This is a genomic window from Nocardiopsis sp. NPDC055551 (assembly GCF_053619415.1).
Genome location: NZ_JBSHJJ010000004.1, coordinates 372,359 through 415,769 on the forward strand (window position 1 = coordinate 372,359; position 43,411 = coordinate 415,769).

Here is a 43,411-nt window from a genome sequence, read left to right on the forward strand (position 1 = left end):
ACGTCAGCCCCTCGGCCAGCCCGGTGGCCAACGCGATGAGCTTGCCGAAACCCAGGCCGCCCCGCTTGGTCACGAAGTGCGAGAGCCGTTCCCCCGCCAGATAGGGCATGGCCACCCACGGCGGGTTGGCGTCGGCGTCGAAGGCCAACGGCACCACGACCCGCTCGGGATCGGCCGCCGACAGATTCCGCAATCGTCGGGCCAACTCCGTATAGGCGTCGGGGGTGTCGAGTTCGGGGGCCTTGAGCAACTTCACCGCGACCAGGGGGTCGTCCGCGCTGGAGGAGGTGTCCACCGCGGCGTAGACGGTGCCGGTGGCCCCCTGCCCCAACCGGCCCAGGACGAGGTAGGGGCCGATCCGCGACGGGTCGTCCGGATACAGGGGTGCGAGGTCCGGTGGTACCAGTACGGAGATCTCTCGGGGAGAACGAGGGCTCATCAGTGTCCTGTCGGTGCTTCCGTTGGCAGGCGGGCTGCGTGGTGTCCGGACATCGTAGTGAAGATCCCGCTCTGGAGTGATTCTCGCGGAAGACCGTGACCCCGTCGATCCCCGCGGCCTCCAACGGCCGGGAGGGAAGACGGGGTCGAGGGCTCTCTCGTCCCCACGGGTTCCCGGCACACCGTGGCGAGCCCGAGCGGACGTCGGGTGGACACGATAGGGTCGGCCGAAACCGGCTCGTCCCCGGCCCCTACCGGGCCCCGCGACGTTTCCGGACCGGGAGATCCGACCCGGCGCGATCGTCGGCTCCCCCTCACCCCCGTGTGCCCCGTACTCGCCCCCAAGGCGCGTTCGCACACCCTCGAAGCAACCCTGCTATCTGCCTACGGAGCCTCAATGCTGACCGGAGGAGAGGTCGCCGCACTCGTCGCCGCGGTGGTCTGGGCGGTGCTGGCCACGTTCATGTGCGTGGCGCTCGTCAAACTGATCAAGCTCATCAACGAGACCACCAAGGTCGTCTCCGAGCTGGGCGAACGTACCCCGCCGCTACTGGACGACGTGGCCTCCACCATGGAGCGCACCCACACCTCGCTGGAGCGTGTGGAGGAGATCACCGCCAACGTGCAGGCCTCCTCGGAGGACGTCTCCACGATGACCGCGCTGACCCGTTCGGTGTTCACCGGGCCGTTGGTGAAGGTCGCGTCGTTCTCCTACGCCATCCGCCAGGTCCTGGGGCGCCGCAAGGCCCTGGCCGTGATGCGGGGACGCCGCCGGAAGGAGAGCCGGTGATCGGCCGACTGTTCTACGTCGCCGCGGGGGCGGTGGTGGGCGGCTACGTGGTCCACCGCGTCAACCGGGCTCGCAACGCACTGACCCCAGGCGGCATCGCCGATCGGGTGGAGAACCGTGTCGGCGAGTACAAGGGCGCCCTGCGCGAACTCAACGCCGACCTTGCCGAGGCCGTCCGGGAGGAGGAGGCCGAACTGTTGCGGCACTACTCCCCGAAGGCGGGCCGGCGTTCGGTGCGCGGGAACGAGGAGACCGACTCCGTCGAACGGTGACTGTTGGTCACCGGAATCTGCGGAAATTATTGCAAGATGCCCGGAATTGTCATCTGGTCGGTCTCACACTGGGTAAGTGTGCCTCTATAGGGTTCTGGGAGTAGTCGCAGAGCAGACGGAGGCCCACATGTATCCGCCGCAACAACCCGACGACCCCTACGCCGCCGGAGCGTACGCCTACCAGCCCGGCCCGCCGGCCCCCACGGGGATGCCCGGGACCGCCATCACCGTGCGGGTCCTGATGTTCATCGGTGGTGTGTGCGGGCTGCTCTTCGGCGCGCTCTTCTGGCTCGCCGCGGCGATGGCCTCCGGCGAGGGACAGTTCAGCCGGGACTTCCTCGACGGGATGCGCGACGCCGGGTTGCCGCTCTCCGGCGGTGAGGCGGGGGTGTTCTTCGGTGTCATGGGCGCGATCCCGTTCCTCTACGGGGTGGTGTCCATCGTCCTGGCCTCCATCATGGGCCGCCGCAGCGCCGGCGTGATGTGGTCGATCGTGGTCTTCCAGGGCCTGTCCGCGCTGCTTCTGGTCCTGGCCGTGATCACCGGCGGCTTCGCCTCGATCATCCCGCTGTTCTTCACCATCGGCATGATCGTTCTGATGGTCGTGCCCAACACGCGCGCCTTCTACGAGAGCAAGCCGGCCGCCCCCGGCCACCCGGGCCACCCGGGCGCCTACTGAGCCGAGGGGAGTTCGTGCGGGGTCGACCCACGGGTCGACCCCGCACCCTCCTGTACAAAGGAGAACGGTGAATCCCCCACCCCCCGAGATGCCGGACAGCGCGAACACCGTGCGGGCGCTGATGTTCGTCGGAGGCACGGTCGGCCTGCTCCTCGGCCTGCTCTTGTGGTGCTTCGCGCTGATGCCACTCCTCAGTGAAGAGCTCGCCCGGTCCATTTTGGAGGGGGAGGACAAGACCCTCATGAGCACCTCCGATGCGGTGGCGCGGTTCGGGCTCTTCGGCGCGATCCCCTTCGCCTACGGGGTCCTCTCCCTCCTGTTCGCCTCCCGCATGCGAGATCGTGACACCGCCACCCTGTGGACGGTCGTGGGATTCCAGGCGACGGCCGCACTCGTCCTGATCGTGTCCATCGGCACCGGTGAGGTTCTCCCGGTCGTTCCGCTGCTCTTCACGATCGGCATGATCGGCCTGATGTTCACGTCGCGGTCTCGCGCCTACTACGGCCTTTGATCGGCACCGATGACCATCCCTTGGGGCCCGCTTCGGCGGGCCCCAAGGGCGTTCCACGGTCCGGCGGCGGTGTTCGACGGCGATAGCCTGGTGGAACGACCGGACCGTCGATGTCGTCCCGGACGACGGGACCTTCGACGGCGGTGACAAACCATGCGCGCCGGCGCGGGGTTCCCCTCTACGATGGGCCCCTATCGACCATGCGTGACCACGGTCCCACCCAGGGACAACCCCGCCGCCGTCCGCAGCGGCGGAGCCGAAAACAGGAGGGCATCACAATGGAGACGGCAGAGATCGCGCGCCGCTTCCTCGGTTTCTTCGAGAAGAACGGACACACCGTGGTGCCCTCGGCAAGCCTGATCGCCGAGGACCCCACTCTGCTGCTGGTGCCCGCAGGCATGGTCCCCTTCAAGCCCTACTTCCTGGGTCAACGCACGGCCCCGTGGGACACCGCGACCAGCGTCCAAAAGTGCATCCGCACCATCGACATCGAAGAGGTCGGCAAGACCTCCCGGCACGCCACCTTCTTCCAGATGCTGGGCAACTTCTCCTTCGGTGACTACTTCAAGGAGAAGGCGATCCCGCTGGCGTGGGAGCTCCTCACCACCCCCGTCGACCGGGGCGGTTTCGGCATCGACCCGGAGAAGCTGTGGGTCACCGTCTACCTCGACGACGACGAGGCCGCGGAGATCTGGCGGGACAAGGTGGGGGTGCGCCCCGAGCGCATCCAGCGCCTGGGCATGGACGAGAACTACTGGGACATGGGCGTGCCCGGTCCCTGTGGCCCCTGCTCCGAGATCTTCTACGACCGCGGCCCCGAGTACGGCGTCGAGGGCGGTCCGGCGGTGGACGACAACCGCTACATCGAGATCTGGAACCTCGTCTTCATGCAGTACGAGCGAGGTGAGGGCAGCGGCAAGGACTACCCGATCCTCGGCGATCTGCCCAAGAAGAACATCGACACCGGCATGGGCCTGGAGCGTCTGGCGGCGGTCCTGCAGGGCGTCGACAACATCTACGAGACCGACATCATGGGTCGGGTGTTGAACCGCGCCGCGGAGCTCACCGGAACCACCTACGGCGCCGACGGTGACACCGACGTGATGCTGCGTGTGGTCGCCGACCACGTGCGCAGCGCCGTCATGCTCGTGAGCGATGGCGTAAAGCCCGGCAACGAGAAGGCCGGCTACGTGCTGCGCCGTATCCTGCGCCGCTCGATCCGCAACCTGCGTCTGCTCTCGGGCACCGATTCCTTCTTCCTGCACGAGCTGACCGCGGTCGGCATCGACGCGATGAAGGACATCTACCCGGACCTGCTCGACAAGGCCGACGTGGTCCACAGCGTGATCGACAACGAGGAGAAGAACTTCGCGGAAACCCTGCGCGCGGGCACCACGCTGTTCGGCCGGGCCGCCGAGCGCACCCGCACCGCCGGCGGAACCGTCCTCTCCGGCTCCGACGCGTTCCAGCTCCACGACACCTACGGCTTCCCCATCGACCTCACCCTGGAGATGGCCTCCGAGCAGGGTCTGAGCGTGGACGAGGGCGCCTTCCGCGAGCTCATGCAGCGCCAGAAGGACACCGCCAAGGCCGACGCCAAGTCCAAGAAGCTCGGCAACGCCGACATCTCCCTCTACGGGCGGATCCACGAGGAGGCGGGTGACACCGACTTCCTGGGCTACGGAGACTCCGACAGCGAGTCCCACGTCAAGGGCATCGTCGTGGACGGTGAGGGCGCGCCGGCCGCGAAGGCGGGCGACCAGGTCGAGATCGTCCTGGACCGCACCCCGTTCTACGCCGAGAGCGGTGGTCAGCTCGCCGACAAGGGCACCCTGACCGTGGACGGACGCGGCGTCGTCGACATCGAGGACGTGCAAAAGCCCCTGCCCGGCCTGTTCGTGCACCGCGGCACCGTGCGCTCGGGCGAGGTCGTCCTGGACGACACCGTGCACGCGTCCATCGACACCGGCCGCAGGCACGCCATCGAGCGCTCCCACTCGGCCACCCACCTCATCCACTCGGCGCTGCGCAACGCGCTCGGTCCCACCGCGGGCCAGGCGGGTTCGGAGAACAGCCCGGGTCGGCTGCGCTTCGACTTCACCGCGGACAGCGCGCTGGGCGGCGGCCGTCTGGCCGAGGTCGAGGAGGAGGTCAACACCGTTCTGGCCGGGGACATCTCGATCCAGACCGAGGAGAAGAGCCTGGACGAGGCGCTGAAGATGGGCGCCCTGGCCATGTTCGGCGAGAAGTACGGCGACCGGGTCCGCGTCGTGGAGATGAGCGACTACTCCGTCGAGCTGTGCGGTGGCACCCACGTGGGCTCCACCGCCAAGCTCGGCATCGTCAAGCTGTTGGGGGAGTCCTCCATCGGTTCGGGCGTGCGACGTGTCGAGGCGGCCGTGGGTGTGGACGCCTTCAAGCGCCTGTCCAAGGAGTCGGCACTGGTCGGTCGGCTCTCCGAACAGCTCAAGGCCCCGCGGGAGGAGCTGCCCGAGCGGATCGACTCCATGGTCTCCCGGCTGCGCGTCGCGGAGAAGGAGATCGAGAAGCTGCGCGCGGCCCAGGTACTGCAGGCCGCCGGCGAGATCGCCAAGGGCGCGCGCCGGCACGGTTCGGCGCTGGTCGTGGCCACCGAGGCGCCCGAGGGCGCGAGCGGCGATGACCTGCGCAAGCTGGTGTTGGACGTGCGTGGCCGCCTTGGTGAGGACGAGCCCGTCGTCGTCGCGATGACCGCGGTGCCCAAGGACCGCCCGGTCGTGGTGATCGCCACGAACAAGGCCGCCCAGAAGGCCGGGATCAAGGCCGGTGACCTGGTGGGCGTCGCGGCCCGCGCCCTCGGCGGCGGTGGCGGTGGCAAGCCCGACATCGCCCAGGGGGGTGGCAGCGACGCGGGCAAGGTGGATGAGGCCCTGCGCGCCGTCGAGGCGCGCGTGGCCGGCGCCTGAGACATCGGAGACGCCCCGCGTGGATCCGGGAGGAGACCGCGCGGGGCGTTCGCCACTCCGAACGCGCACGCTCCGTGGAGGACACCCGAACCACCCGTAGTGTGACTCTCCGTGATCATGTGGTTGTTCTCATGTGCCGAATCCGTGACCGTACCGAACCCGACCGGACCTGCCGGTCCGACTCGATGTGGAGTCCGGGTGATCTACACTCGGACGGTACGTGTTCGCCCTGGACACCCGCCGCAGCCCGACACGAGGCCCTCCACCCGGTCGGAGAACCCCGAGCCGACGGTTGCCGAGGCCGAGGCTGCGCACCGTCATCGAATCGGGCATACTGTGGCGCGCCACAGCCGAACCCCATGGCTGTTTGCGCGGCCTTCCCGCGATCCCGCTGATGAACAGGACCACCGTGTTGAGGATCTCCCAACAGCGGTGCTGTGCCGTCGACCGCACAGCCCCTCCGCACAACGCCCCCGTACCGGAAGAGGCGTCCTCGTGAGGAATGGAGTTCGACTGGCGGTCGATCCCGGTGACGCCCGTATCGGCGTCGCGGCCAGCGACCCGAGCGGAATGCTCGCCAGCCCCGTCGAAACGATCCCCCGCGGAAAGGGGGACACCCAGCGCATCGCCCTTCTCGTGCTGGAGAAGGAGGCCCGCGAGGTCATCGTGGGTTACCCTGCATCACTATCCGGCAAGGAGGGACCGGCGGCCCGGTCCGCTCGCGAGTTCGCGAACTCCTTGGTCCGGCTCCTCGACCCCGTCCCCGTCAGGCTCGTGGACGAACGACTCACCACGGTGACCGCCCAGGGCCAACTGCTCGCCGGTGCCTCCTTCGGCAAGAAGGGCGCCAAGGGCGGCCGTGCCCGCCGTTCCGTGATCGACCAGGCGGCGGCCACGGTCCTCTTGCAGAGCGCTTTGGACCAGGAACGGTCGACAGGCCATCCCCCGGGCGAGATCGTCCGTGCCAGCCAGGGAGATTCATGACCGACAGGGATGACTACCCCGATAGTCCCTACCGTGGCCGTGCCGACCGTCAAGGCGGCTACGACTACGACCCGCTGAGCGACCCCCTGCCCGCGCAACCTCCGTCGCGCGGGCGCCGGGCACGCCCCGAACCCGAACAGAACGCCTGGAACGAGGCGCCGCACACCGGTGAGTTCCGGCACACCGGGCCCCCGGCCCCCGGTGAACGACCCCCGCGCCGTTTCGGCGCCGCCGACGCACTGCGCGGCGGCCGAGCGGCCCGCGGCGGACAACGGTCCCAACCCGGGAGCGCCGGCACGGGAAGCCACCAAAGGCCCGGAGCCGACCCCACCCAGGAGGCACTCGCCGCCCTGGCCGGGCTGGGCGGAACCCCCGAGACGCCCGGACGCCCCCGCCCCGAGGAACCCCCGGCGGAGCAGCCGCCCCGAAGGGCCCGTCGCGCGCGCCAGGAGGAGACCCCCGAGGCCCGCTCGCCCCTGTGGGGCGACGACGAGGACGAACCCACCCCCGCCTTCTTCGCCGACGAACCCGATGAGCAGCCCAAGGGCCGTCGCGCGCGCCGTCGTCGGGCCAAGGACGACGAGGGCCCCCGCGAGACCGGCGCGTTCGAGGCCGTTCCCGAGGAGCCGACCGGACGTCGTGGTCGGCGCCGCGCCCGTCGCGCCGCCGAGGAGGAACCCACCGACACCGGGTCCCTCGCGGCCCCCGGCGGAGCCCGCGACGACACCGGTCCCTTCGAGAGCGGACCGGACAGCGGCGCCTTCGTCGAACCGGGCCCCCGCCGCGGTCGCCGTAGGCGCGCGGCGGAACCGGGTAGCGGCGCCTTCCCCCTCCCCGACCTTCCCGAAGATCCCCGCGACCAGGAGGAGCCCCGCACCCCCACCGGTGCCCTCCCCCTGCCCGACGAGGAGGAGGAACCCCGGCCCCGTCGTGGCCGACGCCGAGGTCGCCGAAACGAACCCGAGCCCGAACCGGAGCCGATCGAGCCGGAGCCCGAGGCGGAATCGGAGGAGGACGACTACGAGGAGGACAGCCTTGAGGACATCGCCGCCTCCTACGGCAACAGTCGGGCCAACCGCAAGCGCCTCAAGGCCGCGAAGAAGGCCCAGGCCAAGCGGCACGGATCGGGCAAGGGCGGTGGCCGCGCGTCGCGCCGCAGGCGCAAGGGCCCCACGATCCTGCTCGCCCTCGTCCTGATGCTGGTCATCGCCGGTGGCGGTTTCGTGGTCATGCGGACCTACGTGTTCCCGGATGACTTCGATGGGACCGGTTCCGGCGAGGTCGTCATCACCGTCGAGAACGGTCAGAGCGGCGGATCCGTCGCCGACGCCCTGGTCGACCAGGGCGTCGTGGCCAGTAGCCGAGCCTTCACCAACGCGCTCGGCGAGTCCGGTGGGGAGCTCACCCCCGGCACCTACTCCCTGGCCGAGGGCATGAGCGGGGAGGCCGCCGTGGCCGCCCTGTTCGACCCCGACAACCGCGTCGGCGGTCGGGTCACCATCCGTGAGGGGCTGCGCGCCGACCAGATACTGGACGAGCTGGCCGAGAGCACGGGTGTGAGCCGGGAGGAGCTGGAGGAGGCCTACACCCAGACCGATGACCTCGGTCTGCCGGACTACGCCGTCGAGGGGCCCGAGGGTTACCTGTTCCCGTCCACCTACCGGTTCGAGCCCGAGACCGACGCCGCGTCCATGCTGCGCACCATGGTCACCCAGCACCGCCAGGTGGCCGAGGAGATCGACCTGGAGGGAGAGGCCGAGGCGATCGACTACGACGCCAACGAGGTGATGGCGATCGCCTCCATCGTCCAGGCGGAGAGCGGTAGCGCCGAGGACATGCCCAAGATCTCCCGAGTGGTCCACAACCGCCTCGACATCGACATGCCGTTGCAAATGGACAGCACCTGCTTCTACGCGATCGGCGAGTACGGCATCGCGCTGAACAACGAACAGCTGGCCGCCTGTGAGGCCGACGACAGCGGATTCGACACCTACCACAAGACCGGGCTGGTCCCGGGCCCGTTCGTGGCCCCGGGTGAGGACGCCCTCAGGGCGGCCCTGGAACCGGAGGAGGGGGAGTGGCTGTACTTCGTGGCCACCGACCCCGAGAACGGTGTCACCGAGTTCGCCGAGACCCACGAGGAGTTCCAGGTCCTCAAGGAACGCTTCGAGGAGACCTGGGGCGGTGGCGGGAGCTGATGCGCGCTGCGGTCCTGGGGTCGCCGGTCGCACATTCCCTGTCCCCGATCCTGCACACCGCCGCCTACGCGGAGATGGGCCTGGTCGAGTGGTCCTACGGTCGGTTCGAGTGCGACGAGAAGGGGCTCGCCCCCTTCCTCTCCGGGCTGGACGACGACTGGGCCGGTCTGTCCCTGACCATGCCGCTCAAGCGTCGGGCCATGGAACTGGCCGCACGGGTCAGTGACCTGTCCATCCAGGTGGGCGGGGCCAACACGATGCTTCGGGACGGCAACGGGTGGTCGGCGCACAACACCGACGTCGAGGGCATCGCGGTCGCGCTGGGCGAGGCGGGCGTCATCGCCCCGCGCGACACGGTCGTCCTGGGGGCGGGGGCCACCGCGGCCTCCGCCCTGGCGGCCCTGCGTGAGCTGGGGGAGATCGGCGCCGTCACGGTGCTGGCCCGCAGCACCGCCCGTACCGGAGAGGTGGTGGCGGCGGCCGAACGACTCGGTGTTCCGATCGAGGTGGCCCCGCTGGCCGAGGTGGAACGTCACCTGGACGCCGACCTGGTGATGTCCACCCTGCCCTCCGGTGCGACCGACGCCCACGCCGGGGCCTTGTCCGAGAGCCGTGCCGACCTGTTCGACGTCGTCTACGCGCCCTGGCCCACCAAGGCGGCCGAGGCCGTGGCCGGTCGGGGCGGACGTGTGGTCGGCGGGTTCCCGATGCTGCTGCATCAGGCCGTGGCCCAGGTCCGCCTGATGACGGGGGCCACGGACGTTCCGGTCGCCGCCATGCGTGCCGCCGGCGAGACCGAACTGAAGCGTCGGGCCGTGCTTCCCTAGGCGGTCCGAGCGTCTCGGAGTGCTGATACAATCGAGTTAAATCGACTTCGTTCCATCGTGCTCAGGCACGATGGAACCGCAAGCGGAGATGATCCTCCCACCTGCCGAGCCTCGCTCGTGTGGGTCTTCGGTCGGATGGCGAGTGCTCGACTCCCACCCCTGGGCTGTCGTTTCGGCCTCGGTGCGTCGCGCCTTCGTCTTCTTCGTCCGATCGGATCGCCCCGCTTGCACACGCTGGCGGGGTTTTTGCTTTGCACGGACCCCGGAGCGGGCGGGTGGCCTGAAAGCGCGGGCGACCCGGTCGAACAGGTCGACCACCCGGTGGTGGCCGACCGGTCCCAGGTAATCCGAGAAAGCTAGGGAGGGGTCTCATCAGCGCCGAGCCCCGCATCAATGACCGTATCCGGGTGCCCGAGGTCCGACTTGTCGGGCCCAACGGCGAGCAGGTCGGAATCGTCTCCGTGCCGGACGCCCTGCGTCTGGCCCAGGAGTCCGACCTCGACCTCGTCGAGGTCGCGCCGACCGCGCGCCCGCCGGTCGCCAAGCTGATGGACTACGGCAAGTTCAAGTACGAGTCCGCGGTCAAGGCCCGTGAGTCGCGCAAGAACCAGTCGAACACGATCATCAAGGAGATCAAGCTCCGCCCGAAGATCGACCCGCACGACTATGAGACCAAGAAGGGTCACGTCGTCCGGTTCCTCAAGGGTGGGGACAAGGTCAAGGTGACGATCATGTTCCGTGGTCGCGAGCAGTCCCGCCCCGAACTCGGGCGCAGGCTGTTGGCGCGTCTGGCCGAGGACGTCCAGGATCTCGGCATGGTCGAGTCCCAGCCCAAGCAGGACGGCCGCAACATGGTCATGGTGATCGGTCCGCACAAGCGGCGTTCCGACCACAAGGCCGAGGCCCGTGCGGCGGCCGGGGACAAGCCCCGCCGTGAGAGCAGCGACCAGGCCTAGGTAGTCCCCCACCGTCCGGCCGCCTTCGAGACGGCCGGACGGTGGGGTGGGCTGTGCGCGAACAGCCCACGATGCACAGGCGTGCGAGACCCGCCTAGCGCGGAACAATCGCGACATTCGTCCCCAGGGCGGATGCCGCGCCGACGGAGTAGGAGACGACGGCGACATGCCGAAGAACAAGTCCCACAGTGGAGCCAAGGACCGTTTCAAGGTCACCGGTTCCGGCAAGATCATGCGCCGCCGTGCCAACAAGAACCACATCCTTGAGCACAAGACCTCCAAGCGCAAGCGCAAGCTGAGCAACGAGGCCGAGCTCTCCCCGGCCGACACCAAGAGCATCAAGAAGCTCCTGGGCCGCTAGGCAACGGCAGTAACCTCAGCCCTTCTCGAAAGTGCCCCGCGTCCGACCCGGTCGGTTCGCTCTGAGCGCTCGAAGGGCGACCACCTGAAGCGAACACGGCCGCCGGGCCAGTCCTGGCCGGACCGGTCGGCGCGCCGTGCGCGTCGAAAGAACCTATGAGGGAGTCACTGTGGCACGCGTGAAGCGGGCTCTCAACGCCAAGAAGAAGCGCAAGGTCGTTCTCGACCGGGCCAGTGGTTACCGCGGGCAGCGCTCGCGCCTTTACCGCAAGGCCAAGGAGCAGATGCTCCACTCGATGACCTACTCCTACCGGGACCGCAAGGACCGCAAGGGGCAGTTCCGTCGTCTGTGGATTCAGCGCATCAACGCGGCCTCCCGCGCTCACGGCCTGACCTACAACCGTCTCATCCAGGGTCTGAAGCTGGCCGAGATCGAGGTCGACCGTCGCATCCTGGCCGACCTGGCCGTCAACGACGCCGCCGCCTTCGCCGTCCTGGTGGAGAAGGCCAAGCAGGCCCTGCCGGCCTCCGTCGCGGCCTAGTCACGGCGAGACGAGACGGGTAGCTATGGCGAGCCACGAGTTCACGAGCGTCCGGTCACCCAGGATCAAGGGGGTTCGGCGGCTCGCCAAACGCACCTTCCGCCAGCGTGAGAGGCGCTTCCTCGCGGAGGGCCCTCAGGCTGTGCGGGAGGCGCTCGCCGCGGCGAGCGGCGACGGGCACGGCGTGCTGGAGGTCTACGCCACGGCGGAGGCCATGCAACGTCACATCGACCTGATGGACGCCGCCCACACGGCCGGCGTCCCCACCCATCAGGTCAGTCTGGACGTGATGTCCGAACTGGCGCAGACCATCACCCCGCAAGGGGTCATCGCGGTCTGCGAGTTCGTCGACGTCCCCTTGGAGCAGGTCACCGACGTGCGGCTGGCCGTCATCCTCTCCCACGTGCGCGACCCCGGCAACGCCGGAACGGTACTGCGCACCGCCGACGCCGCGGGGGCGGACGTCGTCGTCTTCACGGACGCGTCCGTGGATCCCTACAACGGCAAGTGCGTGCGCGCCTCCGCCGGAAGCCTGTTCCACCTGCCCGTGGTCGTGGGCGTGCCGGTCGCCCGGGCGATCGACTTCCTGAACGAGGCGGGCGCCAAGGTGTGGGCCGCCGACGGCGGGGGCGACAAGGACCTGCACCAGGTCGCCGACGACGGTGACCTCGATGGTCCGGTCGGCTGGGTCTTCGGCAACGAGGCCTGGGGACTGCCGGAGGAGACCGTCCGTCTGACCGACGGCGCGGTCAGCGTTCCGATCTACGGCGGGGCCGAAAGCCTGAATCTGGCCACGGCGGCAGCGGTGTGTCTGTACACGACCGCGCGCCAACAGCGGCGCTCCTGAAGCATCCCGGCCACGGGCGAACGACTCCACGGGTGACTACTCCCCGTGTTCAAAGAGTCCTCCTGGGGCGCTCGGAGTTCCCTCGGTGTACACACTCGGTAACAGGTCGTGGCAACCTCGCCGAATGCACGTGCACGAGCCTTGAGTGTCGATAGGGTCGGACCGGCACCACGGTGGCCATGCGGATTCCGCGTGGCCACCCTCACACGACCCGTGTCACGGGTAGAAGGGTGCGCCCGCCCGGCCCACACGGCAGGCTCGGCCACACGGTGTGAGCGTTCGGACGAGGACCGCGTCCGAGGGAGGTGCCCGTCCGCGACCGGTGGACGGGCATCGGTGCCCGTACGCTCGGACTCCCATCCGGGTACGCCTGGACGAGTGAGGCGTACCAGGTGGGAGAGCAGGGTAGACCTGCGGTGGTGTCCAGGGAGAGTCCGCTGAGGACGGACACCACCGAACACAGATCCGCGGCCCAGGACGCCTGAGCCGCGGACCTTCGGAGGGGAGCTGGGGCAGGCGTGGGCAGCGGCCGGCAGGTGGATCGACCGGCGGAGGACTCCGACGGCGCGGCGGCGCAGCCGACGGACGAACCCGTCACCTCCGACCTCGACATCGTCGCCACCGGCGGCATCCCGTTGCACGCGGACGACCTGCCCGACGGCATCGTCGTCGCCGACGCCCGGGGTCGTGTCGTCCTGTTCAACACCCAGGCCGCCCAACTCGTCGGCGTTCCCATCACCTCCGCGCTCGGCCGCGACTTCCGCACCGCCGTGCCCCTACGAGGCCTGGACGGACACGACTGGTGGGAGGCCAGCGACCCCTACGGTGGGGACCGCGACCGCACCCGCCAGATCGAACGGGTCCTTTGCCTGCCCGACGAACGCGAGGTCCTCGTCGCGGCCCGCTACGTGCGGGCCCGCCCCGGAGGTGACCTCGTCCGTCTCGTGGTCAGCCTCAGGGACGCCTCCGCGCGGGCCGAGCGCTCCCGTGCCGACCTGGTCTCCGAGGTCGCCCACGAACTCAGGTCGCCCCTCACCAGCGTCAAGGGCTTCACCTCCACGCTCCTGACCAAGTGGGAACGGCTCACCGACAAACAGAAGCTGTTCATGCTGGAGACCGTGAACGCCGACGCCGACCGCGTCACCCGCCTCATCCACGACCTCCTTGACGTCTCCCGTATCGAGTCGGGACGCCTGGAGGTGCGCCGGCAGGTCGTCGACCTGCCCGAGGCCGTCCGTCGAGTGGTCTCCGGACGGGTCGCCTCCGGTGAGTCGGAGGAGCGTTTCCGGGTCGAAACGCACGGGGACCTGCCCCAGATGTGGCTGGACCCCGACAAACTCGAACAGATCCTCGCCAACCTCGTGGAAAACGGGGTGCGGCACGGCGCTGGTACTGTCAGTATCGTGATCGAGCCGTGTGAAGGAGGAGCAGCGGTGTCGGTGCGCGACGAAGGCCAGGGCATAGCGCCCGAGACCATTCCGCGCGTCTTCCGCCAGTTCTGGCGCAGCAAGCGCCGTGGTGGCACAGGACTCGGACTGTTCATCGTCAAGGGTCTCGTCGAGGCCCACGGCGGCACGATCACCGTCGGCCGCGCCCCCAACGGTGGCGCAGAGTTCCGATTTACCATGCCCGCCGGGACACCCGAGTTCGTCTGATCCCTCAGACTCTTCGGCCCCGGTGGGCGCACGCGGTCCCGTCCCGTCATCCCTTCGTGGATTCCGTCCGGCGCGGCCCGTCAACCCTGGGCTTGCTGTGACACCTGGGTCGACTTCGCACCCGGCCCGCGGTAACCCCGTGCTTCTTCCTGTCGGCTTGGTCCGCCCCCGCGCGGACCCGTGACCACCGCCCGCCTCCGCCTCGCGCGGACGCGGTGACGGCGAGGCAACCACATGTCTGCACCGAACAATTCCTTCGACCCGGTCGAGGTGACCCCCCTGCACCCCGACGAGGTCGCCCGCATGCGCGAGGAGGCGCTGGCCGCCATCGAGGCCGCCGCCGACCTCGCCGAACTCAAGGAGGTCCGGCTCGCCCACGCCGGCGACCGTTCCCCACTGGCCCTGGCCAACCGTGAGATCGGTGCCCTGCCGCCGGCCGCCAAGGCCGAGGCCGGCAAACGCGTGGGCGGCGCCCGCCGCGACGTCGGACAGGCCGTCAAGGCCCGTCAGGCCGTCCTGGAGGCCGAGCGCGACGAACGCGTCCTCGTGGAGGAACGCGTCGACGTCACCCTGCCCTGGGACCGTGCCCCCCGCGGCGCCCGGCACCCGCTGACCACGGTCGCCGAACGCATGGCCGACGTGTTCGTCGGCATGGGCTTCGAGATCGCCGAGGGCCCCGAGATCGAGGCCGAGTGGTTCAACTTCGACGCCCTCAACTTCCAGCCCGACCACCCCGCGCGCACCATGCAGGACACCTTCTTCGTGGAGGGTCCCGACGGCGGGGAGTCCGGCATGGTCCTGCGCACCCACACCTCCCCGGTGCAGGTGCGCTCCCTGCTCACCCGTGAGCTTCCGGTCTACGTCGTCGCGCCGGGCAAGACCTTCCGCACCGACGAGCTCGACGCCACCCACACCCCGGTCTTCCACCAACTCGAAGGCCTGGTGGTCGACAAGGGCATCACGATGGCGCACCTGCGCGGCGCCATCGACACCTTCGTCGAGTCCTTCTTCGGTGAGGCGTTGCGGACCCGCTTCCGTGCCTCCTACTTCCCCTTCACCGAGCCCTCCGCCGAGGTCGACATGGAGTGCTTCGTGTGCCGGGGCGCGTCGGTGGGAGACCCCGACGCACCGTGCCGCACCTGCTCCAGCGAGGGCTGGATCGAGATCGGCGGCTGCGGCGTGGTCAACCCGCGCGTGCTGACCGCCGCCGGGGTGGATCCCGAGGTCTACAGCGGATGGGCCTTCGGCCTGGGAGTGGAACGAACACTGATGTTCGCGCACGGTGTGCGCGATATGCGCGACATGGTCGAGGGTGACATGCGTTTCACCTCGGCGTTCGGGAGTGAGATCTGATGCGTGTTCCCCTGACCTGGCTGCGCGAGTACGTCGAGCTTCCCGCCGACGTCACCGCCCGCGAGCTGGCCTCCCGCCTGACCCTCGCGGGTCTGGAGGTCGAGACCGTCGACGAGCTCGGCACCGACCTGACCGGCCCCATCGTCTTCGGTCGCGTGCTGGAGATCGAGGAGCTCACCGGCTTCAAGAAGCCCATCCGCCACTGCAAGGTGGACGTCGGCGAGGCCAACGGCACCGGTGAGCCCCAGGAGATCGTCTGCGGTGCCCGCAACTTCTCCGAGGGCGACCTGGTCGTCGTCTCCCTGCCCGGCTCCGAACTGCCCGGCGGGTTCAAGATCGGTGCCCGCAAGACCTACGGCAAGATGTCCGCCGGCATGATCTGCTCGGCCACCGAACTCGGCCTGTGGGAGGACCACACCGGCATCGTCGTGCTGCCCGAGGGATTCGGTGCGGTGGGCGACGACGCCATCGCCGTCCTCGGCCTGCGCGAGGACGTCCTCGACATCGCCGTCACCCCGGACCGCGGCTACGCCCTGTCGATGCGCGGCGTGGCCCGTGACGTGGCGGCCCTGTACGGGGTCGACTTCCACGACCCCGCCGAGATGAGCGTCGACGAGCCCACCGGCGAGGGCCACCCCGGTGCCATCGCCGACCCGGCCCTGGCCGACCGCCTCGTGCTGCGCGGTGCCACCGGCTTCGATCCCGAGGCGCCCACCCCGCTGTGGATGAAGCGCCGCCTGCACCAGAGCGGGATGCGCCCCGTCTCCCTGGCCGTGGACGTCACCAACTACGTGATGCTCGAACTCGGTCAGCCGCTGCACGCCTGGGACCGTGACCGGCTCGACGGCACCGTCACCGTGCGCGCCGCGGAGGCGGGCGAGAAGCTGGAGACCCTGGACCACGTCCAGCGTTCCCTGGACGTCGACGACATCGTCATCGCCGACGAGTCCGCCGCCCAGGCGGTGGCCGGCGTCATGGGCGGGGTGGACACCGAGATCGGCTCGACCTCCAGCTCGGTGCTGGTGGAGTCCGCGCACTTCGAACCGCGCCACATCGCCCGTGCCTCGCGTCGACACCAGCTCTCCTCGGAGGCCTCACGTCGCTTCGAGCGTGGCATCGACTCCCAGGTGCAGCTCGCCGCCGCCACCCGCGCGGTCCGGTTGCTGGCCGAACTGGGCGGCGCCACGGTGGAGTCGGCCTACACCCACGTCCACCACGCGTCCGAGCCCACCACCATCACGGTGAGCACCGGGCACGCCGGATCCGTGGCCGGGATCGACTACCCCGAGGGCACCACCGAGAAGTGGCTGCGCGCCATCGGGTGTTCCTTCGAGGCCGACGGCGACGTGCTCACGGTGACCCCGCCGTCCTGGCGGCCGGACCTGACCGACCCCAACGACATCGCCGAAGAGGTCATCCGCTTCGAGGGGTACGAGAACATCCCCTCGATCGGTTTCAAGGGCTCCGGTCGTGGACTCACCGAGAGCCAGCGGCTGCGTCGGGCGGTGGGCCGTACCCTGGCCGCCGTCGGATACAACGAGGTGCTGGCCTACCCGTTCGTCGGCGAGCGCGACCTCGACGGGCTCCAGTTGGCCGCCGACGACCCCCGTCGTGACAACGTGCGCCTGGCCAACCCGCTCAACGACGAGGAACCGCTGCTGCGCACCACGCTGCTGCCGGGGCTGTTCAAGGCCTTGGCGCGCAACGTGGGTCGCGGCCTGACCGACGTCGCCCTGTTCGAGATGGGCCTGGTCTACCGGCCAAGGCCCGGGGCCGGACGCGCCCCGCTGCCCCCGGTGGACCGTCGTCCGAGCGACGAGGAACTGGCCCGCATCGACGCGGCCCTTCCAGAGCAGCCGCGCCGGGTGGGCGTGGTGCTCACCGGGGCCGCGGAGCGCACCGGCTGGTGGGGTCCGGGGCGACAGGCCTCCTGGGCCGACGCGATCCAGGCCGCCCGTGACGTCGCTCGCGTGGCGGGTGTGGGGTTGGAGATCGAGGCCGACACCCGGGCGCCCTGGCACCCGGGGCGTTGCGCGGCCTTGTACGTGAGGGTGGGCGGCGAGCGGGTGCTCGTCGGACACGCCGGTGAGCTGCACCCGCGTACGGTCAAGGCGTTCTCCCTGCCCGAGCGCACCGCCGCCATGGAGCTCGACCTCGACCGGGTCGAGAGCGCCCGCGCCAAGGTCTTCGCGCCCGAGGTCCGCACCTACCCGGTGGCGACCCAGGACGTGGCCATGGTCGTGGACGAGTCCGTCCCGGTCGGCGACATCGGCTCCGCCCTGGCGGAGGGTGCCGGTGAACTCCTTGAGAGCGTGCGTCTGTTCGACGTCTACACCGGTGAGCAGGTGGAGGAGGGGCGTAAGTCCGTGGCCTTCGCGCTGCGCTTCCGCGCCGGTGACCGGACCCTGACCGCGGAGGAGGCCGGAGCGGCCCGCGACGCGGCCGTGGCCCTGGCGACCGAACGCACCGGGGCGGTCCTGCGCGGCTGACCTCGGCGACACGCCGTTCACGCGTGGGCGGGGCGGGTTCTCTCGGAAGGGAGACCCCGCCCCGCCCTTTGCGTCAGGACGGTGACACGACCTTCGACGGGGGTTCTCGGCGTCGCTCGAAACCCCCGGTAGGTTTGCGAAACGTCCGATGAGTGACCCCGGATTCCAAGATTTTTTCGGCCTGTTTTTCCTGCACAGCAAGGGTTTTGGGGATCATGGCCGGGGGTAGCCGGCATGAAGTTTGTGTTTCGGGGCATGAGCCTTCGTTTTGGCTCTTGCTGAGAAGCGGGTCGACAACTTAGCCTGCAATCACCTGACACAACCTGGGCGCCCGGGTAAGGGGTCGGATCCGTTTTCCACTGCGCGTTTTCGCGCACGTCACGGCTCGGAGGTCGCCATATGACCGAAACGGTTGTCTCGTCCGCGCTCACTCCCAAGGAACACCGGGAGCCCAGCCGTCTCTGGCATACCTTCTGCGATATGAACACCGTGGCCAAGGGCCCGGAGTTCGTGGTGGCCCGCGCCGAGGGCGTGTGGCTGTGGGACCGGTCCGGAGACCGCTACCTCGATGGCACGGCCAGCCTCTGGTACTGCAACGTCGGGCACGGTCGCACCGAGATCGCGGACGCGGTCCACCGCCAGATGAACACGCTGGACGCCTACACCGTCTACGGGGACTTCGCCAACGAACCCGCACTTGAGCTGAGCGAACGCCTGGCCGCGCACGCCCCGATCGAGGACCCGCGCACCATCCTCACCTGTGGGGGAGGGGAGTCGATCGACACCGCCGCCAAGCTCGCACGCAGCTACTGGGCGGCGCTGGGACAACCCGACCGGCAACACCTGATCAGCCGCACCGGCGGTTACCACGGCCTCAACGGCTTCGGTACCAGCATCATCGGGATGGAGCGGTTCCGCAGCGGGCACGGTCGCCTCATCGAGGACACCTCCGTGATCCCGCACGACTCCGCGGCCGCGCTGGAGGCGGAGATCCTTCGGGTGGGGGCCGACCGGGTCGCCGCCTTCTTCGCCGAACCCGTCATCGGGGCCGGCGGAGTGTTCCTGCCGACGGACGGATACTTCACCGAGGTCGCGCGGATCTGTCGCAAGTACGGTGTGTTGTTCGTGGTGGACAGCGTCATCTGTGGGTTCGCGCGCATGGGCAACTGGTTCGGGATCGAGCGCTTCGGCGTGAGCCCGGACATGATCGTCTTCGCCAAGGGTGTATCCAGCGGTTACCTGCCGCTGGGCGGGGTCATGGTCAACGGCAGGGTGGCCGACCCGTTCTGGAACCAGGAGGGCAACCCCTTCCTGCACGGCACCACCTACGCCGGCCACCCGTCCGCCTGCGCGGCGGCCCTGGCCAACCTGGACATCCTGGAGCGGGAGGACCTGTTCACGGTCTCTCGCGAGGTGGAGACGCACCTGGACTCGGCGCTGCGCGGACTGGCCGACCACCCGCTGGTGGCCGAGGTCCGCTCCGGTGTCGGGGTGATGGGCGCGGTGGAACTCACCGAGGAGGCGCTCACCGAACGGGGGATCACCACGGCGGAGGTCTTCGCGGAGGCCCGTACCCGAGGGGTGATCGTACGCCCGATCCCAAGGGCCCTGCTGGTCTCGCCACCACTGGTGATCACCTGGGAACAGATCGACCACATGGCCAACACCTTGGCGGCGTCACTGGACGCCGTGATGGCCCGACACTGAGACGGGAGCCCGGGTGGGCTCCCGTCCACAGGTCCGGCACCCACCCGTCGGCGCGAGCGCGCCGACGGGATATTTATTTTTCTAGGAAACTACTGTCCCTGACTGCTATATTCGAGTAATATTTACTCGGAAGATACTTCTCTGGGGTGTGGCCTGGTTCGTGCGCCCTGGGCTACGAACAGGGGGACATATGACCGCGCAACCGATCGACGGTGTCGAGAATACGCACGCCGAGAACCGTCCCGACGACGACGACCTGATCACCGCCTGGGGGCTGGTCTCCGAGGCGATGCACTCCATCGAGCCCAAGCTCCTGAAGGGAATAACCCCCGACGGCAAGGACATGGCCGGTCCCTGGTTCGAAGTGCTCATCCGGCTCCAGCGCACCCCCGAACACCGGTTGCCGATGAGTCGCCTGGCCCGCGAGGTCAGCCTCAGCACCGGCGGCTTCACCAAGCTCGCCGACCGGCTGGAGAAGGAGGGTTACCTGGTACGGAACAATTGTGCCGAGGACCGACGGGTCGTCTACGCGACCCTGAGCGAGAGCGGGTTGGCCTTCATCAGCGCCGCGCGCGACAAGCACGTCCAACGACTGCACGAACACGTGCTCGCCCCACTGGGGAGCGAGGGCGTTCGACAACTCGCCGCCATCGCGCGTACGCTCCGTGACAGTTCGAGCTGAGGGTCTCGGAACCCTACGTAGTCGAATCCCCGTTCAATTGGCTCGGAACCCTCTCGAATGTGCAGAAATCATCCCACGCATGGTCGTTGCCCATGTAGGTTGTCCAGAGGTCGGGGCCCAGAGCGGGGTGGGTCGGTGACACGGATGTTCCGGGGGGAATCATGAGGCTTTTCACCACTGCTGCCCAGCTGAGGCCGATTCCCCGGTCCACACGCTTCGCCAACGGCGGCGTCTCCCACTGGTTCCGTGACATCGGATTGCCCCAACGTCGTGACCCCCTCTCGGGCGACACCGACTACGACGTTTGCGTGGTCGGAGCCGGTTATACCGGCCTGTGGACCGCCTACTACCTGAAGAAGGACCAGCCCGACCTGCGCGTTTGCGTGGTCGAACGCGAGTTCGCCGGCTTCGGTGCGTCGGGCCGTAACGGAGGGTGGCTTTCGGCCGAGTTCGCCGGTTCACGGGAGAGCTACGCACAGTCACATGGCAAGTCGTCCATGGTCGCCCTCCAACGCGGCCTGATGACCACCGTCGACGAGGTGCTCTCGGTCCTGGAGGCCGAGGGCATCGACGCCGACCAGGTCAAAGGCGGTATGTACCTGGTCGCCGGCAACGAGGCCCAGCGCACCCGCCTCCAGGGTCACATCGAGTACCTCCAGGACTGGGGCTACTGGCCCGACGACTTCCACATGGTGGACCCCGACCAGACCCCCCGCATCGCCGTGCGCGACGCCGTCGCCGCCGGCTACACACCGCACGCCGCCCGCCTGCACCCGGCCAAGCTGGTCACCGGGCTGGCCCGCGTGGTGGAGGACCTGGGCGTGGACCTGTTCGAGGGCACCACGGTCGAGGAGATCCGCCCTCGCCAGGGATCCGAACGCCCCGCCGTGGTCACCGACCACGGCACCGTGCGCGCCGACCACGTCGTCCGCGCCACCGAGGGCTTCACCGGAACCCTGCGCGGTCAGAGCCGCAAGTGGCGCCCCATGCACTCGTCGATGATCGTCACCGAACCCATCCCGGACACATTGTGGAAGGGGATCGGTTGGGAGGGCGGCGAGGTCCTGGGCGACGCGGCGCACTTCTACGTCTACGCTCAGCGCACCCCCGACGGGCGCATCGCCGTCGGCGGTCGAGGCGAGTCCAAGCGGCCCGGAGCCTCCCCGGTGGACGAGGGCGCCACCCAACCGCAGGCCATCGTCGAACTCTGGCGCGCCCTGACCCGCATGTTCCCCGAGGTCTCCGACGTTCCGATCGAGCACGCCTGGTCCGGGGTGCTGGGGGTGCCCAAGGACTGGTCGCCCACCGTGCAGCTGGACGCGGAGTCCGGCCTGGCCTGGGCCGGCGGCTACGCCCACAGCGGCGTCTCGATCAGCAACCTGGCCGGGCGAACCCTGCGCGACCTCGTGCTGGGCCGCCGCACCGACCTGACCCGGCTGCCCTGGGTCGGCCACGAGGCCGGCGGTTGGGAGCCCGAGCCGCTGCGCTGGGTCGGCACCCAGGTCGTGAACGGCCTGTACCGCACCGCCGACCGCCGCGAGTTCCGTTCCAGCGGCAAGGGCAACACCTCACGCCTGGCCGGTATCGCCACCCGCATGCCCGGCCGCTGAACATCGAGCCCTGGGCGACGCGGAGTGACCGTGTCGCCCATGTCACGTGAGCGATGGTGGCCACCTTCGAACTTGGTTGCATAAACTTGCAAGGGCATGCATGATGGTCCAATCCATTTCGAAGAGGGGGTCTCACCATGGGATACACAGCGGCGATCGCCGGGGCCAGCGGCTACGCCGGAGGTGAGCTGCTGCGTCTGCTCCTGGGGCACCCCGAGATCGAGATCGGAACCGTCACCGCCGGCGGCAACGCGGGCACCCCCCTCATCCAGCACCAGCCCCACCTGTTTCCGCTCGCGGACCGGATCCTGGCCCCTACGACGATCGAGGAACTGCGCGGTCACGACGTCGTCTACCTCGCCCTGCCACACGGCCAATCCGCCGACATCGCCCGAGAACTCGGCGACGACGTCCTCGTGGTCGACTGCGGCGCCGACTTCCGCCTCGACGACGCCGCCGCCTGGGAACGCTTCTACGGCACCCCCCACGCCGGAACCTGGCCCTACGGTCTGCCCGAACTCCCCGGTCGGCGCGAACAGCTCACCGACGCCCGCCGGGTCGCCGTCCCCGGCTGCCACGTCACCGTCGCCACCCTCGGACTCTTCCCCGGTCTGGCCGAACAGCTCGTCGAACCCGACCTGACCGTGGTCGCCGTCACCGGCACCTCCGGCGCGGGAAAGGCGCCCAAGCCCAACCTGGTCGGCAGCGAGATCATGGGCGCGCTCAGCCCCTACGGGGTCGGCGGCGCCCACCGGCACAACCCCGAGATCATCCAGAACCTCACCTCCGTCACCGGAGAGCCGGTCCGCCTGTCCTTCACCCCGGTCCTGGCCCCGTTGCCCCGCGGCATCCTCGCCACCTGCACCGCGCCCCTCAAGCCCGGCGCCACCGCCGACCAGGTCCGTGCGGCCTACGAGACCGCCTACGCCGACGAACCCTTCGTCCACCTGCTGCCCGAGGGCACTTGGCCCAACACCGCCATGACCCTGGCCGCCAACACCACCCTCGTACAGGTCACCACGGACGCGGAGGCCGGCCGCCTGGTCGCCGTCGCGGCCCTGGACAACCTCACCAAGGGCACCGCCGGTGGCGCGATCCAGAGCACCAACCTCGCCCTCGGCCTCCCCGAGACCACCGGACTGCCGCTCGCCGCGGTCGCCCCCTGAGGAAAGGAGACACCCGATGAGTGTCACCGCGCCCCAGGGATTCCGCGCCGCGGGCGTCCACGCCGGCACCACCTCCGGTAACCGCCGTGACGTCGCCATCGTGGTCAACGACGGGCCCTCCCCGGCCGCCGGAGCGGTCTTCGCAGACCACCCGGACCCGGCCGCGCCGACCCTGTGGTCCCGCCAGGTCGTCGCGGGCGGACGCGTGCGCGCCGTGGTCCTCGACTCCGGCTGCGCCAACGCCGGCACCGGACCGCTCGGCTTCCAGGACGCCCACTCCCAAGCCGAACGCGCCGCCGAACTGCTCTCCGACTCCGCCGCCGAGATCGTGTTGGGCGCGGCCGGCCCCGTCGGGACCAGACCACCCCTGGACACCCTTGGGAAAGGCCTGACCAAGGCCGTCGCCGAGGCCGGACGAGGCGGGGGCCTGGCCGCCGCCGACGCCATCCGCACCAACGACACCGTCGCCAAGATCGCCTTCCGACGCGGAGGGGGGATCACCGTCGGTGGCATGGCCAAGGGCCCCGACCCCTCCCTGGGATCGGTCCTGTGCGTGCTCACCACCGACGCCGCCCTGGAACACCACCAGTGTCAGGCCATGGTCGAGGAGGCCGCAGCCGAGGCCTTCGCGCCGCTGACCGGCACCAACGACATGGTGCTGTTCATGGCCGGCGGAGCCGCCGAGGGCCCCACCGACGAGAACGTCGTCCGGGACCTCCTGGCCCGGGTATGCACCGAACTCGCCGCCCAGCTCGACGCCGATCCCCCCACAACCGAAGACAGGCAGGTCACCGCATGAACTCCCGCTCCGCACAGGACCAGGCCCGGGCCCTGGACAAGGCGGCCAACCTCATCGAGGCGCTGCCCTGGCTCTCGCGCTTCCACGGACGCACCGTCGTGGTCAAGTACGGCGGCAACGCCATGATCAGCGAGGAGTTGCGGGTCCGCTTCGCCGAATCCATCGTCTTCCTGCACTACGCCGGACTGCGTCCCGTCGTCGTCCATGGCGGCGGCCCCCAGATCAGCGCCATGCTCGAACGCTCCGGAGTGGAGTCCACCTTCACCGCCGGTCTGCGCGTCACCACCGACGAGGCCATGGACATCGTCCGCATGGTGCTCACCGGCCAGGTCAACCGTGAGATCGTCGGCTTGATCAACCAGCACGGCCCCTTCGCCGTGGGCATGTCCGGTGAGGACGCCAACCTCCTGTACGCCGAACGCAAGAACGTGGAGGTCGACGGAGAGAGGATCGACATCGGCCGCGTCGGCGAGGTCCGCGAGGTCGACCCCGGCGCGATCTCCGCGCTCATCGCGGACGGGCGCATCCCCGTCGTCTCCAGCGTCGCCCGCGCCGACGACGGCGGTGTCTACAACATCAACGCCGACACCGCCGCCTCCGCCCTCGCGGTCGCGCTCGGCGCCAGCAAACTCATCATGCTCACCGACGTCGAGGGTCTGTTCGCCGACTACCCGGCCAACACCGACCTCATCAGCCGACTGAACGTGGACGAGCTGCGTGCCGTGCTGCCCTCCCTGTCCTCCGGCATGCTCCCCAAGATGGAGGCGTGCCTGAACGCGGTCGAGGGCGGTGTCCCCCAAGCCCACATCATCGACGGCCGGGTCCCGCACTCCCTGCTCCTGGAGGTCTTCACCGACCGGGGCGTGGGCACCATGGTCGCCGACGAAGTACTCGAAGCCGAACTGCTCGGCGGCCACGGCCACTACCCGCGCCCCTGGCGCCCGACCCACACCGACGCTACGAACCCGGGAGAGACAAAGTGACCAGCAGCGAACTGAGGGAGCGCTTCGAAGCCTCGCTCATGCCCAACTACGGGGTCCCCCCGATCGCCCTCACCCTCGGGCGCGGCTGCGAGGTCTACGACGCCGACGGCCGCCAATACCTCGACCTCATCGCGGGCATCGCCGTGTCCGCCCTGGGACACGGCCACCCCGCCCTGGTCCAGGCGGTCGCCCGTCAGGCGGCCACCCTGGCCCACACCAGCAACCTGTTCGTGCACGAACGTGAGGTCCAACTCGCCGAACGCCTCATCGGCCTGGTCGGCGGGGACGCCAAGGTCTTCCTCGCCAACTCCGGCACCGAGGCCAACGAGGCCGCCCTGAAGCTGGTCAAGCGTGCGGCCGGCCCCGCTCGGCACTACTTCGTCGCCACCGACAAGGGCTTCCACGGCCGTAGCTCCGGCGCGCTCGCCCTCACCGGCAAGGACGCCATCCGTGAACCCTTCGGTCCCTTCGGCATGGACGTGCGCTTCGTCCCGCACGGTGACCTGGACGCGCTCACCGAGGCCGTGGACGAGCACTGCGTCGCCGTGTTCCTCGAACCCACCCAGGGAGAGGCCGGGGTCGTCCCCGCGCCGGAGGGCTACCTCACCGGCGTACGCGCCCTGTGCGATCGCACCGGAGCCGCCTTCGTCCTCGACGAGATCCAGAGCGGCATCGGCCGCACCGGCGCGTGGTTCGCCCACCAGGCCGAGGACGTGCGCCCCGACGTGCTCACCCTCGCCAAGGGCCTGGGCGGCGGCCTGCCCATCGGCGCCACCATCGGTTTCGGCCGCTTCGCCGACGCCTTCCACAAGGGCGACCACGGCTCCACCTTCGGCGGTAACCCGGTGGCCTGCGCCGCGGCGCTCGCGGTCATCGACACCATCGAGGAAGAGAACCTGCTGGAGCACGTTCAGGTGATGGGCGGGGTGCTCGCCGAACACATCGAAGGCATCGACCACCCCCTGCTGGCCGGCCAACGCGGCAGCGGATTGTGGCGCGCCCTCGAACTCACCGGCCCGCACGCCGCCCACGTCCAGGAACAGGCCGCGGTCCGCGGGTTCCTGATCAACGCGGTGACCCCCGACACCATCCGCATCGCCCCGCCCCTGGTCATCACCCCCGAGGAGATCGGGGTGTTCATCGAGGCCCTGCCGACCATCCTGGACGCCGCCGAGGCCGCCGCGACGAAGGAGCCGCAGTCATGACCCGTCACTTCCTGCGCGACGACGACCTCGACCCTCAGGAACAGGCGCGAGTCCTGGACCTGGCCGACGAGATGAAGAGGGACCGTTTCGGCCACCGGCCCCTGTCCGGCCCGCGCACCGTCGCCCTCATCTTCGACAAGCCCTCCACCCGGACCCGCCTGTCCTTCTCGGTGGGCGTGGCCGACCTGGGCGGCAGCCCGCTCGTCCTGGACTCCGGCAGCACCCAGATGGGCCGCGGCGAACCCCTGGAGGACACCGCCAGGGTCCTGGAACGCCAGGTCGCCGCCGTGGTCTGGCGCACCTTCGCCCAGGCCGACCTGGAGAACCTGGCCCGCCACATCAACGTGCCGGTGGTCAACTCCCTCACCGACGAGTTCCACCCCTGCCAGATCCTCGCCGACCTGCAGACCATCCGGGAGCACAAGGGCGCCCTGGCCGGCCTCACCCTCGCCTACCTGGGTGACGGCGCCAACAACATGTCCCACTCCTACCTGCTGGGCTGCGCCACCGCCGGCATGCACGTACGGATCGGAGCGCCGGACGGATTCCACCCCGACCCGGTCGTCCTCACCCGCGCCCAGGAGCTCGCCGCCACCACCGGGGGTTCGATCACCGTCACCACCGACGCCCGTGAGGCCGCCGAGAACGCGGACGTGGTCGCCACCGACACCTGGGTCTCCATGGGCCAGGAAGGGGAGAAGGAGTCCCGCGAGGCGCCCTTCCGCCCCTACATCGTCGACGAGGCGCTCATGGAGGTCACCCACCCCGAGTCGATCGTCCTGCACTGCCTGCCCGCCTACCGCGGCAAGGAGATCACCGCCGGGGTCATCGACGGCCCCCGGAGCGTGGTCTGGGACGAGGCGGAGAACCGCCGCCACGCCCAGAAGGCCCTCCTGGCCTTCCTCCTGGACGAGAACGACAAGCTGCCGACCCAGGGATGACGAACAACGACGGCGGCGCCACCGCACCCATGACCAAGGCCGCCAGACACGCGAGAATCACGGACGTCCTCACCCGCGAGGACGTCCGCTCCCAGGGCGAACTGGCCAAACGCCTCTCCGAGGGCGGCGTACAGGTCACCCAGGCCACCCTCTCCCGGGACCTGGACGAGCTCGGCGCGGTCAAACTCCGCACCGCCGACGGCAACCTGGCCTACGTCCTGCCCGGGGAGGGCGGCGAGCGCCTGCAACGCACCCGCCCCGACAGCCTCGACCTCGAACAGGTCTCCGGCGCACGCCTGAACCGACTCGCCGAGGACCTCCTCGTCTCCGCCGAGGCCTCCGCCAACATGGTCATAGTGCGCACCCCGCCCGGGGCCGCGCAGTTCCTGGCGTCGGCCATCGACCACACCGACTTCCACGCGATCCTGGGCACCATCGCCGGCGACGACACCATCCTGGTGATCTCCCGCGACCCCCAGGGCGGGGAGGACCTGGCCGCCGCACTCCTCCGACTGGCCGACCGCAGACCCTGACGGCACGCACCCGCACCGTCCACACCGACCGAAACACTCAAGGAGAACACCATGGCCGACCAGCCCGAGGCCCTGCGCCTGTGGGGCGGCCGCTTCGAGGGCGGACCGGACCAGGCCCTGGCCCGCCTGTCGCTGAGCACCCACTTCGACTGGCGGCTGGCCCGCCACGACATCGCGGGCTCGCGCGCCCACGCCCGCGCCCTGCACCGTGCCGGGCTGCTCGACGCCGACGAACTCGACCGCATGATCGAGGGACTCGACCGGCTGGAGGTCGACGTGGCCTCGGGCGAGTTCACCCCCGTCCTGGCGGACGAGGACGTGCACACCGCGCTCGAACGCGGCTTCATCGAGCGGGTCGGCGCCGAACTCGGCGGTCGGCTGCGCGCGGGACGCTCCCGCAACGACCAGATCGCCACCCTGGTCCGCATGTACCTGCGCGAGGAGGCCCGCACCATCACCGACGGGCTGCTCGACCTGGTGCGCGCCCTCGCGGACCAGGCCGGGGCCCACCCCGACGCCGCCATGCCCGGCCGCACACACCTGCAGCACGCCCAACCGATCCTGCTCGGCCACCAACTGATGGCCCACGCCTGGCCGCTGATCCGCGACGTCGAACGGATCCGGGACTGGGACCGCCGCGCCGCCGTCTCCGCCTACGGGTCCGGTGCCCTGGCCGGTTCCTCCCTCGGGCTGGACCCGGAGGAGGTCGCCACCGAACTCGGGTTCCCCGACTCGGTGGAGAACTCCATCGACGGCACCGCCTCGCGCGACGTCGTCGCCGAGTTCGCGTTCGTCACCGCGATGATCGGCGTGGACCTGTCCCGGTTGTCCGAGGAGATCATCCTCTGGGCGACCAAGGAGTTCTCCTTCGTCACGCTCGACGACGCCTTCTCCACCGGTTCGTCGATCATGCCGCAGAAGAAGAACCCCGACGTGGCCGAACTGGCCCGAGGCAAGGCCGGTCGCCTGGTCGGCGACCTCACCGGCCTGCTCACCACCCTCAAGGGTCTGCCGTTGGCCTACAACCGGGACCTGCAGGAGGACAAGGAACCCGTCTTCGACGCCGTGGACAGCCTCCACCTGCTGCTGCCCGCCATGACCGGGATGGTCGCCACCCTGACCTTCCACACCGACCGGATGGCCGAGCTCGCCCCCCAAGGCTTCTCCCTGGCCACCGACATCGCCGAATGGCTGGTCCGCGAAGGGGTGCCCTTCCGGGACGCCCACGAGATCGCCGGTGGTTGCGTGCGCGTGTGCGAGGAACGCGGCATCGACCTGCCCGACCTGACCGACGCCGACTTCGCCGCGATCTCCGGGCACCTCACCCCGGCCGTCCGCGAGGTCCTCACCGTCCCCGGCTCCCTCGCCTCCCGTTCGGGCAAGGGCGGTACCGCCCCGGTCCGGGTCGCCGAACAGTTGGAGCGGCTGCGCTCCGCCGTCGAGGAACACCGCAAGGGCTTCACCGCGTAGACGCCGTTCGGTGACCACGGTGCCCGAACACACCGAAGCGCTAGCGGAGGCGCTCAGCGGTAGCGCGTCCGCATCACCCGAGGTGACGCGGTTTCCACGACCGATGTGGAATTCCCCGTACAGCACCGAGGGCTGTGCGATAGCGTCCTGACACTGCGGGCACCACACGTGTTCCCCTCTGCACGCGCCGTCATCGCTCGCGTGGGGGCGGCCACGTCGTCAGGCGTCGTTCGGTGCCCGCGGCCATGGCCGGGGGAGGAGCGCAGTGGGACAGTCCGCAGGCCCGAGGTCCGGGATCAGAACACAGCTCAATCGCATCGTGTTGATTCCCGGCATCACCTTCCTCGTGCTGTTCGTCGTGCTCAGCTCGGCGACCCTCGCACAGGCGGTCTCCCTGCGCTCCTCGGTCACCGACGGTCGGGCCGCGGCCGAACTCACCTCCGTGCTCACCGCGCTCCAACACGAGCGACGCGTGAGCGCCGAGTACCTGGCCGCCCCCGACGCGGAGCGCCGTGGCGAGTGGGCCGCGGCGGCGGGGGAGACCGACACCGCCCTGGAAGGGGTCCGCGAGGTCTGGGACACCCTCGCGGTCGATCCCGACGACCCCGACCCGCGCGCGAGCGCCTTCCGAGAGGCCCTTTCCGCGGTCGAGGCCAGGCGCGCCGCCGACCTCGTCGAACCGGGTGAGGCCACGGAGACCATGCGGGTCTACACGGAGGCCGCGCGACTGGGAGTGCGCCTCTACGAGCACACCGTTGGAGGGTTCGACGACGGTCCCGCCGCGCTCGAAGCCGCCACCACCGGTGACCTGCTCTGGACCCAGGAGGGCTTCGCCCACGCCGACGCCGTCGTCAGCGGCGCGCTGGCCGAAGGCGAACTGGATCCGCGCCGCCGTGCCGACCTCGCCTCCCTGAACGGGGAGGTCTCCGGACGCCTGGAATCCCTGGCCACCTCCGAGGGCGAGGCCTCCGCCGACATCGCCGGGCTCCTGGACTCCGAGCACTGGGCACGGGCGAGGGAGATCACCGACGCCTTGGCCCACCACGAGGCCACGGTCGGCGTCGACCCCCTCACCGGCGAACAGACGAGTGACCGTTCCGTCCCCGGCGGGCTGGACGACTGGCGTGACGTGGCCGACCGGACCGAAGAGGCCTTGGCCGCCACGGTCGCGGACCGCACGGTCGCCGTGGTCGCGGCCACCGAGTCCTCCAGTTCCTGGATGTTCACCCTGGCCGTGGGCGGCGGCATCATCTCGCTGTTCGCCGGCACCGTCGCCTACGGTGTGGCGTCCCGCTCGGCCGGTCGGCTCACCCACCGTCTGGCCACCCTGCGGGCCCAGTCCCTGGCCATGGCCCGCACCGACCTGCCCAGGATCGTGCGCCGCCTGGAGGCGGGGGAGTCGGTGGACCTGGACACCGAGATGAAACAGCTCGACCACGGCAACGACGAGGTCGGCCAGGTCGCCGACGCGTTCAACACCGCCCAACGCACGGCCGTGGCCGCGGCCGTCAAACAGGCCGACATCCGAGCCGGGGCCAACCGGGTCTTCCTCGGCATCGCCCATCGCAACCAGTCGCTGGTCCAACGCCAACTCCAGCTCCTGGACCGGGTCGAACGCGAGGAGGAGGACCCCGACCTGCTCGAAAGCCTCTTCCAACTCGACCACCTGGCCACCCGCGGCCGCCGGCACGCCGAGAACCTCATCATCCTGGGCGGGGGACGACCGGGTCGACGCTGGCGCCACCCCGTGCCCCTGGTCGACATCCTGCGCGGCGCCATCTCCGAGACCGACGAGTACGCCCGCGTCGAACTCACCTCCGTACCCGACCTGTCCCTGGTGGGATCCGTCGTCGCCGACGTCATCCACCTGCTCGCCGAACTGGTGGAGAACGCCACCGCTTACTCTCCGCCGCACACCGACGTCACCATCGACACCGGCACCGTCCCCAAGGGCGTGGCGATCGAGATCGAGGACCGTGGCCTGGGCATGACGGAGGAAGTGCAGCGCGAGGCCCAGCGGACCCTCACCGACGGCCACGAGTTCGACATGATGACCCCCGGGACCGACGGACGCCTGGGACTGTTCGTGGTGGCCCGTCTGGCGCGCAAGCACGACATCGGGGTGCAGTTGCGCCCCTCGCCCTACGGCGGGACCAGAGCCGTCGTGCTGGTCCCCGGTGACCTGGTGGCCTCCGGCCCCTCGCACGACCTGGTCGGGATCACCACCCTGGGCCGGTCCGGCACGAACGGATCAGAGGGCCCCGAGGCGGAGGCCGACGCCACCGACCTGCTCGCCGCCGAGGCGGGGACCAGGCCCGGACGCCCGATCCTGCGCCCGGTGCCCGATCCACAGGGCACGAACGAACCCCGGGCCGACACCGATCCGGGGACCATCACCGCGCCCGCGCCGCTGCCCCGCCGCGGGCGAGGACGCGGCACCGACGACCGGGTGTCGGAGATCGAACCCGCGCGGGTCGGCGCGGGCCCCGGTCGGGAGGGACTGCCCCGACGCCGTAAACAGGCCAGCCTGGCGCCCCGCCTCCGGGACGGCGCCCCCACCGAGTCCGCATCGGTGGCACAACGCAGCCCGGACCAAGCACGCCGCATGATGAACGCCTTCAGCGCCGGAACCCGGCGCGGTCGGGCCGAGGAGATCGGTGCCGACGGGCTCGGACACGGAAGTGAAGACCAGGTCGGTGCAGCTGCCGACGACCACAGGGGAGAGAACGACTGAGATGGTGGGCAAGAGCAAGGCCGCGGACAACCTGGACTGGCTTCTCGACGATCTGGTCGACCGCGTCGTCGGCGCCGGTCACGCGATCGTGCTATCGGCCGACGGGCTGCTGCTCGGCCGATCCCGAGGCCTCGGAGCCGAGGACGCCGAACACCTGTCGGCCCTGGCCTCGGCCTTCCAGAGCCTGGCACGGGGCACCGGACGGCACTTCGGCGGCGGTGACGTCCGACAGACCGTGGTGGAGATGGAGCACTCCTACCTGTTCGTGACCGCCGCGGGCGAGGGCGCCTGCCTGGCGGTGTTGGCCTCCGAGGACGCCGACGTCGGACTGGTCGCCTACGAGATGAACCTGCGGGTCAAGCGGGTGGGCCAGTTCCTCACCGCCGCGCCCCGCCGCCCCGGACAGCTCACTCCCACGGGAGGTGTCGGATCATGAGCGCCGCGTACGATCGGCGAGGGGCGCGGGGGCGGGAGCCGTTCCACGGACGGGACCGCACCCGGCACTGGGGGAGAGGCCATCCGACCTCCGAAGGACCCGCCCCGGGTGTGCGCACCGGCGACGCGCCCACCGGTCCGTTGGTGCGTCCCTACACCATCACCAAGGGCCGCACCCGCCCGCCCACCGCGGGCGGACGGCTGGACATGATCACCATCGTGATGGTGACGGGCGATCACGAAGGACGCCCCCAGGACCCCGAACGACAGGAGATCCTCGATCTCTGCCGTCGCCCCATCTCGGTCGCGGAGATCTCCGCGCGCCTGGACATCCCCCTGACCGTCGTCAGGATCCTGCTGGGCGACCTGATCGCCCAGGGCGAGGTCCGGACTCGGGCGGCCACGCCCATGACCCAGCTCCCCGAGAAGAAAGTGCTTCAGGCGGTACTCGATGGCATCCGCAGACTCTGAGAACCGGCCGGGCGCCCAAGAGGCGATCCCGCAGGCAGTCAAGATCATCGTCGCCGGAGGGTTCGGCGCCGGAAAGACCACCCTGGTGGGGGCGGTCAGCGAGATCACCCCGCTCAGCACCGAGGAGGTGATGACCGAGGCGGGTTACGGCGTCGACGACCTGTCGGGGGTGGAGGCCAAGTCCACCACCACGGTCGCCCTCGACTTCGGCCGTATCACCATCAACCAGGACATCGTTCTCTACCTCTTCGGCACCCCCGGCCAGGACCGCTTCTGGTTCATGTGGGACGAACTCGCCGAGGGCGCGTTGGGCGCGGTGGTCCTGGCCGACACCCGCAGACTCGACACCTGCTTCCACGCCGTCGACTTCTTCGAACGTCGTCAGGTCCCCTTCGTGGTGGCGGTCAACCGCTTCGACGGCGCCACCGCCTACGAGACCGAGGAGGTGCGGGAGGCCCTGGACATCCCGGCGCATGTACCTGTACTGATGGCGGACGCGCGCGAACGAGGATCGGCGAAGGATGTCCTCGTCCGCTTGGTGACCCACGTCATCGATGGCCGCAGGCCCGCATTGAGCGGCTGACCGGGGCGCCCCCGGGCGACGAGAGGGGGCCGAACCGGTATACGTTCAGGACATACACCCCTGAATGTGGTGTTGAACGCTACAATGTCGCCGCAGCGACCCCTGATTTGTTCATGCGCACCCATCCGCCCTCTCGTCTGAATCCTGGTATGCGAAACTCTGACCGACTTCCCCCACGTGAACTGCCCAAGCGGCGCTCTGGACGTCACCGCAACCCGTTGTCCTTCGACAACTGGTTCGGAACCCCGGCTCTGATCATGGCGGTGCCGGGCACGGCCGAACAGGCCCGGGGGGCCGACGGCGAGTCGATCGGCGCCCGGATGGCCGACCTCGTTCGGGCCTACCGCCCCGAGGTCACCATCCGCTACGGACACATCGAGGGCGATGATCAGACCCTGACCGAGGCCCTCGCCGAGCTGGACGACGGCGATGACCGTCCGCTGGCCGGTGTGGTGGTCCCGCTGGTCACCGCCCCGCACACGGCCACCAACCACGCGATCGAGGCCGCCGTCTCCGAGGTCGACGCCAACGTCCGGGTGACCGAGGGGCTCGGCCCGCACCCGATGCTCGCCGAGGTCCTCCACCTTCGCCTGGCCGAGGCCGGGTTCGTCCGCGCCGACCGAATGCGACTCATCAGCGTCACCGCCCGCAACACCACGATGGCCGACGGCGTCGTCGTCGGTGCCGTCGGTGGTGAGGGCGCGGTGGGCGCCGCCGGTGTGACCGCGGTCCTGCTCGCCGCCCGCCTGGGCCTGACCGTCCTGCCCGCCGACCTGGAGGACGAGGCCTCGCTCGAACAGGTCATGGGCCAGATGCGCCAGGGCGGCAGCCGCCGCCCGGTCATCGCGCCCAGCGCCCTGGGACCGGAGTTCCCGGCCGAGCGCCTGGCGGATCTCGCGGAGCGCTTCGGCGCCAGACCGAGCGCGCCGATGGGCTCCGACAGCCTGCTCGGCAAGATCGCCGCCCTGCGTTACGCGGAGGTGCTCAACTCCCTGGGCGTGGAGCAGCCGCCGACCGCCGAGGAGCTGCCCGCACCGGTGGGTTCGCGGCACCGTCCCGACGACTGAGGGCGCGACACGCCCATGGCTTGAGGGTTTCAGAACAGGACCGTCCGGGGACCCGGGCGGTCCTGTTCTGTTCTCATCCGCTGTGACCTGGGTGTTCATCCGGGGGTTCCGGTCCACCTAACACGTTTCGGCCCGGTTTTCGCGCCTGCGCGGATAACTGTTTGTGATTATTCGACAACTTACGGCAATGGTTTTTCGATAGCCTCGGCAGGACCCAAAGCCGCCGTGGCACCACTCCAGGGAAGCCTCGGCACCCGCACGGGCTGGAGGGGGCCATGCGCAGAAACCACGCGTCCACCAGGACGATCCGCGGGCAACTCACCCGCATCGTCCTGATTCCGAGTCTGTGTTTCCTCGCGCTCTGGTTGATCATCGCCGCCGTCGGCACGGTCCAGGCCGCACAACTCGTGGGCGACATCGGCCAGACGCGCCAGGGCACCCTGACCCTGTCCGAGGCGGCCGAGGAGCTGCGCGCCGAACGTCGTCTGTCGGTCGTGCACCTTGGCGCCCAGGACGCGGGAAGGACCTCCACCGTCCAGGAGGAGCTCGAAGGGCAGCGCGAACGCACCGACGAGGCCCTGGCGAGCGCGATCGACCTGGCCGCGGGCTTCGAGGACCGGGACAAGGAGGTACGTCGCGGCGCCGCCGAGGTCGCCGGGGCCACCGAGGACCTCACCGCGTTGCGCGCGTCGATCGACGACCGGTCCGCAGATCGCCCGAAGGTCCTGGCCGGATACGGCGGCCTCATCGAATCCGTCCAGGCCACCTCCGTCGCACTGGTCCACTCCACCGGGGCGGGGGAGAACCTCGGCGACGCCGTCCTCACTCGCGAACTCCTCAACGCCCACGAGGACTACGCGACCGCCGACGCGCTCCTGGCCGGGGTCATCGCGGCAGGTCGGATGAGCTACGAGGAGACGGCCCACTTCACCTATCTCACCGCCTCCTACCGGGCCACCCTGGACGGCACCGACCACGAGACCATCACCGAAGACGCCGCCTGGACCGAGACCGAAAGGCTCAGCCGGCGCGTGGTCACCCGCCCCCCGGTCGCCGAAGGCGTCGACGGGGTCGACGGGGGACCGTTGAGCGAGTGGAACTCCGCGGTGGAGGTGGGCGCCGCCGAGTGGGACGCCTCCTCTCCCGTCTCCGTCGAGGCCTTGGGCGAGTCGACCCGCGCCCAGACCGCGCGCACCGTCGACCTGGCGTGGAACGCCGCCGTCCTGGAGATCTGGATACATTCGGCCGGAGCCGCCGTCCTCCTCCTCGGTGGCGTGATCGCCATCGCGCTGGTCGGCCGCTCCTCCCGCCGCCTCAGCGAACGTCTCTCCGCGCTGCGCGAGCAGATCATGGAACGGGACGCGGACCTGCCCGACATCGTCGAGCGCGCCCAGCAGGGCCACAAGGTCGACGTCATCGACGAACTGCCGCCCCTGGACGAACAGGGCGACGACGAGGTCGGTCAGGTCGCCGAGGCCTTCGACAGCGCCCAGATCACCGCGGTGGAGGCCGCCGTCCGCCAAGCGGAGATCCGTCGCGGCGCCAACCGCGCCTTCCTCGGCATCGCCTTTCGCAACCAGACCCTCGTCCAGCGCCAACTGCGCCTGCTCGACGAGATCGAGTACAACGAACAGGACCCCCAGGCCCTGCGCCGACTCTTCCGCCTGGACCACCTGGCCACGCGGGCGCGCCGCTACGCCGACAACCTCATCATCCTCGGCGGCGGCCAATCCGCCCGACGCTGGCGTCAGCCCCGCCCCCTGGTGGACGTGCTGCGCGCGGCCATCGCCGAGACCGAGGACTTCGAACGGGTCCGACTCACCTCCGCACCCCGGGTGCTGATGCACGGACAGGCCGTCGCCGACGTCGTCCACCTGCTCGCCGAACTCGTCGAGAACGCCGCCCAGTTCTCCCCGGCGGGCACACCGGTGGACGTCGGCTGCGCCCCGACGGCCGAAGGCTTGCTGGTGGAGATCGAGGACCGGGGCCTGGGCATGTCCGAACAGGGGTACGCCGCCGCCGAGCGGACCCTCACCCAACCCCCGGAGTTCGACGTGATGGCGCTGCCCGACGACCCGCGTCTGGGTCTGTTCGTGGTGGCCCGCCTCGCCGAACGTCACGGCGTCAGGGTCTGGCTCCACCCCTCACCCTACGGGGGCACCCGAGCCACCGCCCTGATCCCCGACGGCCTGCTCGAACCGGTCGACAACCCGCTCACCGTCTCCGGCGCCGTCAACGGCCACCCCGTCCAGAACGGGGTCGGCCACTCCGGGCCGCAGTGGACCGTGGGAGCTTCGGGCCCACAAACCCACCTCGGTCCGTCGGGCCCCCAAGGGATCGCGCCGCTCCCGACCCAGACGCCACCAGGAGGACACCGTGAACGCTGAGGGCCGGCACGCCCGCCGTCCGCAACGAGACACCCGTGACCGAACCGGCGCCTCCAAGGGCCGGGCCATCGAAGAGGCCGCGGAGAACGAACGGTTCCTGCGCCCCTACGCCATCGACGCGGGCGCGGCGGAACCGGACATCGTGCCCGGGCATGGACGCGGGCCGGTCGACCTCGACCTGCTCTCCCTGGTCGTGGCCGCCAGAACCCCGGGCCCGGCGGAATGGCTCAGACCCGAACGTGAGGCCATCCTCGCCCACGCCCTGCACGCCCGCACCGTCGCCGAGATCGCGGCCGAGATCCGCCTGCCGGTCGGTCAGGTCCGCGGCATGGTCGCCGCGATGATCGACGAAGGGGCTCTCCAACGCTGCGGTCCCTCGCGACCGCTGGAACGTCAGGACATCCTGCACGCCGTTCTCGTCGGGCTGCGTTCCCTCTAGGACCCCGGGTGTTGCTAGCGTGCGCCCATGCGCAGCACCGAACACATCGGCGTCATCGGAGCGGGGATCGTCGGCCTGGCTCTGGCCCGCCACATCACCCTCCACCGCCCCGGCACCCGTGTCACCGTCCTGGAGAAGGAGGACCGGGTCGCCGCGCACCAGACCGGACACAACAGCGGTGTCGTGCACGCCGGTCTCTACTACCGGCCCGGCTCCCTGAAGGCCACCCTCTGCCGCCGCGGCGTCGGCATGCTCCGCGAGTACTGCGCCGAGCACGACCTGCCCTACCGCGAGGCGGGCAAGCTCCTGGTCGCCGTCGACGCGGCGGATGAGGACCGCCTCGACGACATCGAACGCACGGCGCGCGAGAACGGCGTTCCCGGCGTCACCCGCCTGGGTCCCGACGGTATCCGCGACGTCGAACCCCACGCCGTGGGCCTGGCCGGACTCCACTCGCCCACCACCGCCATCACGGACTTCGTCGCCGTGGCCGAACAGCTCGCCGACGACGTGCGCCGAGGCGGGGGCCGGGTCCTGCTCAACACCCCCGTCCTGGACCTGCGTCAGGACTCCGACGGCGCCGAGGTCCTCACCGGAGACCCCAAGGGCGAGCGGGTCATACACCGCTTCGATCAGGTCGTGCTCTGCGGTGGCCTACAGAGCGATCGACTCGCGCGCATGGCCGGCGCCGACCCCGACCCGCGCGTGGTCCCCTTCCGCGGGCACTACCACGAGATCGTCCCCGAGCGCCGTGACCTGGTCCGTGGCCTGCTGTACCCGGTGCCCGACCCCCGCTACCCCTTCCTCGGGGTCCACCTGACCCGCCACGTCCACGGTGAGGTCATGGCCGGCCCCAACGCGATCCTGGCCACCGCCCTGGAGGGATACCGCGCCCGGGACCTGCGCCCACGCGAACTCGGCCATACCCTGACCTGGCCCGGTTTTTGGCGCCTGGCCCGCCGACACTGGACGGTGGGCGCACGGGAGACGGTCGTCTCGGCGTCCCGGGCGGTGTTCGCGGCCCAGGCGCGTCGACTGCTGCCCGAGATCACCACCGCCGACCTGCGTCCCGCCCCCGCGGGGGTGCGGGCCCAGGCACTCGGACGGGACGGCTCCCTGCTGGACGACTTCCACGTGGACACGCGCGGGCGGGTGGTGTGCGTGCGCAACGCGCCCTCACCGGCGGCGACCTCCTCGCTCGCGATCGCCGAGTTCCTCTACGACTCGCACCTGGACGGGCACCGTCCCACCCGGACCTAAGGTGTGTCGGACCGGAGTTATCCACAGGTTCGAGGACACCCTGGTACCGGGCCGCCGCCGCGCCGACCATGGAAAGGGTGGCGCGGGACGGTCCCGTGGCCACCGGTGGAGGCGCAATGTCCCTGACCAGGTGGGCCCCGGCGGCCCTGGCCGTCGTACTCGCGCTCGTGCTCACCGCGGCCACGCCGGCCGCAGGAACCCGAGGAGGACCCTTGGACGGATTCGCCGTCACGCACCTGCCCGAACAGGTCGGGGCGCAGGCCTCGGCCGCCGACTTCACCTACGAATGGGAGGACGTCGCCTTCACCTCACGGGCCTGGGAACAGGCCAAGGAGGGCGGCGGATTCCAGGTGGTGCTCCAGGTCCTGGTGATGCGCGGCGACGAGTTCGTCGACCTGGACGCCGTCCGGTCCTTCCTCACCCGCTACCACGAACGCGACCCCGAAACCTGGGAGCTCACCGACCTGAGCAGGGACGACGGTGCCCCCGCCCTGCACGGTGAGCGGGAGGCCTTCTGGACCCCGGGCGAAGGTGTCGCGGTGGAGGTCCGCGACACCTCGGGGCTGCTGGGCCGGGATGAACTCCTCGCCACCGCCAGGGGAGTGGTCGAGGAGAACCCCGCCTGACGTCCTAGCAACCCTCCAACACCTCGCGCACCGCGGTCTCCTCGTCCGGGTCCATGCTCAAGTCCCACTCGTGCTTGACCTCGATCCACGAGACCACGTAGTCGCAGTGCGAGGACTCCAGCGGGGGCAGCCAGTCCGACGGGTCGGCGTCGCCCTTGGAACGGTTGGTCGAGGCGCTCACGGCCCACAACTGGGTGGTGTCCAGATCGTTGGCGAACCGTCCGCGGTCCTCGGTCGACCACTCGTGGGCGCCCGACCGCCACCCCTCCTTCAAGGCGACCATGTGGTCGATGTCGAGATCCTGCGCGTCGTCGAACGTCTCGCCGTCATAGGCGCTGTACCAACTGCCGGAGGTCGAGCGGCAGTCCTCGTCGATCTCCACGCCCTCGCCGTCGCGCTTCAGCACGGTCTCGCGAGTCGAGCAGCCGTCCTCTTCGCTCCAGTGCGGGAACAGTGACCGGTCGTAGCCGCCCGGGTCGTTCTCCTCCTCGACACGGATCTCCTCGATACGCTCGCGGGCCTGGTCGACATCGGAGGCCGAGACGTCGCCGGGTGCGCCCTCCGGCTCGCTGGGGGACCCTCCGGTTTCGAGGTCGATCACCCCCAGCTGCTGCAACACGATGACGGCGACCACGACCACGCCGACCAGAGTGCTGACGACGGCCGCCAGTTTGGACTTCGGCTTTCGACCCTTGGGGGAGGACTGCTTCGACATGCGGGAGACTCCAACATCTGTGCACCCCGACCGGCGGGGAGAAGGTCACGACCACTCCAAGCTTGGACCATCGAGGCGCCCCGGAGAACTCGAAGGCGGACTCAACCGAGGAGGTCGAAGGCCAACGAACCCACCAGGAGGAGTGCCACACCGGCGCCAACGGGATGTTCGGCGAGCATCAGGTCCCCTCCGCCTCGGGCCACTGTTCGAGGATCCGAACGAAACCGTCCACCAGCAACGTGTAACTCTCGTCGAGGTTCTCCGGCATCTGGAACCCGCCGTGCGTCTCCAGGTCGATGAACCCGTGCAGAGCACTGCGCAGCGCCCGGATGACGTGCACCAGGCGGTCCTCGGGGATGTCGAACCCCCGCAGGACCGAGGCGATGACCTCGACCGGGCGGGCGAACGCCGCGTAGGTCTCGGCCTCCTCCGGCGGCGGGGCCTCCCGCTGCAACGCGGTGTAGCGCCCGGGATGCTCGTGCGCGTAGGTCCGGAACGCCGCGAAGAGCGCGCGTACGGCCGCGCCACGCGAGAGACCGACCGCGGCCGCGCGCAGCCGTTCGGACAGGTCGGACACGGCGGCCAACGCCACCCGGCGGCGCAGTTCGTCCAACCCCGGCACGTGTTTGTAGAGGCTGGGCGTGGCCACGCCCAGGCGCTTGGCCACCGCCGCCAGGGAGAGAGCCCCGTACCCCTGTTGGTCGCACAACCGGGAGGCCTCGGTGACGACCACCTCCGGGGTCAGACCGGCCCTAGGCATCGGCGGCCACCTTCTCGATCAGGTCGACAAGGACCGGGGTGACCACGTCGGGTCGCTGTGCCTGGGCGTAGTGACCGCAGTCGGGCACCATCACCGACCGGCCGCCCACCACCGAGGACACCCATCGAGCCTCGGCTCGCGGGTCCTTCCAGTCGGGGTCCGACTCGCCCATGATGACGACCGCCTCGGCCGTCATCCCCTCCGTCGTGTCGATCGTCTCGTTGCGCGCGTTGATGGTCGCCGCGATCGCCCGGAACCGCTCCTTGGGTCGCAGCATCCGCAGGACCCGCTCCTTCTGTTCGGCGTGGTCCTCGGGGGTGCGTCCGACGTGCAGCCGGTCGTACCAGAGGGTGAGCGCGCGGGGTGCCCACGGTCGGGTGAGCAGGAGCCGCATCATGGCGCGGGTCGCCGGGTCGAGAGCCGGTTGTCGCAGGAACGGGCCGAGCAGGGCGATGCCGGCGACCAGGTCCGGCCGGTCGATGGCGGCGATGGTCACCGCGGCGGCGCCCATGGAGTTGCCGACCATGATCACCCGTTCCCCGCCCAGTTCCTCGGCCAGGGCGATCGCGTCGGTCGAGGCGGCGCGGCTGTCGTGGGCGGTGAAGGTGGTGTCGCTGTCCCCGTGGCCGCGCAGGTCCATGACGGCGACCCGGTACCCGGCGGCGGCCAGGGCTCGGCCCACGAAGCGGAAGGACGCCCGGTGGTCGAACATGCCGGGGACACAGACCACGAGGGCCCCGTCGTGGTCCCCGTCCCCGTCGTACAGGTCGTAGGCGATGCGCCCCTCGGGGCGCTCCAGAAGATGCATGGTCGATTCTCCCTCGCTTTGGCTATTGCCATTACCCTAAAAGCTAATGACATTAGCTTCGATGATCAAGGGGTGCCTCGATCGGGTTTCGGGCGGGGCACGATGAGGCGGTCGGGGCGCGGCCCGCTAGCGTGACCCATGACGGAAAACCGGGTGAGGTACCCGGTGAGCCGACCTAGACTGCTAGGCAGATCGGGCCGTGGGCCCGCCTATCCGACAGAGAGCTACACAGTGATCGACATCATCGACGAACTCCAGTGGCGCGGGCTCATCGCGCAGACGACCGACCTTGACGCACTCCGCAAGGCGCTGGCCGATGGTCCGATCACCCTCTATTGCGGCTTCGACCCGACCGCGGGGAGCCTGCACGTCGGCCACCTCACCCAGGCGCTCACCCTGGCCCGCTTCCAGCAGGCCGGCCACCGTCCCATCGCCCTCGTCGGCGGCGGCACCGGCCTCATCGGGGACCCCAAGCCCAATGCCGAGCGACAGATGAACTCCGTGGAGACGGTCCAGGAGTGGGTCGGCAACCTCGCCGGTCAACTGTCGGCCTTCCTGCGCTTCACCCCGGAAGGGGAGCAGGCCGGTCCCACCGACGCGATCCTGGCCAACAACGGCGACTGGCTCGGCGAGATCAACGCCATCGAGTTGCTCCGCGACGTCGGCAAGCACTTCAGCATCAACCAGATGCTGGCCCGAGAGACGGTCAAGAGCCGCCTCGACGGTGAGGGCATGAGCTACACCGAGTTCAGCTACGTGTTGCTCCAGTCCTACGACTACGTGCAGCTCTACCGCCGCTACGGCTGCGTCCTGCAGACCGGTGGTTCCGACCAGTGGGGCAACATCACCGCCGGCCTGGACCTGGTCCGCCGGATCGAGGGCAACGAACCGCACGGGTCCGCGCACGGCCTCACCACGAACCTGCTGACCAAGGCCGACGGCACCAAGTTCGGCAAGACCGAGTCCGGCACCATCTGGCTCGACCCCGAACTCACCTCGCCGTACGCCTTCTACCAGTTCTGGTTCAACGCCGACGACCGCGACGTCGCCCGCTACCTCAAGGTGTTCACCTTCCTGTCCCAGGAGGAGATCGCCGACCTGGAGCGCCAGACGGAGGAGCGTCCCCAGGCCCGCGCCGCCCAGCGCGCCCTCGCCGAGCAGCTCACCACGCTGGTCCATGGTGAGGAGGAGACCCGCAAGGTCAAGGAGGCCAGCCTGGCTCTCTTCGGTCGCGCGGACCTGCGCGAGCTGGACGCGCGCACCCTGGAGTCCGCTCTGTCCGAGGTGCCCAAGGCCGAGGTGGAGGGCCCGGTCACCGACCTGCTCGTCACCGACCTGTTCGCGCAGAGCGGGCTGACCCCGAGCAAGTCCGCGGCCCGCCGCGCGATCCAGGAGGGTGGCGCGTACGTGAACAACGTGAAGGTCACCGACGTCGAGGCCAAGCTGTCCACCGAGGATGTGCTCCAGGACCGCTTCGTCGTCCTGCGCAAGGGCAAGCGCAACGTCGGCGGTGTCGTGCTTCGCGGCTGACGTCGAGCAGCTTGTAGAGGGGCCGATCTCGTGGAGATCGGCCCCTCGCGCGTTCGGGGAAAGCCCGGGTTTGGTCGCGGAGCGAAGAGGGCAAGAAGCCCATGTCTGACAACAGCCGATGTGACGCGTGGGCCTGGTGTGAGGACCGCGCACGTCAGGGGCCTTGAGAAGCCGCCCGAACCGGGGCGATCGAGGCCCGGATCGCCGTAACGGCACCGGATCCGGGTCCTGAGTTGACGTCTGCCCCCGACACCCCTACACTCGAAAGAGTCGCTGCGGGACGGAGAGCGCACGAACCTTCTGGTTCGCGCTCGGCACCGGACCGCGATCACAGACATCCTCTTCAAAGCAGCCTGGTTCGAGCGGTGCTCGGAGCATGTAAACTCGAAGAGTCGCTTCAAAAGCCCAGCGTTCAAACCGACAGGTGAAAACGCAAAGCCGAAAGAAGCACAAACGGGCCTTTACCCCGATCAGGAACACCGAAACCGCCGATTCGACGGGAAACGGAACACCTGATAAAGTAAAGACACAACGAAGAAGCCTTCCGCGGAAGAGCAACCGAGAATCGCAAGGTTCCGGAGCTTGTACGGGAAGAGTGATTGTTTCTTGAGAACTCAACAGCGCGTGTTTGATTTTCTTTAAGCCATGTTTGTT

At 69.8% G+C, this 43,411-nt stretch carries 40 protein-coding genes (1 of these 40 only partly in view); 35 read left to right on the forward strand and 5 right to left on the reverse strand.

Features of this window, described 5'->3' with window-relative positions; genetic code table 11:
- Positions 1 to 439 carry the 5' portion of a serine/threonine-protein kinase gene (locus ACWGSK_RS10255; protein ID WP_358508173.1) on the reverse strand. It extends 1,130 nt beyond the left edge of the window, so the window shows 439 of its 1,569 coding nt (coding positions 1-439); its start codon is at positions 437 to 439; its stop codon lies off the left edge, out of view.
- Between the two features lie 396 nt (positions 440 to 835).
- Between ACWGSK_RS10255 and ACWGSK_RS10260 the strand changes: the two genes are divergently transcribed.
- The 34 genes from ACWGSK_RS10260 (at position 836) to ACWGSK_RS10425 (ending at position 38,944) form a co-directional block, all read left to right on the forward strand.
- Entirely contained in the window at positions 836 to 1,228 is a 393-nt protein-coding gene (locus ACWGSK_RS10260) for a DUF948 domain-containing protein (protein WP_304072502.1), read from the forward strand.
- Positions 1,225 to 1,500, forward strand: coding sequence for a hypothetical protein (locus ACWGSK_RS10265; RefSeq protein WP_452455682.1), 276 nt, complete (start codon positions 1,225 to 1,227; stop codon positions 1,498 to 1,500). The genes ACWGSK_RS10260 and ACWGSK_RS10265 overlap by 4 nt, the downstream gene beginning before the upstream one ends.
- Before the next feature lie 127 nt (positions 1,501 to 1,627).
- On the forward strand, positions 1,628 to 2,179 hold the full coding sequence (locus ACWGSK_RS10270; RefSeq protein ID WP_452455683.1) for a hypothetical protein: 552 nt from the start codon (positions 1,628 to 1,630) through the stop codon (positions 2,177 to 2,179).
- Between the two features lie 67 nt (positions 2,180 to 2,246).
- The gene (locus ACWGSK_RS10275; protein WP_452455684.1) at positions 2,247 to 2,690 is read left to right on the forward strand and encodes a hypothetical protein; all 444 of its coding nucleotides are present in this window, start codon (positions 2,247 to 2,249) and stop codon (positions 2,688 to 2,690) included.
- Positions 2,691 to 2,968: 278 nt separating this feature from the next.
- Positions 2,969 to 5,635, forward strand: a complete 2,667-nt coding sequence (alaS, locus tag ACWGSK_RS10280; RefSeq protein WP_452455685.1) for an alanine--tRNA ligase — start codon at positions 2,969 to 2,971, stop codon at positions 5,633 to 5,635.
- A gap of 495 nt (positions 5,636 to 6,130) precedes the next feature.
- Positions 6,131 to 6,619, forward strand: coding sequence for a Holliday junction resolvase RuvX (gene ruvX / locus ACWGSK_RS10285; protein WP_452455686.1), 489 nt, complete (start codon positions 6,131 to 6,133; stop codon positions 6,617 to 6,619).
- The gene (gene mltG / locus ACWGSK_RS10290) at positions 6,616 to 8,817 is read left to right on the forward strand and encodes an endolytic transglycosylase MltG (RefSeq protein WP_452455687.1); all 2,202 of its coding nucleotides are present in this window, start codon (positions 6,616 to 6,618) and stop codon (positions 8,815 to 8,817) included. The genes ruvX and mltG overlap by 4 nt, the downstream gene beginning before the upstream one ends.
- Positions 8,817 to 9,644 (forward strand): shikimate dehydrogenase, encoded by an 828-nt coding sequence (locus tag ACWGSK_RS10295; RefSeq protein ID WP_358508161.1) that lies wholly within the window; start codon positions 8,817 to 8,819, stop codon positions 9,642 to 9,644. Before mltG ends, ACWGSK_RS10295 begins: the two co-directional genes overlap by 1 nt.
- A 407-nt stretch (positions 9,645 to 10,051) precedes the next feature.
- A complete protein-coding gene (infC, locus tag ACWGSK_RS10300) occupies positions 10,052 to 10,600 on the forward strand; it encodes a translation initiation factor IF-3 (protein ID WP_067607641.1) in 549 nt (182 codons plus the stop codon).
- 166 nt (positions 10,601 to 10,766) lie between these two features.
- Complete coding sequence (gene rpmI / locus ACWGSK_RS10305) at positions 10,767 to 10,961, forward strand: 50S ribosomal protein L35 (RefSeq protein ID WP_067607638.1); 195 nt, start codon at positions 10,767 to 10,769, stop codon at positions 10,959 to 10,961.
- A 169-nt stretch (positions 10,962 to 11,130) separates the two neighbouring features.
- Positions 11,131 to 11,502 (forward strand): 50S ribosomal protein L20, encoded by a 372-nt coding sequence (rplT, locus tag ACWGSK_RS10310; RefSeq protein ID WP_358508159.1) that lies wholly within the window; start codon positions 11,131 to 11,133, stop codon positions 11,500 to 11,502.
- Positions 11,503 to 11,527: 25 nt separating this feature from the next.
- Positions 11,528 to 12,349, forward strand: a complete 822-nt coding sequence (locus ACWGSK_RS10315) for a TrmH family RNA methyltransferase (protein ID WP_358508157.1) — start codon at positions 11,528 to 11,530, stop codon at positions 12,347 to 12,349.
- 518 nt (positions 12,350 to 12,867) lie between these two features.
- The gene (locus ACWGSK_RS10320; protein WP_358508155.1) at positions 12,868 to 14,004 is read left to right on the forward strand and encodes a PAS domain-containing sensor histidine kinase; all 1,137 of its coding nucleotides are present in this window, start codon (positions 12,868 to 12,870) and stop codon (positions 14,002 to 14,004) included.
- A gap of 234 nt (positions 14,005 to 14,238) precedes the next feature.
- Entirely contained in the window at positions 14,239 to 15,357 is a 1,119-nt protein-coding gene (gene pheS, locus ACWGSK_RS10325; protein WP_358508153.1) for a phenylalanine--tRNA ligase subunit alpha, read from the forward strand.
- Complete coding sequence (gene pheT / locus ACWGSK_RS10330; RefSeq protein ID WP_358508151.1) at positions 15,357 to 17,846, forward strand: phenylalanine--tRNA ligase subunit beta; 2,490 nt, start codon at positions 15,357 to 15,359, stop codon at positions 17,844 to 17,846. The genes pheS and pheT overlap by 1 nt, the downstream gene beginning before the upstream one ends.
- 480 nt (positions 17,847 to 18,326) lie before the next feature.
- Complete coding sequence (locus tag ACWGSK_RS10335; RefSeq protein ID WP_358508249.1) at positions 18,327 to 19,553, forward strand: aminotransferase family protein; 1,227 nt, start codon at positions 18,327 to 18,329, stop codon at positions 19,551 to 19,553.
- 190 nt (positions 19,554 to 19,743) lie between these two features.
- Positions 19,744 to 20,235: a MarR family winged helix-turn-helix transcriptional regulator gene (locus ACWGSK_RS10340; RefSeq protein WP_358508149.1), complete on the forward strand. Its 492-nt coding sequence runs from the start codon at positions 19,744 to 19,746 to the stop codon at positions 20,233 to 20,235.
- 161 nt (positions 20,236 to 20,396) lie between these two features.
- Positions 20,397 to 21,845, forward strand: coding sequence for an NAD(P)/FAD-dependent oxidoreductase (locus tag ACWGSK_RS10345; protein WP_358508147.1), 1,449 nt, complete (start codon positions 20,397 to 20,399; stop codon positions 21,843 to 21,845).
- A 137-nt stretch (positions 21,846 to 21,982) separates the two neighbouring features.
- Positions 21,983 to 23,011 carry an N-acetyl-gamma-glutamyl-phosphate reductase gene (argC, locus tag ACWGSK_RS10350; protein WP_358508145.1) on the forward strand — a complete coding sequence of 343 codons (1,029 nt, stop codon included), beginning with the start codon at positions 21,983 to 21,985 and terminating at the stop codon, positions 23,009 to 23,011.
- 16 nt (positions 23,012 to 23,027) lie between these two features.
- On the forward strand, positions 23,028 to 23,810 hold the full coding sequence (locus tag ACWGSK_RS10355; protein ID WP_358508143.1) for a bifunctional ornithine acetyltransferase/N-acetylglutamate synthase: 783 nt from the start codon (positions 23,028 to 23,030) through the stop codon (positions 23,808 to 23,810).
- Complete coding sequence (gene argB / locus ACWGSK_RS10360) at positions 23,807 to 24,793, forward strand: acetylglutamate kinase (protein WP_452455688.1); 987 nt, start codon at positions 23,807 to 23,809, stop codon at positions 24,791 to 24,793. Before ACWGSK_RS10355 ends, argB begins: the two co-directional genes overlap by 4 nt.
- Entirely contained in the window at positions 24,790 to 25,998 is a 1,209-nt protein-coding gene (locus ACWGSK_RS10365) for an acetylornithine transaminase (protein WP_358508139.1), read from the forward strand. Before argB ends, ACWGSK_RS10365 begins: the two co-directional genes overlap by 4 nt.
- The gene (argF, locus tag ACWGSK_RS10370; RefSeq protein WP_358508137.1) at positions 25,995 to 26,939 is read left to right on the forward strand and encodes an ornithine carbamoyltransferase; all 945 of its coding nucleotides are present in this window, start codon (positions 25,995 to 25,997) and stop codon (positions 26,937 to 26,939) included. Before ACWGSK_RS10365 ends, argF begins: the two co-directional genes overlap by 4 nt.
- Positions 26,936 to 27,472, forward strand: coding sequence for an arginine repressor (locus tag ACWGSK_RS10375; protein WP_358508135.1), 537 nt, complete (start codon positions 26,936 to 26,938; stop codon positions 27,470 to 27,472). The genes argF and ACWGSK_RS10375 overlap by 4 nt, the downstream gene beginning before the upstream one ends.
- A 51-nt stretch (positions 27,473 to 27,523) precedes the next feature.
- The gene (argH, locus tag ACWGSK_RS10380) at positions 27,524 to 28,942 is read left to right on the forward strand and encodes an argininosuccinate lyase (protein ID WP_358508133.1); all 1,419 of its coding nucleotides are present in this window, start codon (positions 27,524 to 27,526) and stop codon (positions 28,940 to 28,942) included.
- Between the two features lie 265 nt (positions 28,943 to 29,207).
- Positions 29,208 to 31,676, forward strand: coding sequence for a sensor histidine kinase (locus ACWGSK_RS10385; protein WP_452455689.1), 2,469 nt, complete (start codon positions 29,208 to 29,210; stop codon positions 31,674 to 31,676).
- 1 nt (position 31,677) lies between these two features.
- Positions 31,678 to 32,112 carry a roadblock/LC7 domain-containing protein gene (locus tag ACWGSK_RS10390; protein ID WP_304073430.1) on the forward strand — a complete coding sequence of 145 codons (435 nt, stop codon included), beginning with the start codon at positions 31,678 to 31,680 and terminating at the stop codon, positions 32,110 to 32,112.
- Positions 32,109 to 32,582: a DUF742 domain-containing protein gene (locus tag ACWGSK_RS10395; RefSeq protein ID WP_358508129.1), complete on the forward strand. Its 474-nt coding sequence runs from the start codon at positions 32,109 to 32,111 to the stop codon at positions 32,580 to 32,582. The genes ACWGSK_RS10390 and ACWGSK_RS10395 overlap by 4 nt, the downstream gene beginning before the upstream one ends.
- Entirely contained in the window at positions 32,563 to 33,165 is a 603-nt protein-coding gene (locus tag ACWGSK_RS10400) for a GTP-binding protein (RefSeq protein WP_358508127.1), read from the forward strand. Before ACWGSK_RS10395 ends, ACWGSK_RS10400 begins: the two co-directional genes overlap by 20 nt.
- A gap of 149 nt (positions 33,166 to 33,314) precedes the next feature.
- Positions 33,315 to 34,232: a sirohydrochlorin chelatase gene (locus tag ACWGSK_RS10405; RefSeq protein WP_452455690.1), complete on the forward strand. Its 918-nt coding sequence runs from the start codon at positions 33,315 to 33,317 to the stop codon at positions 34,230 to 34,232.
- 275 nt (positions 34,233 to 34,507) lie between these two features.
- Positions 34,508 to 36,619, forward strand: a complete 2,112-nt coding sequence (locus ACWGSK_RS10410; RefSeq protein WP_358508123.1) for a sensor histidine kinase — start codon at positions 34,508 to 34,510, stop codon at positions 36,617 to 36,619.
- Entirely contained in the window at positions 36,609 to 37,058 is a 450-nt protein-coding gene (locus tag ACWGSK_RS10415) for a DUF742 domain-containing protein (RefSeq protein WP_452455691.1), read from the forward strand. Before ACWGSK_RS10410 ends, ACWGSK_RS10415 begins: the two co-directional genes overlap by 11 nt.
- Positions 37,059 to 37,085: 27 nt before the next feature.
- On the forward strand, positions 37,086 to 38,318 hold the full coding sequence (gene lhgO, locus ACWGSK_RS10420; protein ID WP_452455692.1) for an L-2-hydroxyglutarate oxidase: 1,233 nt from the start codon (positions 37,086 to 37,088) through the stop codon (positions 38,316 to 38,318).
- Positions 38,319 to 38,434: 116 nt separating this feature from the next.
- Entirely contained in the window at positions 38,435 to 38,944 is a 510-nt protein-coding gene (locus ACWGSK_RS10425) for a hypothetical protein (RefSeq protein WP_358508117.1), read from the forward strand.
- A 4-nt stretch (positions 38,945 to 38,948) separates the two neighbouring features.
- On the opposite strand, the gene ACWGSK_RS10430 is transcribed toward ACWGSK_RS10425, so the two are convergent.
- The 3 genes from ACWGSK_RS10430 to ACWGSK_RS10440 form a co-directional block, all read right to left on the reverse strand.
- Positions 38,949 to 39,659 (reverse strand): HNH endonuclease family protein, encoded by a 711-nt coding sequence (locus ACWGSK_RS10430; RefSeq protein ID WP_452455693.1) that lies wholly within the window; start codon positions 39,657 to 39,659, stop codon positions 38,949 to 38,951.
- Between the two features lie 178 nt (positions 39,660 to 39,837).
- Positions 39,838 to 40,419, reverse strand: a complete 582-nt coding sequence (locus tag ACWGSK_RS10435; RefSeq protein WP_358508113.1) for a TetR/AcrR family transcriptional regulator — start codon at positions 40,417 to 40,419, stop codon at positions 39,838 to 39,840.
- On the reverse strand, positions 40,412 to 41,227 hold the full coding sequence (locus ACWGSK_RS10440; RefSeq protein WP_452455694.1) for an alpha/beta fold hydrolase: 816 nt from the start codon (positions 41,225 to 41,227) through the stop codon (positions 40,412 to 40,414). Before ACWGSK_RS10440 ends, ACWGSK_RS10435 begins: the two co-directional genes overlap by 8 nt.
- Positions 41,228 to 41,458: 231 nt before the next feature.
- Between ACWGSK_RS10440 and tyrS the strand changes: the two genes are divergently transcribed.
- Entirely contained in the window at positions 41,459 to 42,757 is a 1,299-nt protein-coding gene (gene tyrS / locus ACWGSK_RS10445; RefSeq protein ID WP_358508109.1) for a tyrosine--tRNA ligase, read from the forward strand.
- Positions 42,758 to 43,012: 255 nt separating this feature from the next.
- Here tyrS and ACWGSK_RS10450 read toward each other — a convergent pair.
- Positions 43,013 to 43,411 (reverse strand): hypothetical protein (locus tag ACWGSK_RS10450; protein ID WP_452455695.1); only part of this gene is annotated, 399 nt, incomplete at its 5' end.

Bases quoted from the DNA above. Each gene is read 5' to 3' on its own strand.
- ACWGSK_RS10410 (WP_358508123.1), top strand. From the start codon at position 34,508: ATGCGCAGAAACCACGCGTCCACCAGGACGATCCGCGGGCAACTCACC.
- rpmI (WP_067607638.1), top strand. From the start codon at position 10,767: ATGCCGAAGAACAAGTCCCACAGTGGAGCCAAGGACCGTTTCAAGGTC.
- ACWGSK_RS10405 (WP_452455690.1), top strand. From the start codon at position 33,315: ATGCGAAACTCTGACCGACTTCCCCCACGTGAACTGCCCAAGCGGCGC.
- pheT (WP_358508151.1), top strand. From the start codon at position 15,357: ATGCGTGTTCCCCTGACCTGGCTGCGCGAGTACGTCGAGCTTCCCGCC.
- ACWGSK_RS10395 (WP_358508129.1), top strand. From the start codon at position 32,109: ATGAGCGCCGCGTACGATCGGCGAGGGGCGCGGGGGCGGGAGCCGTTC.
- pheS (WP_358508153.1), top strand. From the start codon at position 14,239: ATGTCTGCACCGAACAATTCCTTCGACCCGGTCGAGGTGACCCCCCTG.
- ACWGSK_RS10315 (WP_358508157.1), top strand. From the start codon at position 11,528: ATGGCGAGCCACGAGTTCACGAGCGTCCGGTCACCCAGGATCAAGGGG.
- ACWGSK_RS10435 (WP_358508113.1), bottom strand. From the start codon at position 40,419: ATGCCTAGGGCCGGTCTGACCCCGGAGGTGGTCGTCACCGAGGCCTCC.
- ACWGSK_RS10270 (WP_452455683.1), top strand. From the start codon at position 1,628: ATGTATCCGCCGCAACAACCCGACGACCCCTACGCCGCCGGAGCGTAC.
- mltG (WP_452455687.1), top strand. From the start codon at position 6,616: ATGACCGACAGGGATGACTACCCCGATAGTCCCTACCGTGGCCGTGCC.
- ACWGSK_RS10355 (WP_358508143.1), top strand. From the start codon at position 23,028: ATGAGTGTCACCGCGCCCCAGGGATTCCGCGCCGCGGGCGTCCACGCC.
- ACWGSK_RS10260 (WP_304072502.1), top strand. From the start codon at position 836: ATGCTGACCGGAGGAGAGGTCGCCGCACTCGTCGCCGCGGTGGTCTGG.
- ACWGSK_RS10425 (WP_358508117.1), top strand. From the start codon at position 38,435: ATGTCCCTGACCAGGTGGGCCCCGGCGGCCCTGGCCGTCGTACTCGCG.
- argB (WP_452455688.1), top strand. From the start codon at position 23,807: ATGAACTCCCGCTCCGCACAGGACCAGGCCCGGGCCCTGGACAAGGCG.
- alaS (WP_452455685.1), top strand. From the start codon at position 2,969: ATGGAGACGGCAGAGATCGCGCGCCGCTTCCTCGGTTTCTTCGAGAAG.
- ACWGSK_RS10375 (WP_358508135.1), top strand. From the start codon at position 26,936: ATGACGAACAACGACGGCGGCGCCACCGCACCCATGACCAAGGCCGCC.
- ACWGSK_RS10440 (WP_452455694.1), bottom strand. From the start codon at position 41,227: ATGCATCTTCTGGAGCGCCCCGAGGGGCGCATCGCCTACGACCTGTAC.
- argF (WP_358508137.1), top strand. From the start codon at position 25,995: ATGACCCGTCACTTCCTGCGCGACGACGACCTCGACCCTCAGGAACAG.
- ACWGSK_RS10430 (WP_452455693.1), bottom strand. From the start codon at position 39,659: ATGTCGAAGCAGTCCTCCCCCAAGGGTCGAAAGCCGAAGTCCAAACTG.
- ACWGSK_RS10340 (WP_358508149.1), top strand. From the start codon at position 19,744: ATGACCGCGCAACCGATCGACGGTGTCGAGAATACGCACGCCGAGAAC.
- ACWGSK_RS10295 (WP_358508161.1), top strand. From the start codon at position 8,817: ATGCGCGCTGCGGTCCTGGGGTCGCCGGTCGCACATTCCCTGTCCCCG.
- lhgO (WP_452455692.1), top strand. From the start codon at position 37,086: ATGCGCAGCACCGAACACATCGGCGTCATCGGAGCGGGGATCGTCGGC.
- argC (WP_358508145.1), top strand. From the start codon at position 21,983: ATGGGATACACAGCGGCGATCGCCGGGGCCAGCGGCTACGCCGGAGGT.
- ACWGSK_RS10400 (WP_358508127.1), top strand. From the start codon at position 32,563: ATGGCATCCGCAGACTCTGAGAACCGGCCGGGCGCCCAAGAGGCGATC.
- ACWGSK_RS10335 (WP_358508249.1), top strand. From the start codon at position 18,327: ATGAACACCGTGGCCAAGGGCCCGGAGTTCGTGGTGGCCCGCGCCGAG.
- argH (WP_358508133.1), top strand. From the start codon at position 27,524: ATGGCCGACCAGCCCGAGGCCCTGCGCCTGTGGGGCGGCCGCTTCGAG.
- ACWGSK_RS10345 (WP_358508147.1), top strand. From the start codon at position 20,397: ATGAGGCTTTTCACCACTGCTGCCCAGCTGAGGCCGATTCCCCGGTCC.
- ACWGSK_RS10390 (WP_304073430.1), top strand. From the start codon at position 31,678: ATGGTGGGCAAGAGCAAGGCCGCGGACAACCTGGACTGGCTTCTCGAC.